55 protein-coding genes, 1 tRNA gene and 1 other annotated feature are annotated in these 41192 nt (G+C 37.4%); all 56 genes read right to left on the bottom strand.

The window, feature by feature from the left end:
* Nucleotides 1-37: 37 nt before the first annotated feature.
* A complete protein-coding gene (locus tag GXZ93_00280) occupies nt 38-532 on the bottom strand; it encodes a hypothetical protein (GenBank protein ID HHT78231.1) in 495 nt (164 codons plus the stop codon).
* An 88-nt stretch (nt 533-620) separates the two neighbouring features.
* Nucleotides 621-1196 carry a flavodoxin family protein gene (locus GXZ93_00275; protein ID HHT78230.1) on the bottom strand — a complete coding sequence of 192 codons (576 nt, stop codon included), beginning with the start codon at nt 1194-1196 and terminating at the stop codon, nt 621-623.
* 2 nt (nt 1197-1198) lie between these two features.
* On the bottom strand, nt 1199-2413 hold the full coding sequence (alr, locus tag GXZ93_00270; protein HHT78229.1) for an alanine racemase: 1215 nt from the start codon (nt 2411-2413) through the stop codon (nt 1199-1201).
* 18 nt (nt 2414-2431) lie between these two features.
* Complete coding sequence (locus GXZ93_00265; protein ID HHT78228.1) at nt 2432-2635, bottom strand: CBS domain-containing protein; 204 nt, start codon at nt 2633-2635, stop codon at nt 2432-2434.
* A gap of 186 nt (nt 2636-2821) precedes the next feature.
* Nucleotides 2822-4543 (bottom strand): NAD(P)H-hydrate dehydratase, encoded by a 1722-nt coding sequence (locus GXZ93_00260; protein ID HHT78227.1) that lies wholly within the window; start codon nt 4541-4543, stop codon nt 2822-2824.
* A 142-nt stretch (nt 4544-4685) separates the two neighbouring features.
* The gene (gene acpS, locus GXZ93_00255) at nt 4686-5069 is read right to left on the bottom strand and encodes a holo-ACP synthase (protein HHT78226.1); all 384 of its coding nucleotides are present in this window, start codon (nt 5067-5069) and stop codon (nt 4686-4688) included.
* A gap of 56 nt (nt 5070-5125) precedes the next feature.
* Nucleotides 5126-6478 carry a phosphoglucosamine mutase gene (gene glmM / locus GXZ93_00250; GenBank protein ID HHT78225.1) on the bottom strand — a complete coding sequence of 451 codons (1353 nt, stop codon included), beginning with the start codon at nt 6476-6478 and terminating at the stop codon, nt 5126-5128.
* Nucleotides 6479-6496: 18 nt separating this feature from the next.
* On the bottom strand, nt 6497-7552 hold the full coding sequence (locus GXZ93_00245; GenBank protein ID HHT78224.1) for a hypothetical protein: 1056 nt from the start codon (nt 7550-7552) through the stop codon (nt 6497-6499).
* Nucleotides 7553-7571: 19 nt separating this feature from the next.
* Nucleotides 7572-7973, bottom strand: coding sequence for a 30S ribosomal protein S9 (rpsI, locus tag GXZ93_00240; GenBank protein HHT78223.1), 402 nt, complete (start codon nt 7971-7973; stop codon nt 7572-7574).
* 50 nt (nt 7974-8023) lie between these two features.
* Nucleotides 8024-8467 (bottom strand): 50S ribosomal protein L13, encoded by a 444-nt coding sequence (rplM, locus tag GXZ93_00235; protein ID HHT78222.1) that lies wholly within the window; start codon nt 8465-8467, stop codon nt 8024-8026.
* 16 nt (nt 8468-8483) lie between these two features.
* Entirely contained in the window at nt 8484-9254 is a 771-nt protein-coding gene (truA, locus tag GXZ93_00230; GenBank protein HHT78221.1) for a tRNA pseudouridine(38-40) synthase TruA, read from the bottom strand.
* A 25-nt stretch (nt 9255-9279) separates the two neighbouring features.
* Nucleotides 9280-9633, bottom strand: a complete 354-nt coding sequence (gene rplQ / locus GXZ93_00225; protein HHT78220.1) for a 50S ribosomal protein L17 — start codon at nt 9631-9633, stop codon at nt 9280-9282.
* A gap of 18 nt (nt 9634-9651) precedes the next feature.
* Nucleotides 9652-10587 (bottom strand): DNA-directed RNA polymerase subunit alpha, encoded by a 936-nt coding sequence (locus tag GXZ93_00220; protein ID HHT78219.1) that lies wholly within the window; start codon nt 10585-10587, stop codon nt 9652-9654.
* 101 nt (nt 10588-10688) lie between these two features.
* Nucleotides 10689-11315, bottom strand: coding sequence for a 30S ribosomal protein S4 (gene rpsD, locus GXZ93_00215; GenBank protein ID HHT78218.1), 627 nt, complete (start codon nt 11313-11315; stop codon nt 10689-10691).
* A gap of 39 nt (nt 11316-11354) precedes the next feature.
* On the bottom strand, nt 11355-11759 hold the full coding sequence (gene rpsK / locus GXZ93_00210; GenBank protein HHT78217.1) for a 30S ribosomal protein S11: 405 nt from the start codon (nt 11757-11759) through the stop codon (nt 11355-11357).
* A gap of 8 nt (nt 11760-11767) precedes the next feature.
* Nucleotides 11768-12151, bottom strand: coding sequence for a 30S ribosomal protein S13 (rpsM, locus tag GXZ93_00205; protein HHT78216.1), 384 nt, complete (start codon nt 12149-12151; stop codon nt 11768-11770).
* An 11-nt stretch (nt 12152-12162) separates the two neighbouring features.
* The gene (gene rpmJ / locus GXZ93_00200) at nt 12163-12276 is read right to left on the bottom strand and encodes a 50S ribosomal protein L36 (GenBank protein HHT78215.1); all 114 of its coding nucleotides are present in this window, start codon (nt 12274-12276) and stop codon (nt 12163-12165) included.
* 116 nt (nt 12277-12392) lie between these two features.
* A complete protein-coding gene (infA, locus tag GXZ93_00195; GenBank protein ID HHT78214.1) occupies nt 12393-12614 on the bottom strand; it encodes a translation initiation factor IF-1 in 222 nt (73 codons plus the stop codon).
* Nucleotides 12615-12698: 84 nt separating this feature from the next.
* Nucleotides 12699-13463: a type I methionyl aminopeptidase gene (gene map / locus GXZ93_00190; GenBank protein ID HHT78213.1), complete on the bottom strand. Its 765-nt coding sequence runs from the start codon at nt 13461-13463 to the stop codon at nt 12699-12701.
* Complete coding sequence (locus GXZ93_00185) at nt 13460-14095, bottom strand: adenylate kinase (GenBank protein HHT78212.1); 636 nt, start codon at nt 14093-14095, stop codon at nt 13460-13462. The genes map and GXZ93_00185 overlap by 4 nt, the downstream gene beginning before the upstream one ends.
* Entirely contained in the window at nt 14092-15354 is a 1263-nt protein-coding gene (gene secY, locus GXZ93_00180) for a preprotein translocase subunit SecY (GenBank protein ID HHT78211.1), read from the bottom strand. Before secY ends, GXZ93_00185 begins: the two co-directional genes overlap by 4 nt.
* Complete coding sequence (rplO, locus tag GXZ93_00175) at nt 15354-15806, bottom strand: 50S ribosomal protein L15 (protein HHT78210.1); 453 nt, start codon at nt 15804-15806, stop codon at nt 15354-15356. Before rplO ends, secY begins: the two co-directional genes overlap by 1 nt.
* Nucleotides 15807-15823: 17 nt before the next feature.
* The gene (rpsE, locus tag GXZ93_00170; GenBank protein HHT78209.1) at nt 15824-16306 is read right to left on the bottom strand and encodes a 30S ribosomal protein S5; all 483 of its coding nucleotides are present in this window, start codon (nt 16304-16306) and stop codon (nt 15824-15826) included.
* 25 nt (nt 16307-16331) lie between these two features.
* On the bottom strand, nt 16332-16694 hold the full coding sequence (locus tag GXZ93_00165) for a 50S ribosomal protein L18 (GenBank protein HHT78208.1): 363 nt from the start codon (nt 16692-16694) through the stop codon (nt 16332-16334).
* A gap of 28 nt (nt 16695-16722) precedes the next feature.
* Nucleotides 16723-17271 (bottom strand): 50S ribosomal protein L6, encoded by a 549-nt coding sequence (rplF, locus tag GXZ93_00160; protein HHT78207.1) that lies wholly within the window; start codon nt 17269-17271, stop codon nt 16723-16725.
* 22 nt (nt 17272-17293) lie between these two features.
* On the bottom strand, nt 17294-17695 hold the full coding sequence (rpsH, locus tag GXZ93_00155; GenBank protein ID HHT78206.1) for a 30S ribosomal protein S8: 402 nt from the start codon (nt 17693-17695) through the stop codon (nt 17294-17296).
* 17 nt (nt 17696-17712) lie between these two features.
* Nucleotides 17713-17898 (bottom strand): type Z 30S ribosomal protein S14, encoded by a 186-nt coding sequence (locus GXZ93_00150; GenBank protein HHT78205.1) that lies wholly within the window; start codon nt 17896-17898, stop codon nt 17713-17715.
* A gap of 21 nt (nt 17899-17919) precedes the next feature.
* Complete coding sequence (gene rplE, locus GXZ93_00145; protein ID HHT78204.1) at nt 17920-18471, bottom strand: 50S ribosomal protein L5; 552 nt, start codon at nt 18469-18471, stop codon at nt 17920-17922.
* A 35-nt stretch (nt 18472-18506) separates the two neighbouring features.
* Nucleotides 18507-18821 (bottom strand): 50S ribosomal protein L24, encoded by a 315-nt coding sequence (locus GXZ93_00140; GenBank protein HHT78203.1) that lies wholly within the window; start codon nt 18819-18821, stop codon nt 18507-18509.
* Between the two features lie 22 nt (nt 18822-18843).
* Nucleotides 18844-19212 carry a 50S ribosomal protein L14 gene (rplN, locus tag GXZ93_00135; protein HHT78202.1) on the bottom strand — a complete coding sequence of 123 codons (369 nt, stop codon included), beginning with the start codon at nt 19210-19212 and terminating at the stop codon, nt 18844-18846.
* Between the two features lie 33 nt (nt 19213-19245).
* Nucleotides 19246-19500 (bottom strand): 30S ribosomal protein S17, encoded by a 255-nt coding sequence (gene rpsQ / locus GXZ93_00130; protein ID HHT78201.1) that lies wholly within the window; start codon nt 19498-19500, stop codon nt 19246-19248.
* 29 nt (nt 19501-19529) lie between these two features.
* Nucleotides 19530-19847, bottom strand: a complete 318-nt coding sequence (gene rpmC, locus GXZ93_00125) for a 50S ribosomal protein L29 (GenBank protein HHT78200.1) — start codon at nt 19845-19847, stop codon at nt 19530-19532.
* 50 nt (nt 19848-19897) lie between these two features.
* A complete protein-coding gene (gene rplP, locus GXZ93_00120; protein ID HHT78199.1) occupies nt 19898-20305 on the bottom strand; it encodes a 50S ribosomal protein L16 in 408 nt (135 codons plus the stop codon).
* A gap of 57 nt (nt 20306-20362) precedes the next feature.
* The gene (gene rpsC / locus GXZ93_00115; GenBank protein ID HHT78198.1) at nt 20363-21043 is read right to left on the bottom strand and encodes a 30S ribosomal protein S3; all 681 of its coding nucleotides are present in this window, start codon (nt 21041-21043) and stop codon (nt 20363-20365) included.
* A complete protein-coding gene (gene rplV, locus GXZ93_00110; GenBank protein ID HHT78197.1) occupies nt 21021-21395 on the bottom strand; it encodes a 50S ribosomal protein L22 in 375 nt (124 codons plus the stop codon). The genes rpsC and rplV overlap by 23 nt, the downstream gene beginning before the upstream one ends.
* A 56-nt stretch (nt 21396-21451) precedes the next feature.
* Nucleotides 21452-21751 carry a 30S ribosomal protein S19 gene (gene rpsS / locus GXZ93_00105; GenBank protein HHT78196.1) on the bottom strand — a complete coding sequence of 100 codons (300 nt, stop codon included), beginning with the start codon at nt 21749-21751 and terminating at the stop codon, nt 21452-21454.
* Nucleotides 21752-21792: 41 nt separating this feature from the next.
* The gene (gene rplB, locus GXZ93_00100; protein ID HHT78195.1) at nt 21793-22623 is read right to left on the bottom strand and encodes a 50S ribosomal protein L2; all 831 of its coding nucleotides are present in this window, start codon (nt 22621-22623) and stop codon (nt 21793-21795) included.
* Between the two features lie 137 nt (nt 22624-22760).
* Nucleotides 22761-23048: a 50S ribosomal protein L23 gene (rplW, locus tag GXZ93_00095; GenBank protein ID HHT78194.1), complete on the bottom strand. Its 288-nt coding sequence runs from the start codon at nt 23046-23048 to the stop codon at nt 22761-22763.
* Nucleotides 23035-23673: a 50S ribosomal protein L4 gene (gene rplD, locus GXZ93_00090; GenBank protein ID HHT78193.1), complete on the bottom strand. Its 639-nt coding sequence runs from the start codon at nt 23671-23673 to the stop codon at nt 23035-23037. Before rplD ends, rplW begins: the two co-directional genes overlap by 14 nt.
* A gap of 20 nt (nt 23674-23693) precedes the next feature.
* Entirely contained in the window at nt 23694-24317 is a 624-nt protein-coding gene (rplC, locus tag GXZ93_00085) for a 50S ribosomal protein L3 (protein HHT78192.1), read from the bottom strand.
* Between the two features lie 149 nt (nt 24318-24466).
* Complete coding sequence (gene rpsJ / locus GXZ93_00080) at nt 24467-24787, bottom strand: 30S ribosomal protein S10 (GenBank protein HHT78191.1); 321 nt, start codon at nt 24785-24787, stop codon at nt 24467-24469.
* Between the two features lie 35 nt (nt 24788-24822).
* Nucleotides 24823-26028, bottom strand: a complete 1206-nt coding sequence (gene tuf / locus GXZ93_00075; GenBank protein ID HHT78190.1) for an elongation factor Tu — start codon at nt 26026-26028, stop codon at nt 24823-24825.
* Nucleotides 26029-26112: 84 nt separating this feature from the next.
* A complete protein-coding gene (gene fusA, locus GXZ93_00070) occupies nt 26113-28200 on the bottom strand; it encodes an elongation factor G (GenBank protein HHT78189.1) in 2088 nt (695 codons plus the stop codon).
* A gap of 18 nt (nt 28201-28218) precedes the next feature.
* Entirely contained in the window at nt 28219-28689 is a 471-nt protein-coding gene (gene rpsG, locus GXZ93_00065) for a 30S ribosomal protein S7 (protein ID HHT78188.1), read from the bottom strand.
* An 85-nt stretch (nt 28690-28774) separates the two neighbouring features.
* Entirely contained in the window at nt 28775-29152 is a 378-nt protein-coding gene (locus GXZ93_00060) for a 30S ribosomal protein S12 (protein HHT78187.1), read from the bottom strand.
* 213 nt (nt 29153-29365) lie between these two features.
* Nucleotides 29366-33538: a DNA-directed RNA polymerase subunit beta' gene (locus GXZ93_00055; GenBank protein ID HHT78186.1), complete on the bottom strand. Its 4173-nt coding sequence runs from the start codon at nt 33536-33538 to the stop codon at nt 29366-29368.
* Nucleotides 33539-33624: 86 nt separating this feature from the next.
* Nucleotides 33625-37152, bottom strand: a complete 3528-nt coding sequence (rpoB, locus tag GXZ93_00050) for a DNA-directed RNA polymerase subunit beta (GenBank protein HHT78185.1) — start codon at nt 37150-37152, stop codon at nt 33625-33627.
* A gap of 274 nt (nt 37153-37426) precedes the next feature.
* Nucleotides 37427-37819, bottom strand: coding sequence for a 50S ribosomal protein L7/L12 (rplL, locus tag GXZ93_00045; GenBank protein HHT78184.1), 393 nt, complete (start codon nt 37817-37819; stop codon nt 37427-37429).
* 42 nt (nt 37820-37861) lie between these two features.
* A complete protein-coding gene (locus tag GXZ93_00040; GenBank protein ID HHT78183.1) occupies nt 37862-38392 on the bottom strand; it encodes a 50S ribosomal protein L10 in 531 nt (176 codons plus the stop codon).
* A 56-nt stretch (nt 38393-38448) separates the two neighbouring features.
* Nucleotides 38449-38571, bottom strand: a sequence feature (ribosomal protein L10 leader region).
* Nucleotides 38572-38617: 46 nt separating this feature from the next.
* The gene (locus tag GXZ93_00035; protein HHT78182.1) at nt 38618-39331 is read right to left on the bottom strand and encodes a 50S ribosomal protein L1; all 714 of its coding nucleotides are present in this window, start codon (nt 39329-39331) and stop codon (nt 38618-38620) included.
* Between the two features lie 39 nt (nt 39332-39370).
* A complete protein-coding gene (rplK, locus tag GXZ93_00030; protein HHT78181.1) occupies nt 39371-39793 on the bottom strand; it encodes a 50S ribosomal protein L11 in 423 nt (140 codons plus the stop codon).
* Between the two features lie 31 nt (nt 39794-39824).
* The gene (nusG, locus tag GXZ93_00025; GenBank protein HHT78180.1) at nt 39825-40349 is read right to left on the bottom strand and encodes a transcription termination/antitermination protein NusG; all 525 of its coding nucleotides are present in this window, start codon (nt 40347-40349) and stop codon (nt 39825-39827) included.
* 45 nt (nt 40350-40394) lie between these two features.
* The gene (secE, locus tag GXZ93_00020; protein ID HHT78179.1) at nt 40395-40652 is read right to left on the bottom strand and encodes a preprotein translocase subunit SecE; all 258 of its coding nucleotides are present in this window, start codon (nt 40650-40652) and stop codon (nt 40395-40397) included.
* Nucleotides 40653-40760: 108 nt separating this feature from the next.
* Nucleotides 40761-40837 (bottom strand) — tRNA-Trp (locus GXZ93_00015).
* Nucleotides 40836-40985: a 50S ribosomal protein L33 gene (gene rpmG, locus GXZ93_00010; GenBank protein ID HHT78178.1), complete on the bottom strand. Its 150-nt coding sequence runs from the start codon at nt 40983-40985 to the stop codon at nt 40836-40838. The genes GXZ93_00015 and rpmG overlap by 2 nt, the downstream gene beginning before the upstream one ends.
* A gap of 101 nt (nt 40986-41086) precedes the next feature.
* The coding region (locus GXZ93_00005) for an elongation factor Tu (GenBank protein ID HHT78177.1) at nt 41087-41192 on the bottom strand (106 nt) is incomplete at its 5' end.

The raw sequence follows: 41192 nt of genomic DNA, 5'->3' as shown, positions 1-41192 counted from the left end.
TAAAACAGTTGTTTTAGATTATAAAAAATAATAAGTTTTATCCTTGCTGCTTCAAAGTCTTTGAAGAAAACCATATTCCGCCTACAAGCATTTTTCCTTCCGATTCTTCATAAACAAACTGCACTGTTACATCTCCCTGTGCTTCTTTTGAATATTCGGATTTATAAAAAACACTTGTACATCCCTTTTCTGAAAGTGTTTTTACAAAAGACAGGCTTCCTTTTTCATACTTGCCTATTTTTTCATTAATAGGCTTGCAGATTTTATCTGCAAACGCCTCTTTCTCACTTGTATATTCTTTGCCGGTTGCAGTATTGATCATTGATTTGAGGCTTTTTTTAAAATCTTCACTAATCACTGCAGAAACAGAATCATAATCACTTGCACTGACTGCAGCCAGAAAATCCTCCGCAACAACCTTGCTGTAGTCCGGTTCAATCGTGCCTCTTTTTGCGCATCCTGCTCCAAAAACAGAAAGCACCGCAATGATGATTACAATCAGTGCATATATGCTTATTTTTTTATTCGCCATTTAATCTCCATTCATTTATAAGAAAAAAATTTTTAAAATATGTCTTTAATTAACAAGGCTTTTTCTCTGAATTATCATTTATGCATTATCAGCCATTTATTTTATTTAAAAGCCATGCCATGTTTTTTCCCAGATTAATAAATGTTTCTATGCCCTCTGCATCATTTAATATGTCTCCTTTTTCCCGTCCTATTGCCATATTCCAGTAAGAAGAGCATGGTATTATGCAACCGCTTATAAGAAACATTTTATTTATCTGAAGCACGGCATCCACTGCTCCCGCTCTTCTTGCAATGGCTATTCCTGCTGCCGCCTTTCTGTTTAATTTCATGCCGGCAGCCCTTGAAGCATATCCCAGCCTGTCTATGAATGCCTTCGCTTCTGCAGTGACTGAACCGAAATATGTAGGTGATCCTATTATAAAACCTTCGCTTTCATAAACTTTTTTAATTGAGTCATTTACCATATCATCTTTTATATTGCAGAACCCGCTTTTTGTTTTTTTACATATGCCGCATGCATCACAGCCATAGATTTTTTCGCATCCCATCTGCACTATCCCGGTTGATATAGATTCTTTTTCAAGCTCACCAGCAATGATTTTAAGTCCCGTATAGGTATTGCCGTCTTTTCTGGGACTGCAATTAAATAAAGTAACTCTCATTTTTATCCGCCTTTCGTATATATTCTTGGTATTCTGTCGCCTATCATGCATATTATTTCATAATTGATTGTCTCTATAAGATCTGCCAGTTCGTTTGCCGTTATCTGCTTACCGCCGCCATGGCCTATAAGGACTACCTCATCACCGGCTTTGGCATCGCCTGCCCCATTGCATCCGGTCAGATCGATCATTGTCTGGTCCATTGTAATATTCCCGACAACCGGGGCAAGGCAATCATTAAAAATAGCATAAGCTTTGTTTGAAAAATTCCAGGAGTAGCCGTCTGCATATCCGATCGGAATTGTTGCAATTATGCTGTCTCTTTTTGTTTTAAATGTGCCACAGTAAGAAATATTTTCACCTTTTTGAACTTTTTTAATAAAAGAAATTCTTGCTTTAAGGCTTAAAACCGGTTTAAGTTTTGAGATAAAATCCATTACATCCCTGCTGCAGAAATCTTCATAATCATTATTAAAGGGGTTTATTCCGTAAATAATAATGCCGAGCCTTACTATGTCAAGATGCATCTCGGGATATCTTAAAAATGCAGCACTATTGGAACAGTGATAATTTTCTATTTCAGGGCATGTGATTTTAAGTTCATCCATTATCTTTTTAAATCTGCCCCATTGGAGCATATTATAGGAATCTTCTTTCCTTGACGCACATGCAAAATGAGTAAATACTCCTTCTGTCTTTATGCCCGGCATTTTTGATATCGCAATTATATCTTTTACGGCATTTTTAAAATCAAGACCTATGCGGTTCATCCCGGTATCAATCTTTATATGAACCCTGCAATCTTTATTAATGGAACTGCAGATATCCGAAATTATTTTCGCACTGTTTACGGAAGTAACAGACAAATGTATATCATTCTCAACTGCATCTTTTACTTTTTCAGGAGAATGGGCTCCGAGACATATTACCGGAACTTTTACCCCGCCGTTCCTGAGCCTGAGACCTTCGTGGATAAGCGCCACGCCAAGCGATGAAGAACCCGCGGCAATTGCTCTTTTTGATATTTCCAGAAGACCGTGACCGTATGCGTTTGCCTTTACGACAGTCATTATATCCGGTTTTTTATTGTCTTTTTCAGAATTGCATGAAAAAATAAATTCTCTTACAAGTTTTAAATTGCTGTCAAGATTATCCAGATTTATTTCTACCCAGGCAAAACGATCATTAGGATGATAAACATAGTTTAAATTATTCATTCCGAATTTTCTTCCTATTTACTGATTTTTCGCAAAAGATTTTACAATATCTGCTCCGGTAATAATACCTGCAGGTCTGTCTTCTTTATCAACTATCGGAATTCTGTTTACTTTGTTATTTACCATCATTTCAGCAATATCGGATACCGAAGTGTCTTTAATTTTAATGGTTATGTCCTTTCCCGTTGCCACTTCAACCATGATTCCGTCATCGTTTACCACAGGGGACACCGCTTATCTTTTTTTCTATTAATAACACTGACAGTTCTTCAGTTGATACATTTTCATTTATTGTAACTATATTGACTGACATATGTCTTGCGCTGCAAGTCCGGATATAATTTTCTCCTTAATATTTGTTAACTAAATAGTTTTTATATTTGAAGAATATAACAGTAAGAATCAATTTTAATACTTTAATTTTTCAATTTCCAGAAATACCTTTTTTAATCCCTCAAGAAGGTCTGTCGCAATCATTGAGGTTTTACCGGTACAGATACTTATGAAATCAGAAGCAAGGCCATGGATATAAGTACCACAGACAGCAGCGCTTAGCCTGTCCATCCCCTGGCAGAGAAATGCACCGATGATCCCCGTCAGGATATCTCCGGTTCCGGCGGTTGCAAGAGCAAAATCACCGGTCGGGTTTATGAAAGTATCTTTTTTATATGTAATAATCGTTGAAGAACCTTTCAGGACTGAAACAACGCCAAATTTTTCAGACGATTCCCTGTTTGAGGCAATTCTTTCTTCAGGATTTATTTTTTCTTTTGAAAGAATTGAACATAATTCTCCGGGATGCGGAGTAATTATTACATTTTCAAGATTAAACAAAGCATCTTCCTGTATCTCCAGCGGAGCTGCAAGCGCTCTGAGTCCGTCAGCATCAAGAACTGTCGGTATTTTAATGTTTTTAAGTATTTCTCTTACCAGCATAACAGTGCTTGGATTTCTGGAAAGACCCGGTCCGATTGCAAGTCCGTCATATTTCTTGCTTTCATTCAATATTTCCCTGAAAGAATTCAAATGAAGGCTTCCGGCATCCGTCTGCTCAACAGGGTATGTCATTTCTTCTGTCAGCTTGATTTCAAATATTTCGTTTAGTTCCACAGGGCAGACAAGTGTTACTATTCCGGCCCCCGCTCTTATAGCAGCCTGGCAGGTCATTGCTGCTGCTCCTGTAAAACCTCTTGAACCTGCTATGACAAGCAATTTGCCTACCGAATGTTTATAAGAATATTGCCCTCTGTCCGGAAGTTTTTCAGCTACCCATTTTAATGTAGCTTCAAAACAGCCGTCATGTTTTTTTAAAATACTATCAGGTATTCCTATGTCTGTAACTATTACTTTGCCGGAATATTCAGAACCCGGATAAATGACATGCCCTGTTTTTTTTGTTCCGAAAGTAATAGTATGGTCCGCCTTTATCGCTTTTCCGAGTATTTTACCATCGTCAGAATCTATGCCGGAAGGAATGTCTACTGCAAAAACAATCAGCTCTTTTTTTGATTTTCTGATTCTGTTCACCAGATCAATTATCTCCGGGCCTCTGCCTCTGATGTCATTGTGAAGCCCTGTTCCGAATAATGCATCCACGGCAAAATCAGATTCCAGAAGACAATTTTCCAGTTTTGCCAAATAGTCTTTTTCATTTCCGTTTTCCGGAAAAAAAATTTTTATGCTGCCGGGGATTTTATCAGTCCGCGGGTCAGGCTTTTCTTTGATTTCCAATAGTTTTCTGTAATAAAAAAGACTGTCACCTTTCAGTTTTTCCTGGAAACCGGAACAGAATAAGGTTAAATCCATTCCTTTTTTTAAAAGATTTAATGCGCAGACAAAGCCGTCTCCGCCATTATTCCCGGTTCCACACAGTATGCAGCCCTTTAGTTTTAATACCGATTTACTTTTGCAGGTTTTCACCCGGCCGGTTTTTCCGACAGCATTCTGCCCGGAACCAAAAACAAATTCCTTTTTCCGATAGCAGTCCAGAATAAAATCTGAAACACATGTACCCGCATTATTCATAAGCCACCCGGAATCAATGCCTGATTCCATGCATTCACGGTCAATTTCTGCGGTATCGCTGCCTTTCAGTATTTTTTTAAGATTATCATTGTCATTAAAATCCATTGGTTTTCAGAATTCTTTCCCTGCTTCAATAATAAAAATTTTTACTTCAAAAATCAGGCCGGAGACCTTTCAATTTAAAAAATGCAGCATAAAGACATATTAAGATATTTTATCATAAAAATAATCAGGGGTCTTTAAATTGTCATTCAGATAATGCAGTGGCAAATGCGACACAGTATGATCTGGTAGAAGATATTGTAAGTATAATATCTTTTATTTTATGAATTTTTGCATATGATAAGGTTCTCCCGCTAAGCGATACAACAGGTTTGCCATCTTTATCATTTCCAATATTTATTTCCTTAAAAAAAATATTTTTGCCGATTCCCTGACCAAGACTTTTTGCCACTGCTTCCTTGGCTGCAAATCTTGAGGCAAAGCATTCATATAAAACCCTGTTTTTCCTTATACAGTAATTTATCTCGGTTTCAGTATATATCTTTTTCAGGAAAGCCGGATATTTTTCCACGATTCTTTTAATTCTTTTAACCTCTATCAGATCGGTTCCGATATTAAAAATATTCAATTCATTATTCCGCACATAAGCTCTCTTTGCACTCTTAAAAATAATATTTCAGCTTTCTATTTTATTGTATGAATAATATTACAAATATCTTCCTGTATCTTCTCAACCACATCCATGGTTTCTGCCTCAACCATTACCCTTACAAGAGATTCCGTCCCGGAAGGCCTTACAACTATTTTTCCTTCACCTTTCAAATAATTTTCTGCCTCTGTTATTTTTTCCTTCAATTCAGGACTTTGCATAATAAGGTTCTTGTCTTTTACCTTTATATTTTTCAAAACCTGTGGATAATGCTCTATTATTTCGTAGACCGTATCCGGGTCTTTCCGGCTTTCATAAAGTAAATCCAGAAAAATAAGGGTGGAAAGCAATCCGTCTCCTATGTAGCTGTAATTACTAAAAATTATATGCCCTGACTGTTCGGCGCCTATAATGATATCTTTTTCAATCATTTTTTCCAGCACATATCTGTCGCCTACTTTTGTTTTATAAACGCTTATATTTTTTTCCCGCATTGCTTTTTCCAGGCCATAATTTGCCATTATGGTAGTCACTACACCATTATTCTTTAAAGTATCATTTTCTTTCATTAATATTGCGCTGAAAGCAAGAAAAACATCGCCGTCAAGAATCCTTGAGAATCTGTCACAGCCTATGACTCTGTCTCCGTCACCATCATAAGAAAACCCTATGTCTGCTTTGCTTTCCTTTACCAGTCTCCGGAGCACTTCAGGATGCGTAGATCCGCAATCCTTATTAATGAGCCCGCTTTTGATGTCGGTATTAAAGCTGATAACTTCAGCGCCGAACATTGACAACACCTTTGGAACCGCTACGGATGTTGCTCCATTGGCACAGTCCACAGCTATTTTTAAACCTGCAAGATTGAATCTGAAACCCCGGGTTATATAATTAATATACATATCCAGAGCATCCGGGATAATTTTCTGTCTGCCTATATCAAGACCGGTCCTTCCTGTAAAGTCTTTCCGGTCATCATTTAAGATAATATCCTCCAGTTTTTTTTCTTCCTTGTCAGTAAGCTTTACCCCTCCCTTTTTGAAGATTTTTATTCCATTATCTTCAAGAGGATTGTGTGAAGCTGAAATCACTATGGCTCCGTCTGCGTCAATTAATTTTGAAAGCATGGCTGTTCCCGGAGTACTTAGTATGCCTGCGCTTAATACATCGCTGCCTTCCGACATTATTCCGGCACTCAGACCCGTCTCTATCAAATCGCCTGACGGCCTGGTATCCTTACCTATCAATATTCTTGCACGCTCTTTGCCGCCGCTTATAAACCCGGCAATCGCTTTGCCTGTTTTTAATACTAATTCAGGAGTAAGATCTTTATTTGCAATACCTCTTATTCCATCTGTTCCAAAAAGTTTTCTTGGATCTGCTTCCATCAATCCGCCTATCAATATTTATTTTATATAAATCTTTTTTATAAAAGGTGATGTCATTGAAAACATCAGCCCGAAATAATCCAAGCCAAAAATTATCCTGTCGCCTACCTCAGGTTCAGGCAGAATTAATCCATCCATTTTATTTTTAACCAGCCCGTCAAGATAGGTTTTTTTTAAGCCTATGACCGTATGATCGCTGCTTTGAGCAATTATATCATAACAGGGATTCTGTATTATCAAATGTTTGCAAGGCACATCCTGTATCCCGAGCGCAATTATAAATTTATACACGAAACCTTTTTTTATTTTTCTTTCAATTACCTCTGCCTCAAGAATAAAAGAATCACTAAAGGTACCGTTTATTTTTTCATAACCTGAAGTTTCGTTTCCGATAAATATTGCTTCTCCTATTCTTACCTCATTTATACCCTCAGGAATGGAGTTGTCTTCAATATATTTCCATATGCTGCTGTTTCCACCGGATACTACAGGTATTGCATAGCCATACCTTGATGAAATCCGTTTCTTGATTTCTATAAGGTTTTCAATACTGTTAATCCTTGGCCGTCTTTTTGAAATACACCTTGCATTTGTGGCAAGTCCTTTTATTTTTATCCGGGGATATTTTTTAAATATTTCATCAAAAAAAGGAATTGTCCGCCTTGCAGATATTCCTTCTCTTTTATCATCCATCTCTACCATAAGTATTATATTGTGTTTTTTATTTTTTCTTTCACATATATCAGATATTGTTTTTATAGTTGATAATTCTGTCTGCATTGAAGTATTGCAGACATCCAGCATTTTTTCACATTCCGATATCATAGGGGTTCTGAGCAAAACAAGCTCCTGCCCGTAACCAAAATATTTTCTTAGTTTTACAAGGTTTTCCAGCCTGCTGTCACCGAAAATATTTATTCCTGATTTCTTCAGTATTTTTACTATTTCAATATCGGCAAGTATGCTTTTGGTAACAGCAACGACCGATATGCCTTTTAAAGCACACCGGTCGTTTATTAACCTGGCATTATTTGAAATTTTTCTTAAATTTATTTTTATACAGGGGAAACTCATCAAAAAGAAAAACCAAAAATTATCTCTTTGAGAACTGAGATCTTTTTCTTGCCTTCTTGAGACCGTATTTCTTTCTTTCTTTTATTCTCGGATCTCTTGTCAGAAAACCTTCGCTTTTTAACATAGTCCTGTAATCAGGATTAACTTCAAGCAAAGCTTTCGAAATGCCATGTCTCAAAGCTCCTGCCTGACCTGAAACTCCTCCACCCACTATGGTTGCAACTACGTCATATGAACTCGATGTTCCCGTAACATTAAGAGGCTCATTAATCATAGTCACCAGAGTATCTCTGGGAAAATATTCCTTATAATCTTTTTCATTAACTGTAATTTTGCCATCCCCTGGCCTGAGCCACACTTTGGCTATTGATTCTTTTCTTTTGCCAGTTGCGTAATAGCTTAATTCTTGCGCCAACTTTATCTCCTTTTAAACATTTAAAGTCAAAATATTGATTTTGCTCTTTTAAGTTTTTAAATTTCAAGCACTTCCGGTTTCTGGGCTTTGTGAGGATGAACACTGCCCGAATAAACTTTAAGCTTCCTTAAAAGCCTTTTGCCCAATGTGTTATGAGGCAACATACCTTTTACAGCCTTCCTGATTATAAAATCAGGCGAGCTTTTCATTAATTTTTCAAGATTCGTTACTTTTAAATTACCAATATAGCCGGAATGTCTGTAATACATCTTCTGCTCCATTTTCTTTCCGGTCACCTCTATTTTATCAGCATTGATTACTATTACAAAATCTCCACAATCTACATGAGGGGTAAAAACAGGCTTATTCTTTCCCCTTAAGATTTTTGCAATCTCTGTGGAAAGCCTGCCAAGCGTTTTACCGCCAGCATCAATTACATACCATTTTTTTTCAATATCCTTTTCTTTTGCACTAAATGTTTTTGTGCCTACGGTTACCATTTATCCTCCAATCAAGTTAAAAAACCTTATATCCGACGTTTGACAAAAATAATCCTTTTGCATCTGCCATGCTGCCGGAATAGTTAACACCCTTATTTAAAAATCCAAGTTCAATATCAGATATATCTCTTGACCCGCTTCCAATTTCCGTTATTATGCCAACAATTATTCTTGCCATATTATATAAAAAAGCATTTGCCCTTATTCTGAAAATTATCATATTTTTCTGATGAAGATCATCGGTTTTAATAATTTCCAGTTCCATGATTTCTCTGATCCTGCTTTTATTCGAATCATTCGGACTGCAAAAAGCACTAAAATCATGTCTTCCCAGAAAATATCCGGATGCCTTCTGCATCAAACCCATATCAAGTTCCCTGCACAGCAGCAGACTGTATTTTTTCAAAAAAACGCTCTGATAATAATCATTTACTATGTAATAATTATATTCTCTCCATATAGAACTCCGTCTTGAATCAAAATCAGGTTCTGCAAAATCCATACTTCTTACAGAAATATCATTCGGAAGAAGTGAATTAAGCGACCACTTAAGTCTGGAGAGCCCAAATAGTTTACGGCTTTTGAAATTAATTACCTGTCCTGTTGCATGAACGCCGGCATCTGTCCTCCCGGAATAAGAAATACTTATTTTTTCATTACTGAAAATCCTGTTTAAGACACCGAGCAATTCTCCCTGAACGGTTCTTATTTCTCCGGGCTGACTCTGAAAACCAAAAAAATCAGTCCCGTCATATTCAATAACAGCTTTGTAATTATAAAGCTCCATTATTTAATTGAGAAACCAGCAAAATTTATTTTAAAAGCTCTATCTGGGCAATCTCAGCCCCGTCGCCAATACGGTTTTTAACCTTGACAATTCTTGTAAAACCGCTGGAACGCGCATATGTCGCCGGCGCTACTTCATTGAAAAGCTTCTGTACCGTTTTATAATTTCCAAGCAGTTGCATACATCGCCTTCTTGAAGCCAAATCCCCTTTTTTTGAAATAGTAATTATTTTATCAACAAACATTCTTAAAAATTTTGCTTTGGCTGTTGTTGTTTCAATTTTACCATTTTCTATAAGAGAAATAGCCAGGTTTTTTATTATGGCTTTCTGGTGTGTCCCGCTTCCACCTAATCTTCTTCCTTTTTTTGGCTGAACCATATCTAAAATCTCCCAATTCTACTTTTTCTTAAATGAAAGTCCTAATTCTTTTATCTTATTTTTTACTTCCTGTATAGATTTCTGGCCAAAATTCCTTATTTCAAGCAGCTCGTCTTCAGAACACTGAATAAGCTTTTCAACAGAATCTATGCCTGCTCTCTTAAGACAATTATGTGATCTTACAGACAGTTCAAGATCTTCAATGGAAGGATACTGTGTTTTCTTTGTCTTCTGCTTTATTTCCTCAAAAATAGTATCTTCACTTTTTACTTTTTCGGAAAGATCTATCATAAGAGCCATGTGGTCATTGATTATCTTGGCTGCCTGGCTTAAAGCTTCATCCGGTTTTATGCTTCCATTTGTCTTTATTACCATTGTAAGCTTGTCAAAGTCAGTCATCTGCCCCACTCTGGTGTCTTCAACTTTAAACATCATCCTTTTAATCGGTGAAAAAACTGTGTCTATCGGGATAACTCCGAGAGGATCATTCTGTGAAATATTTTCTTCGGCATTCCTGTAGCCTTTTCCTCTTTCAACAAATATTTCAACTCTAAGATTTGCATTTTTAGACAGTGTGCCCAGATAGCAGTCTTTGTTCATTACTTCAATTTCAGAAGGCAGCACTATATCAGCCGCAGTCACTATCCCGGGACCGGATTTGTCTATTTTTACCATGACCTGATCTGAAATCTCCATTTTAAAAACTACCTGTCTCAGATTGCCAATAAATTCAATAATATCTTCTTTTAAACCTTCCAGAACAGTGAATTCATGCTGGACATTTTCAATCCTTATTTTCGTAATGCCCACACCCTCAATAGAAGAAAGCAGTACTCTTCTTATTGAATTTCCCATAGTATGTCCGTACCCTCTTTCAAGTGGCTCAAGGACAAACTCACCTTCAAAATCATTGCTTGACTTAATACTTACACTTGGTTTATGCATCTTTAACAATTTATCTTAACCTCCTAAAAAATAAGAGAGACTAATTAATCATAACTTTATGTTTATAAAGTAAAAAAAATAAATCAGCTCCAAAAATATTAAAATAATTATTACTTAGAATAAAGTTCGACTATCATCTGCTCGTTGACCGGAGCTTTGATATCGGCTCTTTCAGGGATTCTTATTACTTTTCCCTGCAAAGCCTTGAAGTCAACTTCAAGCCATTCAGGAACTGAAATACTTCCCGCAGTTTCCCTGGCTTCTGCTATCGGCTGAATTTCTTTGCTTTTTTCAGCTATGGTAATTACTTCACCAGGTTTGACCTGATAAGAAGGGATGTCGACCTTTCTGGAATTGACTTTAACATGCCCATGCGAAATCAGCTGACGTGCCTGTGCTCTCGAGGCTGCAAATCCCATAAGATATATGACATTGTCAAGCCTGGTTTCAAGCAGCTGCAGGAGAATCTCGCCTGTTATCCCTTTTTTTCTTGTAGCTTTTATATAATAATTTAGAAATTGTGCTTCCAGCACCCCGTAATATCTCTTTGTCTTTTGTTTCTCTCTCAACTGTGTGTAGTATTCAGATTCAACAAGTCTCATTTTAGCTTTCTGTCCCGGAACATACGGCTTTTTTGTAACAGCACATTTATCAGAAAAACACCTGAGTCCTTTCAGAAAGAGTTTTTCTTTTTCTCTTCTACATAATCTGCAAACAGCATCTTTTACTCTTGCCATTTATAATAACTCCTTATCAAAACGTATTATCTTTAAAAATCATACCCTTCTTCTTTTTGGCAGTCTGCATCCATTGTGAGGAACAGGTGTGACATCGGTGATTGCACCGATTTCAAGACCCGCAGCCTGGAGAGAACGTACTGCAGTTTCTCTGCCTGATCCCACACCCTTTACCTTTACATCTACTTTTGCCATCCCGTGTTCTTGCGCTGTTTTTGCAACAGCTGATGCAGTTACCTGAGCTGCAAAAGGAGTACTTTTCCTTGAACCTTTAAAACCGTGACCACCCGAACTGCCCCATGCAATCGTATTGCCTTTAAGATCAGTAATAGTTACAATTGTATTGTTAAAAGTTGACTGTATATGGGCAATCCCGTAAGGAATATTTTTTCTTTCCTTTCTTTTAATTCTTTTTTTACCAGCTTGCTTGGTTGCCAAATTTATCCTCCTAATTATTTAACTGAAACACTTTTTTTCTTAATACCAACAGAAGGTTTCCTGCCTTTTCTTGTCCTTGCATTGGTATGTGTCCTCTGACCTCTTACAGGCAGGCTTCTTTTATGCCTGATACCTTTGTATGAATTAATATCAATAAGCCTCTTTATGTTCTGGCTTACTTCTCTTCTTAAATCTCCCTCAACCTTGATATTGGTATCTATATATTCTCTTATTTTTATAACTTCTTCTTCAGTCAGATCGCTTGTTTTTCTTTCCGGTTCTATACCCAGTTCAGACAATATCCTCTGAGCAGTTGACCGGCCGATACCAAAAATATAAGTTAAAGAAATAACAATATGCTTGTTCTTAGGAACATCTATTCCAGCAATTCTAGCCACTTATTTCCCCCTTAGCCTTGTTTTTGTTTATGACGAGGATTTTTACAAATAATCATTACCTTTCCTTCTCTTCTAATTATCCTGCAATCATTGCATATCTTCTTTACTGATGGTCTGATTTTCATCTTTTTTCCTTTATCAATAAAATATTGTTTACTTAAAAATACGATATATTAAAAAATTAATATCAAATGATATTTATTTTTTGATATTCTTTAAAACTATTATCTTTAAAATATACTTATTTCTTCCTATAAGTAATCCTGCCCCGAGTCAGGTCATAGGGAGACAGCTCAACTTTTACCATGTCTCCGGGAAGAATTTTAATATAATGCATTCTCATCTTGCCGGATATGTGCGCAAGCACTTTATGCCCGTTTTCAAGTTCAACCCGAAACATTGCATTAGGCAAAGCCTCCAGTATGGTCCCCTCTACTTCAATTATTTCTTCCTTCTTAGAAATGCTAAACTCCTTTCATATTTAACAAGAAAACAAATAATCAATTTATCAAATACGGTAAAAAAAGTCCATATTTATTTTTATTTGCTAAATTCTTGTTAATATTTTCGGGCCTTCAGAAGTAATTGCTATCATGTCTTCAAAATGACACGATCTTTTTCTGTCTCTGGTTACAACTGTCCATAAATCAGGCAATATCTCCACATCACTGCCTCCTTCATTAAGCATCGGTTCTATTGCAATTACCATTCCTTTTCTTAACAGAGGCCCCTGATTTTTTGGCCCGTAATTTAACACCTGTGGATCTTCATGCATGTCTCTTCCGATACCATGCCCTACAAAATCTTTGACAACCGAAAAACCATTTGCCAGAGCGCGGGATTCAATTGCATGGGACACATCTCCGAGCCTGTTTCCGGTAATGCATTGATCTATTGAGTCGTTTAATGCATCCCAGGTAGTCTTCAGCAGTTTTTTTGCCTGTTCATCACCATTCCCCACCAGATAGCTTCTTGCGGAATCTCCGAAAAACCCATCCAGCTTGGCTCCTACATCTATTGAGATAATATCCCCCTCATTTAATTTTCTTTTGCCGGGTATCCCGTGAACTATCTCTTCATTTACAGAAGCACATATTGTTCCCGGAAACGGCCTTTTTGATATTCTGCCCTGATAACCTTTAAAAGCCGGCTTGGCATTATGGGCTATTATCATTTCTTCTGCTTCCCTGTCCAGCATTTCGGTTGTAATTCCAGGTTTTATAAGCTTTTCCAATTTTAAAAGAACATTAGCTACAAGTTCTGCAGCTTTCTCCATTATTTTTATTTCATCATCTGATTTAAAAATAATCATAAATAATTTAAGATCCTTTCAAAAATTTCTTCTTCCGTCCCCAGACCGTCAACATCAGCAAGAAGCTTCTTATTGCCGTAATACTCTATAAGCGGTTTTGTCTGTATTTCATAAACTTCAAGTCTCTTGACAATTACTGCTTCCGAGTCGTCAGCTCGTTTTGAAAGAACACTGTCACAAAAATCACATTTTAATTCTTTATTAGAAAAATCAGCAAGTTTGAAAACTTTTTTACATGAATTACATACAATCCTGTTCGTAATTCTTTTGATTATTTCATTTTTATCAAGGACAATATTTATAACTTTATCAAGGCTGAGATTAAGCTCATCCAGAATCTCGTCGAATTTTTCAGCCTGCTCTATGGTTCTCGGAAATCCGTCCATCAAAAACCTTTTTTGAAGATCACCGGATTTAAATCTGTCTTTAATCATTGCCATGACAAGTTCATCGGGAACAAGCTTTCCTGACGAAACAAATTCCTGAGCTTTACTGCCAAGTTCTGTTTTGTTATTAATCTCCGCCCTTAATATGTCGCCCGTTGAAATATGGGCAATATTAAATTTTGCTGTTATTTTCTTTGCCTGAGTGCCTTTTCCCGTTCCGGGCGCGCCAAGTAAAATCAATCTCATTTTATAAAACCCTCATAATCTCTCATCATAAGCTGGGATTCAATCCATTTCATTGTTTCAAGAGCAACGCTTACAGCAATGATTACCGAGGTTCCGCCGAACTTGAAAGGAATCTTCAGGGTATCAATCAGTATCTCCGGCAGAATGGCAATTATTGCCAGAAATATAGCTCCCGGAAGTGTTATCCTGTTCAGAATATTGGAAAGAAAATCTGACGTACTTTTACCGGGTCTCATTCCCGGGATATATCCACCATATTTTCTAAGATTTTCTGCTGTGTCATTCGGATTAAAAGAAATAGCAGTATAGAAATATGCGAAAATAATTATAAGCACCGAATATATTATTATATATACGGGATTTATTTTTCCCGCTATCGACGGACTAAGCCAGTTTGCAATGGATTGCAGCCATGGAACATTTATAAACTGTGCAATTGTCGCAGGAAAAAGAAGTACCGATACGGCAAGAATGATAGGCATTACACCGGACTGGTTGACTTTCAGCGGGATATAAGTACTTTGGCCGCCAAAAACCTTTCTTCCTACAATTCTCTTTGCATACTGAACAGGTATTCTTCTTTCACCCTGGGTAATAAGAATTATGGCAACCACAACTCCTACGGTTAAAACTGCAAAAAGTCCGATAAATAACCAGTTTGTCCCTTTAAGCCTGAACAGGCTTATAAGACCGCCGGGTATTCTGGATATAATTGATGCAAAAATGATCAGAGATATACCATTGCCAATTCCGTGAAGGTTGATAAGTTCTCCAAGCCACATAATGACAGCCGTACCGGCAGTAAGGGTTACCACTATTATTAAAACATGCATCCAGTTGAAATTTGGGATTGCTCCGAAATTTCTGAAATAAAAAGTCATTGCCACTGACTGCATCAGTGCAAGACCTACCGTCAGATATCTTGATATCTGATTGATTTTTCTCCTGCCTACTTCACCTTCTTTTGCAAGCTGATCAAGTTTCGGTATAACTACCTGCAAAAGCTGCATAATAATAGTTGCAGTAATATAAGGCATGATTCCAAGCGAGAAAACAGAAAAATTTCCAAGGGCTCCGCCGGAGAACAGATCAAGCATACCCATTATCCCCTGTTCAACCTGTTTAAGTATGACTGTTGCATCTACACCGGGTAATGTAAGGTTTGCACCGAATCTGTATAAAGCAAGTATCCCTATGGTAAATAATATTCTGTTTCTTAATTCTTTAATTTTAAAAGCATTTAAAAGAGCACGAAACATTAAATTGCCTCCGCTTTGCCACCAGCTTTTTCTATTTTTGATATAGCGCTTTTGCTAAAATAATTAGCTTTGACTATATACTTTTTTTTCAATTCCCCATTTCCAAGAATCTTTATCTTTGCATTGTTCTTCATCAACATGCCTACTTTTGAAAGAGTTTCAAAATCGATTACACTACCTTCCTCAAATCTTTCAAACTGAGAAACATTAATTATATTAAACTCTTCTTTTCTGGTATTTTTAAATCCCTTTAAATGAGGGATTCTCCTATGCAAAGGCATCTGTCCGCCTTCAAAACCAAGTCTTGTTTTGCTTTCTCCGCCTGAACGTGATTTCTGTCCCTTGCTTCCCCTGCAGGAAGTTGTTCCATGGCCGGAGCCGTCACCTCTGCCTACTCTTTTTCTCTTTTTAACAGAACCATAAGCTGGTCCCAGTTCGCTGATATCAACCATTTCTTCTCCTTAAAAGCTTATGCGTTTTTATTTATATCGTTGATGGCCTGTAAACTCTTTAAGCCTGCTACTGTTGCATTCACCACGCTTAAAGCATTTGAGCTTCCGATTATCTTGGCAACAACATCTTTAACACCGGCAAGCTCCATAATCGCTCTTACAGGACCGCCCGCTATTACTCCGGTACCCTGGGTAGCCGGTTTAAAAAAGACATGACCGGCACCATTTCTGGAATTCACTTCATGCGGAACAGTTCCATTATTCAAAGGAACTTTAAACATATTCTTTTTTGCCGCATGAACACCTTTCTGTATAGCTATTGAAACTTCATTTGCTTTTCCAAATCCAACACCTACCATGCCGTTCATATCTCCAACAGCAACAAGAGCAGAAAAAGAAAATCTTCTTCCGCCTTTAACAACTTTTGCTACTCTGTTTATCTTCAGAACTTTTTCACCAAAATTATTATCTTTATCTTTATCTTTACTAAACTCAGGCACCAATTCCTCCTTAAAAAATCACCCGTTAAAAAATTAGACCACCTTCTCTGGCGCCATCAGCCAGAGCTTTTACTTTGCCATGATACTTAAACATTCCTCTGTCAAAAACAACTTTATCTATATTTTTTTCCTTTGCTTTTTCAGCAAGAGCCTTGCCGGTTCTGAAACAAACTCCGATAGATCCTTTTTCATCTGATTTTTTCTCTATCATCTTACTTGTTATACCGGTTAATGTAACTCCTGTCTTATCATCTACTATCTGAGCATAAATATATTTATTGCTTCTAAAAACACATAATCTCGGTCTGTCAGAAAACTTTTTTATACTGTTCCTGACCGATAATTTGCGTCTTTCTGCTGTATTCCTTATTTCTTTTTTAGTCCTCATAAAAACTCCCGTATATTAAAAAAGCTTATTAATTTCCACTTGAAGCAGTAGTTTTTCCAACTTTTCTTTTTATTACTTCTTCTCTGTATTTAATACCTTTGCCTTTGTAAGGTTCAGGTTTTCTGACATTTCTTATCGTGTTTGCCATTTCTCCAACTTTTTGTTTGTCAATACCCTTAACCAGGATGATATTCTGGCTCGGTACATCAAAACTTACATCTTTTGTCGCCTTGATAAGCACAGGGTTTGAATAGCCGATAAGTATTTCCAGGTCTTCACCTTTCTTGCTTGCCCTGTAACCCACTCCCACTATATCAAGAGCCCTTTCAAATCCTACGCTTACGCCCTGAACCATATTGCTGATAAGGCTTCTGTAAAGACCGTGCTGCGATCTTCCTGTCTTATCATCAGATTTTCTTTTTACAATTATCTTGTTATCTTCAACGGAAACATCAAGCGAACTTCCTATCTCCTGTGATAATTCCCCTAATTTTCCTTTTACAGTCACCATTGAACCATCAATTTTTATATCTACTCCTGACGGTATATCAATCGGTAATTTTCCAATCCTGGACACTTTAAATCCCCCTTTATTCTTATTACCAGATGTAACAAATTATTTCGCCACCAAGACCTGATTTCTTTGCTTCATCACCAGCTATTAAACCTTTGGATGTAGATACTACAACCGTTCCCAGACCTCCTAAAACTCTGGGGATTTCGCTGTTTTTGGCATAAATCCTTAAACCCGGCTTGCTGATTTTTTTAATACCTTTGATTATCCCTTTTTTATTCCTGTCAAACTTCAGGTAAACCCTCAGATTACTGTTTGAGCTCTCATCAGTAACTTCAAAATTTTTTATAAAGCCTTTTTCAAGCAGAATCTTTGCTATCCCCCTTTTCATTTTTGAATTGGGCATATCAACAAAATCTATTCTTGCTTTATTGGCATTTCTAATCCTTGTTAACATATCAGCTATCGGATCTGATATTGCTGCCATTTAATCTCCTCCTTTAATTACCAGCTGGACTTTACAAGTCCAGGAATTTTGCCCTCATATGCAAGTTCTCTCAAGCATATCCTGCAAAGACCAAATCTCCTGAAATATCCTCTTGGCCTTCCGCATCTATTGCATCTATTGTATTTCCTTGTAGTAAACTTAGGCACCCGGCTGTGCTTTACCATCAATGATTTTTTAGCCAAAAAATCCTCCTGTTTTAAAAATTATTTTTTAAATGGAAAACCGAACTTTTCCAATAAAAGCAATGAATCATCGTCTGATTTGGAATCCATTGTAAAAGTAATATTCATCCCTTTAACCGAAGTAATGTCATCAACATTGACTTCCGGAAAAATTGTCTGCTCCTTTAAACCAATAGTATAATTGCCTCTTCCGTCAAAGCTTTTTCTGGAAATGCCTCTGAAATCCTTTATCCTGGGAATTGCAACATTTAAAAGCCTGTCCAGAAATTCATACATTCTTGCTCCTCTGAGTGTCACTTTGCAACCAATTGAATTACCTTCACGAACTTTGAAGCTTGCAATTGATTTTTTGGCTTTAGTGATGACGGGCTTCTGCCCGCTTATTATCGCCAGATCCTTTATAGCTCCTTCAAGCTCTTTGGCATTTTGTGTCGCTGAACCAACACCCATATTTATAGTAATTTTTTTCAGCCTTGGAGCTTCCATTACATTGCTGAATTTTCTCTCCTCCATAAGCTGCTTTAATATCTCACTATTATATTTTTCTTTTAATCTAGGTTTTGTCACAGTCATAACTTATCCTCTTTAAATAAATACTTAAAAAAAAATTAAATCTGCTGTCCGCAGCTTTTACAAATCCTTACTTTTTCATTGCCTTCATTAATTTCAAACCCTACCCGTGAATCTTTCCCGCAGCCGGGGCAGATTATTTTTACGTTTGAAATATTTATGGGACCCTCTTTTTTAATGATTCCGCCAGGCTGATTCTGGGCTTTCTGTCTTGTATGTCTTTTAATTATATTTGCCCCTTCTACATACAGTTTCTCTTCCTTAGGGTTTATCCTTAAAACCTTGCCGACTTTCCCTTTGTCCTTGCCCTGCATAATCTTGACTTTGTCATTTTTTTTAATCTTGAACATTATCTACACTCCTGTAAAAATTAATTCATACAACTTCCGGAGATAAAGATATTATTTTCATATAATTCTTTTCTCTTAGCTCTCTTGCAACAGGCCCAAAAATACGTGTTCCTTTCGGATTACCCTGTTTATCGATGATTACTGCAGCATTTTCATCAAATCTTACATATGAACCATCTTTTCTTCTATATTTTTTAACTGACCTTACAAGCACCGCCATTACAATATCGCTTTTTTTAACAACTCCGCCGGGGTTGGCATCTTTAACTGTGGCCATAAATATGTCCCCCACTCTTGCATATCGTTTTCCCGTTCCGCCTAAAACCCTTATACACATGAGCTCTCTGGCACCTGTATTATCAGCTACTTTTACTCTAGTATAAGATTGAATCATCTTACAGCCCTTTCTTATAAACTGCTTTCTTAATTATTCAGCTTTCTTAATTATTTCAACAAGTCTCCACCTTTTCGTTCTGCTCAGCGGTCTTGTTTCAGAAATTAAAACTTTATCACCTTTTTTGGCATCATTGGTTTCATCATGTGCCTTGTATCTTCTGATTCTGGTTAAAATCTTTTTATATAAGGGATGCCTGTAAGTCGAATCAACAGCAACAACTATTGTTTTGTCCATGCTATCGCTTACAACTGTCCCGATTCTTGTTTTTCTAATTCCTCTTTCCAAGGAGTCCCCCTTATTTAAAAACTAAAATTTTATTTGTCTTTAACTGTTTCTTCTTTAACTTTCTTTTCATCTGTTTTTGCAGCTTTCTGCTTTGTCCGGCTGCTTCCGGGTTTTGATTTTTTAACCGGTTTTTCCTTTTCAGTCACCTTTACTACTATTCCAAGTTCTTTTTCCCTCAAAACAGTTTCAATTTTTGCAACATCTCTTTTTAAATTCTTTATTTTCATTAAGTCATCCAGCTGACCGGATGCTTTCTGGAATTTAAGATTGAAAATATTTTTCTTGACTTCCAGAAGCCTCGCCTGTAGTTCTTCTCTTGAAAATTCTCTTATATCACTAGCTTTCATTTGTTCACCTAATCTATTAAACAATATTTAAATTCATCTTATTGTCTTAACTATTCCTCATGTATGAATTTCGTTTTTAAAGGTAATTTGTGAGAAGCAAGCCTCATTGCTTCCTGCGCTATCTCCCTATTTACGCCGGCAAGTTCAAACATTATTTTTCCGGGTTTGATAACGGCAACCCAGTTTTCCGGAGCACCTTTACCGCTGCCCATCCTTGTTTCAGCAGGTTTTTTTGTAACCGGTTTATGAGGGAAAATATTTATCCATACTTTTCCGCCTCTTTTTATATATCTTGTAAGCGCAACTCTGGCAGCTTCTATCTGTTTGCTTGTTATCCATCCGGGCTCAAGTGCCTGCAAACCATATTCACCAAAAGAAAGCTTCATGCCTCCTTTAGCCATTCCTTTCATTCTGCCACGTTGCTCTTTTCTGTATTTAACCCTTTTAGGCATTAACATCGGTGACATAATTTATCTCCTAACTTCAATCTGTACAAACTTCAAATATAATATTAATTAGCTGGCTGCTGATTCTTTTTCAGCCTTTTTTTCTTCAATAACACCCTTGTCAACTAATATATCTCCAAGGTAAATCCATACTTTTACACCTATTTTTCCGAATGTCGTATTGGCTTCTGCAAAACCGTAATCAATTTCCGCCCTTAATGTATGAAGAGGCACCCTTCCTTCACGATACCATTCCGTTCTGGCCATTTCAGCTCCGCCAAGTCTTCCGGAGCACTGCACTCTTATGCCTTTAGCTCCTGCTTTTAAAGTAAGCGAAACTGCTTTTTTCATGGCTTTTCTGAAGCTTACCCTGCCCTCAAGCTGGGAAGCAATTCCTTCAGCCACAAGTTTTGAAACCAGTTCGGGTTTTTTTACCTCAATAATATTAAGCTGAACGTTTTTTCCGACTTCTTTCTGAAGCATGTCTTTTATATCGTTGATGTTTGCTCCCCTTTTACCTATAACAACACCGGGTTTTGATGTATGAACATCAACTTTGACTTCATCTGAAGTTCTTTCAATCTCTATCTTTGAAATACCTGAATTGGCGATCTGATCATTAATTAACTTTCTGATGCTTATATCTTCTTTTATAAATTGAGCATATTCCTTTTTGGAAGCAAACCATCTGGATTCCCAGTCTCTATTAATGCCGATTCTTAAGCCATTAGGACTTACTTTTTGACCCAATTTTTTTAACCTCCTCTGTTTTACCATCAGAAACCCATACAAATAAATGTGAGCTTCTCTTTCTTTCTCTGTCAGCCCTTCCTCTTGCCCTTGGTCTGAATCTTTTCTGGGTAGGGCCCTGGGTTACATAAATCTTTGAAATAAATAAATCATCTTCTTTTATCTTTAAATTATTACTGGCATTTGCCGCAGCACTTTGAATTGCTTTTTTTACATAAACAGCAGCATACTTTGGTGTCAGAGACAGCAGATTAACTGCGTCCTCAACCTTTTTATCTTTGACAAGCTCAACTACATATCTCATTTTTGTAGCTGATATGCCTATATATTTTGTAACTGCTTTAGCTTCCACTATTAAGCCCCCTTTTTGATAATCAATTAAAACAATCCGACTTCATTATTGAAAAGTTATTTCTTCTTTTTAACAGAAGCCGCTTTTTCATTTTTACCTTTATAAGAATGTGGTCTTATCGATCTGGTTGGAGCAAATTCTCCCAACTTATGACCAACCATAGATTCGGATACAAAAACAGGAATATGTTTTCTCCCGTCATGAACAGCAAATGTATATCCCACCATTTCAGGAAAAATCGTTGATTCCCTTGACCATGTCTTTATGATCTTCTTTTCACCTGTTTCTTCAAGCTTTTCAACCTTTCGCATTAAGCTTTCTTCTATAAAAGGCCCTTTTTTTAAAGACCTTGACATATTTTTCCTCCTCTAAAAAACTAAAATAAAATTAAAACCTGTTAAGATTTCCTTCTTCTTATAATAAACTTGTCTGAAGGGTTTTTCTTATCCCTTGTCCTGTATCCAAGAGTAGGTTTACCCCAGGGCGTTACAGGGTTCCTGCCGGCAGTTTTGTTTTTCCCTTCACCGCCACCGTGCGGATGATCATGGGGGTTCATAGCTGTTCCCCTTACGCCCGGTCTTACGCCAAGCCATCTGGACCTTCCTGCTTTTCCCAGAGTTATTATCTCATGATCAAGATTTCCTACCTGTCCTATGCATGCCCTGCATCCTATGCTTACCATTCTTACTTCACCGGAGGGAAGTTTTAGCTGTGCATGCTCTTCATCTTTTGCCAGCAGCTGTGCAGAAGAACCGGCAGATCTGGCAATCGCAGCACCTTTATTTACTTTTAGTTCAATATTATGAACAAAGGTACCTACAGGTATGTTTGCCAGAGGAAGGCAATTTCCGATTTTGATATCAACATTGCTGCCCGCTATTACAATATCGCCTATTTTCAAGCCTACAGGAGCAATAATGTAGCTTTTTTCACCATCAGCATAATTAATCAGTGCTATTCTCGCACTTCTGTTGGGATCATACTCTATGGCTACGACTTTGGCAGGAATATTTGCTTTATTCCTTTTAAAATCTATTATCCTGTAAAGTCTTTTATGTCTGCCGCCGCTATGTCTCTGGGTGATTTTTCCATTATTATTCCTTCCACCTTTACCTGACAGAGGCACAGTCAGTGATTTTTCAGGAGCCTTTTTTGTAAGCTCAGAAAAGTCAGACACTGTCGCAAATCTCCTACCTGGAGATGTAGGTTTATATTTTTTTAAGGCCAACTTTATTACCTCCGCAACTAATTAAAACGTTAATTACTTTCTTTTCCTTAATGGTTAATATTTCTTAAATACAAAACTGCATAAAACAATATGTATTATAAAAAACAAATAAAATTAAATTATTAATTTAAAAGTCGTTAAGCAGACTGAAAGAAGTCAATTTTGTCTTTCTTGCGAAGACTTACGATGGCTTTCTTTTGTCTTGGACTTTTGCCGATACTACGCCCAAGTCGTTTAGGTTTCGGCTTTACATTTACTGTACTGATTTTCAGTACTTTCACATTAAATATTTTTTCTATTGCTCTTTTTATTTCACCTTTTTCTGCCCTAAGATCAACAAAAAAGGAGTATCTGTTATCTTTAACCGCATTATAGCTTTTTTCAGATACAATCGGAGCAAAAATTATGTCCCTAGGATCTTGCATTTGACAACTCCTTCAGCATTTTTTCAAAGGAACTTTTTGTAAAAAGAACAAAATCACTTACAAGTAATTCATAAGTATTTATTGATTTATAAGAAGTCAGAAGAACATTGGGAAGATTCCTGAATGAAAGAACTTCACTGCCTTCAAGATCATCTATTACAACAAGTACCTTATTTTCATTTATTTTCAAGCTCTTTAAAACATTATATGCTTCTTTTGTGCTGGGTTTGTCAAAATTAAAGCCAGACACTATTAAAAGCCTGCTGTCATTAATTTTATCAACAAGAGCCATGAGCTTTGATTTTCTTACAACCTTTTTATTAAGTTTAAAAGAATAATCTCTTGGAACCGGTCCGAAAGTAACTCCTCCATGTCTCCATAAAGGTGATCTGTTGCTGCCTGCCCTTGCATTTCCGGTACCTTTCTGCCTCCATGGTTTTCGCCCGCCTCCGCTTACTTCGCTTCTTCCTTTTGCTTTGCTTGTACCTGATCTTGAAGAAGCAAGGAATCTTTTAACTTCCATATGAAGTATATTTGTATTTACCTCCAGGGAAGTTATTTCTTCAGGAATATCAATTTTATCTGTACTGCTTCCTTTTAAATCTAAGATATCAATAGTTGTCATTGTATTATCTCCTAATAAACCTAAGCTTTCCTAATAAAGACCAGGCTGCCTTTGGCACCGGGAACCGAACCTTTTACAAGAATCATATTGTCATCATTTAAAATGCTTATTATCCTGGTAGGCGGTGTAGTAACCTGCACTCCGCCCATTCTTCCGGGCATTTTTTTACCTTTGAGTATTTTTTTGGGCGTAGCGCTCATTCCTACGGAACCAGGCCTTCTTATATTATGCGAACCATGGGTCATAGGGCCTCTACGGAAATTATATCTTTTTATAACTCCTGCAAATCCTTTGCCTTTTGATGTGCCTGTAATTTTTACAAGATCACCAATATTGAAAACCGATAAATCGATTGTATCTCCGACTTTATATTCATTATTAAAGTCATCAAGTCTTATTTCTTTTAAATATTTCATAGTTTCAACTTTTGCCTTGTTGAATTCACCTTTGAGAGGCTTGCTCACTTTATTTTCTTTAGCCTGGCTGAAACCGATTTTCAATGCATTATAGCCGTCGCTTTCAACATTTTTTATCTGTACTATTTTACATGGATCAGCATAAATGGCCGTTACATTAACTGCATTGCCGGCATCATCAAAGATCTGAGTCGAACCTATTTTTTTACCATAAATTGCGCTAACCATTTTAGCTCTCTTTCTAATAAATACTGCAAAAAAACAATATTCAAAAATTACACAAATAATCTCTATAAAAAATTAGATAACACAAGTTAGGTATTTTATAATTTTTTATAAAATTAATCAATTAAAAATTTATAAATTTTTCAAAATATTTAGGACTTTATTTCAATGTCCACACCTGCCGGGAGATTCAGCCTCATCAGCATGTCAACCGTTTTTGGATTCGGGTCAATAATGTCTATCAGTCTTTTGTGTGTCCTTATTTCAAAATGTTCTCTTGAATCTTTATCGACATGAGGAGACCTTATTGCACAATAAACATTTTTCTTATTTGGCAAAGGTATCGGACCGGATACTTTTGCTCCCGAACTCTCTACTGTCTCAATTATCTTTTTTGCAGATCTGTCTATTACTTCCGTATCATAAGCCTTAAGTTTAATTCTTATTTTTTGTTCTAATTTAACTGCGCTCACTTATATGTCCTCCAACATTTATCAATTCCCACATATTACTCAATTATCTTGGAAATACTGCCGGCACCTATTGTTCTTCCGCCTTCCCTGATAGCAAACCTTAGTCCTTCTTCCATTGCTACAGGTGTGATAAGCTTTACTTCCATTTCCGTATGATCACCGGGCATTACCATTTCCACACCCTGCTCAAGAGATATGTCTCCGGTAACGTCTGTGGTTCTGAAATAGAACTGTGGACGATATCCGTTAAAGAAAGGCGTATGTCTTCCGCCTTCATCTTTTGACAGCACGTAAACCTGTGCTTTGAAATGTGAATGAGGTGTAATTGAACCCGGTTTTGCAACTACCTGGCCTCTTTCAACATCGTCTTTTGTTATACCTCTTAAAAGAAGACCTATGTTGTCTCCTGCCTGGCCTTCATCAAGAAGTTTTCTAAACATCTCTATACCCGTTACAACTGTTTTCTGTATCTGGGGCCTTATACCTATTATTTCCACGTTTTCCTGAAGAGTTATCCTGCCTCTTTCAGCTCTTCCCGTTACTACTGTTCCTCTTCCTGTTATTGAAAATATATCTTCAATAGGCATTAAAAATGGTTTGTCGACATCACGTGTGGGATCAGGGAAGTAGCTGTCTACTGCATCCATCAGTTCCGTGATAGGACCGCATGCAGGGCATTCAGGTTTGCCGCAACCGCATTCAAGGGCTTTAAGAGCTGAGCCTTTAACAATCGGGATGTCATCTCCCGGGAACTCATATGAGGAAAGAAGCTCACGCACTTCCATTTCTACAAGTTCTATCAGTTCAGGATCATCTACCATGTCTGTCTTGTTTAAAAATACTACTATATATGGAACGCCTACCTGACGGGCAAGGAGTATGTGCTCTCTTGTCTGGGGCATGGGGCCGTCTGCTGCCGATACTACAAGTATTGCTCCGTCCATCTGCGCTGCACCTGTAATCATGTTCTTTACGTAGTCGGCGTGTCCGGGACAGTCAACGTGGGCATAGTGACGAGTGTCTGTTTCATATTCAACGTGTGAAATAGCAATGGTTATTCCTCTTGCTTTTTCTTCAGGGGCATTATCTATTGAATCAAAAGGACGCTCGGTTACGTTTAAACCCTTGCCTTTAAGGCAGTATGTGATAGCTGCTGTAAGGGTGGTCTTACCGTGGTCAACATGGCCTATCGTACCAATGTTCATATGTATCTTGCCTCTTGCAAATTTTTCTTTAGCCATACCTATGTTTTCCTTTCTTAAAGATTAGATAATATAAATAATCTTTGTAACTTAATTGTGCATGTGTTTATGTTAATAAAAAAATCAAACTGCAATAACTCCCTTGACCTTTTTGATTATTTCACTGGCTATATTTTCAGGAACAGGTTCATATTTTTTAAACTGCATTGTAAAAGTTGCCCTTCCCTGTGTTTTTGAACGCAAATCAGTTGCATAACCAAACATATTGGAAAGAGGAACTTCGCATTTTATATTAGTCATTTTATTTCTTGTATTTATTTCAGAAATCTTGCCTCTTTTTGAGTTAATATCCCCTATAACGTCTCCCATTGATTCTTCAGGAGTAACAACCTCTACTTCCATAACGGGCTCCATCAATATTGGTGAAGATTTCATCATGGCCTCCCTGAATGCCTTGGACGCAGCTATCCTGAATGCAAGCTCGGAAGAGTCTACATCATGATAAGACCCGTCAAGAAGTGTGGCTTTTACATCAATAACAGGATATCCGGCAAGTTCTCCTGACTGCATTGCATCCTGGACTCCCATTTCCACAGGTTTGATAAACTCTTTGGGTATTGCCCCGCTTTTAATTTTATCCTCAAAAAGAAATCCTTTGCCGTATTCATTAGGTTCAAACAGCATTATTACATGCCCGTATTGTCCCTTGCCGCCACTCTGTCTTACATATTTTCCTTCTATCTGTACGGGTTTGGTTATTGCTTCCCTGTAGGAAACCTGTGGTTTGCCGACATTGGCATCCACTTCAAATTCCCTGAGTAAACGGTCAACTATTATTTCAAGATGCAACTCTCCCATACCTCTTATGATTGTCTGCCCGGTTTCGCTGTCAACACCCACCCTGAAAGTAGGATCTTCTTCAGCAAGTTTATTTAAAGCCTTGGTAAGCTTGTCAAGATCTATCTTTGTTTTGGCCTCAATTGCAATTGAAAGAACCGGTTCGGGAAAAGATATCGACTCATATCTTATGGGATTTTTAACATCACAGATTGTATCCCCGGTAGTTACTTTTTTTAATCCTATGATAGCAACAATATCGCCACAGTAAGCTTCTGTTATCTCTTCTCTGTGATTTGCGTGCATTAAAAGCAGTCTTCCTATTCTCTCATTGCTGTTGCTTGTGGTGTTTAATACCTGGCTTCCTGCTGAAAGTACTCCGGAATATACCCTGCAATATGCAAGTTTCCCAATAAAAGGATCCGTCATTATTTTAAATATAAAACCTGAAAAAGCTTCTTCATCTTTTATTTCTCTTACTTCTTCCTTTTTGGTATAAGGATTTGTGCCAACCGGCTGGATATTTTCCATCGGAGACGGCAGATAATCCACTACTGCGTCAAGCAAGGGCTGGACACCTTTATTTTTAAAAGATGAACCGCAAAGAACAGGAATTATTTTAACTTCAATTGTAAGTTTTCTTATTGCTTTTAAAAGTTCGGCAGAAGTTATTTCAATATTTTCAACATATTTATTAAGTATTTCATCGTCAAAGTTAGCAACATTCTCTATAAGCTCTGCTCTGTATTTTTTTGCAGACTGTACAAGATCGGAAGGAATATCGGCATATTCAAACCTCAAACCCATTTCATCATAATATATATACGCCTTCATATTTATAAGATCTATCATGCCTTTAAAAACATCTTCACTGCCAATAGGTATCTGTACGGGCACGGGATTTGCATTAAGTCTTGTTCTGATCATTTCAACCACATAGCCGAAGTCTGCACCGTTCCTGTCCATTTTATTAACGAAGGCTATTCTTGGTATTTCATATTTGTCAGCCTGTCTCCAGACAGTCTCGCTTTGTGGTTCAACTCCGCCAACAGCACAAAAAAGCCCTATCATACCGTCAAGAACTCTTAATGAACGTTCTACTTCAACAGTAAAATCCACATGACCCGGGGTATCGATTATATTTATCCTGTGATCCTTCCAGTAACATGTGGTAGCAGCCGAAGTTATTGTGATGCCCCTTTCCTGCTCCTGAACCATCCAGTCCATAACGGCAGTGCCTTCATGTACCTCGCCAATTTTATAACTTTTGCCGGTATAATAAAGAATACGTTCAGTAGTGGTGGTCTTGCCGGCATCTATATGAGCCGTTATACCAATATTTCTGGTCTGTTTTAATTGTACCTGTCTAGCCATTTTCTCTTTTTAAACAAATCACCATCTGTAATGCGCAAAAGCCTTGTTGGCTTCAGCCATTTTATGTAAATCTTCTTTCTTTTTAATACTGTTTCCCGTATTGCTTGCCCCGTCAAGTATTTCACTGGCAAGTCTTTCCTGCATTGTTCTCTCTTTTCTCTTACGGGCAAAACTTATAAGCCATCTTATCGCAAGCGTGTTTGCTCTTTCATGAGAAACTTCAACAGGAACCTGGTAGGTTGCTCCTCCGACTCTTCTCGGTTTTATCTCAAGAGCCGGCCTCACATTGTCCATACATTTTTCAAGCACTTCCATCGGGTCTTCCTTGGTTCTTTTGCCAAGAACCTCAAGACTGCCGTAAACAATGTTTTCAGCAGTACTCTTCTTTCCGCCCCAAAGTACTTTATTAATCAACTCAGTTATGAGCTTGCTTTTAAAAATAGGATCTTCTTCAAAACCCTTTCCGGGAGCTCTTTTCTTTCTAGACATTCATAACTCCTTATAAAACCCCTAATATAATTTATATATTTCCAATTAATTATTATTGTTTAAATAAAAAGCTAAAAGTAGATTTTTAGCCTTGTTTCGGCTTTTTGGCGCCATATCTTGAACGACCTTTTTTCCTGCCGTCCACACCGGAAGTATCAAGTGTCCCTCTTACGATTTTATATCTTACACCCGGAAGGTCTTTTACTCTTCCCCCTCTGATAATAACAATGGAGTGCTCCTGTAGATTATGCCCTATCCCGGGGATATATGCAGTTACTTCAATTCCTGTTGTAAGTCTTACTCTTGCAACTTTTCTTAATGCTGAGTTAGGTTTCTTTGGTGTAGCTGTATAAACTCTTACACAAACTCCTCTTCTTAAAGGGTTTCCCTGCAAAGCAGGTGTTTTTTTCTTTTTAACAATTTTTGCTCTTGGCTTTCTCACCAACTGATTAATAGTAGGCATATATTCTACCTTCTAACCTCTTTTTTTATAATCAATGTAATAATAAAATTAATAAATTTTTAGTTTAAATAAATGCAACAATTAATGGTAAAATTTATCTGTAAAATCTTAGAAACGGGCACCCGTCTTTAGAGCGCAAGCAAAAAGATTATCATTTTAAGATTAAAATGTCAACAAATTAATCTTAAAATCAAATTACTTTTTTGCCACATCTTATATATCAAGCTCGATATTATCTTCCTCTGATAAATCAGTTTCCACATCTATTTCTTCGGCTTCTTCAGCAACATATCCCGGGTACTCAAGTTCCACTGTTCTGTACCTTGTCATTCCGGTTCCTGCAGGGATGTTCTTTCCGATTATTACGTTTTCTTTAAGACCAATCAGAAAATCTGTCTTGTTTTCTATGGCTGCATCGGTAAGTACTCTTGTAGTCTCCTGGAATGAAGCCGCTGAAAGGAAGCTATCCGTTGCAAGTGATGCTTTGGTAATACCCATAAGATTCTGTTTTGCAACTGCAGGTCTTTTGCCTTCCTCGGCAAGTCTTTTGTTTTCCTTTTCAAATACAAGCCTGTCAACAAGCTGTCCGGGAAGAAAACAGCTGTCTCCGGATTCAAGTATGGTTACTTTCTTGAGCATCTGTCTTACAATTATTTCTATATGCTTGTCATTTATTTCTACACCCTGTGACTTGTATACACTCTGTATTTCCTTTACAAGATACTGGGCACATGCTTTTATGCCATTCAGCTTTAATATATCATGAGGGTTCTTCGGACCTTCCGTTATCTGTTCTCCCGCCTGTACAAAATCCCCGTTATTAAACCTCACTTTTGACCTTGCAGAAACTTCATAAACTCTTTCTTCACTGCCACCCGGACTGGTTATTGTAAGACTGAGCATCCTTGAATCAAGTTCCTCGATTTTGATATTCCCCGATATCTCAGCCATTATTGAATGCTCTTTGGGTTTTCTTGCCTCGAACAATTCAACAACCCTCGGAAGACCTGATGTAATATCAATGCCTTCAAATGTTTTTTCGTGTTTATGAACATATCTCTTTTTCTTTGCAGTGGATATGAGTTTTGCAAATACCTGATCTCTTTCAACATTTATATTCCTGTTAAGCTGCAGGACTTCACCTCTGGGTATTATAACATCGATAAGTTGCGAGGACTTCTTTTCACTTTCAGGATTCTCTTCCATTTTAACTTTAAAAGTGATTTTATGAGGTATGTGCTCAATATTTATTTCGATAATGTCATCTTTCTCTTCACTGGTAAAATCTTCTTTTTTGAGTTTAAGAAGTTCAAGTATTTCCTTACCCAGGACAAGCTTTCCTTTTACCGGAGATTTGATAGATCTCTGGATAACAGTTGATGCAACTCCTCCCGTATGGAAAGTACGCATAGTAAGCTGTGTACCCGGCTCACCGATTGACTGGGCTGCAATAGTTCCTACAGCCTCTCCTATATCGACTATATTATTGGTGGACAGGTTTCTTCCATAACATTTCTGGCATACTCCCTGTTCAGCTTCACATGTAAGCACCGATCTTACATTGACGGTATTAATATTTGCCTGTACCAGCCTGTCTATATCTTCTCTTGTAATTTCTTCGTCTTTATTAAGTATGATTTCCCCGGTAATAGGATCCGTTATCTCTATCTGGCATAACCTTCCGATAAGGTTGAGATTTTCTTCCCCTTCAAGAGTAAGCACAAAAAGATCTATCCCTTCGTCGGTTTCGCAATCATTTATTCTAACCATACCGTCCTGCGCCACATCGACAAGTCTTCTTGTAAGATATCCCGAGTCAGCAGTCCTGAGTGCAGTATCGGCAAGACCCTGTCTTGCGCCGTGAGTGGAAAGAAAATATTCAAGAACTGTCAGACCCTCACGGAAATTGGATTTTATCGGTCTGTCTATAATATCTCCCCTCGCGTTTGCTACAAGTCCTCTCATGCCTGCAAGTTGCCTTAACTGCTTTATATTGCCCCGGGCACCTGAGGTTGCCATCATATATATGGGATTGAACTTGTCAAAGTTTTTCTCCATAGTAGCAGCCACATCTTCATTTGTCTGCGACCATATCTGGATTATCCTGTCATGTCTTTCATCATCAGTTATCATACCCTGCTGATAGTACTGCTCTACCTTGTCTATCTTTTCCTCAGCATTCTTTAGAATCTCTTTTTTCTTAGGAGGCACAATAATATCATTTATTCCTATAGTAAGTCCTGATAATGTAGAATACCTGAATCCAAGCGCCTTTATAGTATCAAGTATCTCAACAATTATATGATTCTGGTATTTCGTGATACAGTCTGACAGAATTGAAATAAGTTCTTTTTTGGAAACTTCCTTATTTATATATTTGTAGTCTTTAGGAAAAGCTTCATTAAATATGATTCTTCCTATAGTTGTTTTAATTACCTTTTCATCAATCTTTACTTTTATAGGAGTGTGAAGCTCTATAAATCCATAATCATAATCTCTTAATGCAGCTTCGGAATCGGGATAGTATTTTTCTTTTCCTGTTGGCTTGATTCTTTCTGAAGTCAGGTAATAAATGCCAAGCACCATATCCTGTGAAGGAGTTGATACAGGTTCGCCGCTTGCAGGCGAAAGTATATTATTGGAAGCAAGCATAAGTATGATCGCTTCTGCCTTGGCTTCATTTGAAAGCGGAACGTGTACAGCCATCTGGTCTCCGTCAAAGTCTGCATTAAACGGAGGACATACAAGCGGATGTATTTGTATGGCTTTACCTTCAACAAGAATAGGCATGAATGCCTGAATTCCAAGCCTGTGAAGTGTGGGTGCCCTGTTTAAAAGAACAGGATGATTTTTTATTACAGCTTCCAGCATATCCCATACTTTTTCATCGCCACGCTCTACCATGATTTTTGCTGATTTTATATTGCTTGCAATGTCTTCGTCTACAAGTCTTTTCATAACAAAAGGTTTGAAAAGCTCAAGGGCTATCTGTTTTGGAAGGCCGCACTGGTCAAGCCTTAATTTTGGATTTACAACGATTACCGAACGTCCGGAATAGTCTACCCTTTTACCAAGCAGATTCTGCCTGAAACGACCCTGCTTTCCCTTAAGCATGTCGCTAAGTGATTTAAGAGGTCTGTTGCCGGCTCCAAGCACAGCTCTTCCTCTTCTTCCATTATCAAATAAAGCATCCACTGCTTCCTGGAGCATTCTTTTTTCATTATTTATTATTATTTCAGGAGCATCCAGTTCAAGAAGTTTTTTAAGTCTGTTATTTCTGTTTATAACCCTTCTGTAAAGATCATTTAAATCAGATGTTGCGAATCTGCCGCCGTCAAGCTGAACCATCGGACGAAGGTCTGGCGGAATAACAGGCAGAACATCGAGTATCATATATTCAGGCTTGTTATTTGTATTGACAAAAGAAGAAATTATCTTAAGAGTCTTTATTGCTTTGCTTCTTTTCTGTCCTTTTGATGTCTCAATAATATTTTTCAGCTCTTCTACTTCTTTTTCACAGTCAATATTTTTTAACAGTTCCTTGACTGCTTCAGCGCCCATTCCGCCTTTAAAATAATCGCCGTATATTTCTTTAAGCTTTTTAAACAGATTTTCATCAGCGATAAGCATCTTTTCCTCAAGATTAAAGAACAGTGCCTGTGATTTCTTGATTAGCTCTATCTGTTCCTGATATATTTCCTCTTCTTCTTCAAGAAGTTTTCCGTTTTCCTTGATTATTTTTGCAATTTTGGCTTCTACATCCTTTTCAGTTTCAAGCTCACTGTCATCAAAAGCTTCCAACTCAACCAGCGGCTCTCCTGTTTTATATCTTCTCAGGAAATCATCATTCGTTTCCTTTATCTCATTTATTCTTTCAACATGAAACTTTTCCGTTTCTTCAATATAGGCTTCATGGGTTGCTTTTATTTTTTCCTTTTCGGTTTCGATTTTTTCCCTGTCAATTGAAATTATTATGTATGAATCAAAATACAGTACTTTTTCAAGATCTTTTGGAGTAAGACCAAGTATATAGCCAAGTCTTGAAGGTACGCCTTTAAAAAACCAGATATGGGATACGGGAGAAGCAAGTTCAATATGTCCCATTCTTTCTCTTCTTACGCTTGAACGGGTTACTTCTACTCCGCATCTTTCACAAATAATACCCTTGAATCTTACTCTTTTATATTTGCCGCAATAACATTCCCAGTCTTTGGTAGGACCAAATATCCTCTCGCAGAAAAGACCGTCTTTTTCCGGCTTTAAAGTCCTGTAGTTAATGGTCTCAGGTTTTTTAACCTCGCCATTTGACCAGGATCTGATTTTTTCAGGCGATGCAAGACCTATCCTTAAAGCATCAAAATTGTTTACATCTATACTTATAGACATTTATAAATTCCCCCTATTCGAGTGAACTAAAATTTCAAAATTAAAAATTAACATAATTAATAAAGTATTATATGTCTTCAATCTTATTATGCCGGGCTTTCATCCGGTTCAGGTTCTTTCTCTGTATTGGATTCCTCACTTATATCCGACTCTTCATCACTTTCTTCATTAAAATCATCACCGAAATCATCGAAATCGTTATTCCGGCCATGTTTTAAATCCGGTTCAGCAAAGAAATTCAGGCTCTCATCATGCTGCAGGTCTATTCCCAGTTCTTTTACGGTTTTCATGATTTCATCCTCGTGGCCTATTATCTCTACTTCTTTGCCTTCTTCCGAAAGGACTTCGACATCCAGGGAGAGACTTTGCATTTCTTTTACAAGAACCTTGAATGATTCAGGAATGCCCGGTTTTTCTATATTCTCGCCCTTAACTATTGATTCATATGTTTTTACTCTTCCAAAAACATCGTCTGATTTGATAGTCAGCATTTCCTGAAGAATATGAGCTGCACCGTATGCTTCAAGAGCCCATACTTCCATTTCGCCGAATCTCTGGCCTCCAAACTGGGCTTTCCCTCCAAGAGGCTGCTGGGTAACCAGCGAATAAGGTCCTGTGGATCTTGCATGTATCTTGTCATCAACAAGATGCAGCAGTTTCAGAATGTATATATATCCTATGGTAATGTCGGAAGCTATTTTTTCGCCGCTTTTTCCATCATAAAGAGGCACTTTGCCTGTTTCCGGCAATCCCGCTTTTTTTAATATTTCTCTGATATTGTCTTCTTCTGCGCCATCAAAAATAGGTGTGGCTGTAAATATCCGTCCGTTTTCCTGTCTGATCTCTTTCATGGCCGGATTATTTTTTTCTTCCCACCCTTCATGGGCAGCCCACCCGAGATGAGTTTCAAGAATCTGTCCGACATTCATTCTGGAAGGAACGCCCAGCGGATTCAGTATTATATCGACCGGGGTGCCGTCTTCTGTATAAGGCATGTCTTCTTCAGGAAGAATTACGGAGATTACGCCTTTGTTGCCATGTCTTCCGGCAAGTTTGTCTCCTACAGATATTTTTCTTTTCTTTGCTATAAATACTCTGACCAGTTCATTTACCCCGGGCGGGAGATCATTTCCTGTCTCCTTTGAAGATATCTGAACATCTATTACTTTTCCGCTTTCGCCATGAGGCACTTTTAAAGAACTGTCACGGACTTCTCTGGCTTTCTCACCAAAAATAGCTCTTAAAAGTTTTTCTTCCGCAGTAAGTTCAGTTTCACCTTTCGGGGTTATCTTTCCTACAAGTATGTCTCCGGGTTTTACTTCGGCACCGAGTCTGATTATTCCTCTTTCATCAAGATTCTTAAGAAGCTCGTCGCCTACATTAGGAATGTCTCTGGTTATTTCTTCCGGACCAAGTTTTGTTGTTCTTGCCTCAATCTCGTGTTTTGATATGTGTATTGAAGATAACACATCATCTTTTACAAGTCTTTCAGAAAGCACTATTGCATCTTCATAGTTATAGCCTTCCCAGGGCATGAAAGCAACCAGAAGATCTCTGCCAAGAGCAAGCTCTCCCGAATTGGTCGAAGGTCCGTCGGCAATAACTTCTCCTTTTTTTACTTCCTGCCCTTCAAACACAGCGGGTCTCTGATTGATGCAGGTTCCCTGATTCGATCTTCGGAATTTATACAAATTATATTCATCCCGTGCAATAGTCTTGCCTTTTGATTCTGCCTTATATTCAATAATTATTTTATTTGCTGAAACATAAATGACCTTCCCGGCATTTTTTGCCGTAACTATCTGTCCGCTGTCATGCGCTACCTTCTTTTCCATTCCTGTCCCTACAAGAGGAGGTTCAGGATAAATAAGAGGCACAGCCTGCCTCTGCATGTTGGAACCCATTAAAGCACGGTTGGCATCGTCATGCTCAAGAAACGGAATAAGGGAAGCAGCTGCGCTGAATAGCTGTTTGGGGGAAACATCCATATAATCGATACTGTTAGGATCCGCAGCAATTACTTCTCCTCCCAGTCTTGCAAGTACCTTTTCTTCAGAAAAATACCCTTTTTCATCTATCTGAGCAGTAGCCTGTGCTATTGTATATTTTTCTTCATCATCTGCAGTAAGATATTCAACTTCATCAGTTACTTTTCTTTTAATTACTTTTCTATAAGCAGTTTCAATAAACCCGAATTCATTTAGCCTTGCATATGTGGCAAGCGAACCTATAAGTCCGATGTTCGGACCTTCAGGGGTTTCAATCGGGCACATTCTTCCATAATGTGAAGAATGTACATCTCTTACCTCAAAACCTGCTCTTTCCCTTGAAAGACCGCCGGGCCCCAGGGCGCTAAGTCTTCTTTTATGTGTTATCTCGGCAAGCGGATTTGTCTGATCCAGGAATTGTGAAAGCTGGCCGCTGCCATAAAATTCTTTTAAGGCGGCAATAAGCGGTCTTATATTAATGAGTGATTTTGGTGTGATTGTTTCAGCATCCTGAGTAGTCATTCTTTCCTTAACTACTCTTTCCATTCTGGCAAGCCCTATCCTTACCTGGTTCTGTATAAGTTCTCCGATATTTCTTATTCTTCTGTTTCCAAAATGATCAATGTCATCAAGCTCTCCTATCCCATCCATGAGCTGCAATATATATTTTACAAACATAAAAATATCCTTGCTGTGAAGAATAAACGGATCATTGGCATCAATACCCATTTTCTGGTCTATTAAACTGAGCTGTTCTTCAATTTCAGCTTCAAGCGGCTGGTCCAGTTCAAGCTTTTTATTTATTTTATATCTACCGACTTTGCCGAGGTCATATCTCTTGGAATTAAAGAAGAGCTGCGATATCAGAGTCTTTGCGCTTTCTTTTGTAGAAGGTTCGCCCGGTTTTAATTTCTTGTAAAATTCAATAAGAGCGCCTTCTTCTGTCTCTGTTATGTCTTTTTCAAGAGTGTTTTTAATACAGCCGACTTTGTCAAACGGGCTGAACAGCTTTAGAAGTTCCTCATTGTTCCCGAATCCGACTGATTTGAGAAATATGGTAAGTAAAAATTTTCTTTTCCTGTCGATTCTGACATAAGCAATGTCTTTTTTGTCTGTTTCTATCTCAATCCATGAACCTCTTGTCGGAATCAGCTTGGAAAGATAAATTACTTTTTCTTTTTTCTTGTCAATATCACTGTCATAATAAGCACCGGGTGACCTGACAAGCTGTGAAACAACTACTCTCTCAGTGCCATTTATAATAAATGTTCCCGTATCCGTCATAAGCGGGAAATCTCCGAGAAAAACATCTTCCTGTTCACTGTATTCACCGGTTTCCTTATTGGTAAACCTGGCTTTTACTCTCAGAGGAGCTGAAAAGTCCATATTCTCCATCTTGCACACATCAATAGGAGCATTCACTTCACCCCATGAAAAATCTTTAAATTCAAGGGACATGTTTCCTGTGAAATCTTCAATGGGTGAAATATCCTTAAGCGCTTCCCATACGCCTTCCTTTAAAAACCAGTCAAAAGATTTTCTCTGTATGTCAAGAAGGTGGGGCATTTCAATGATTTCAGGAATATTACCAAATTCATATCTTTGGATTTTCTTAGTTTTTTGCATTAATATTTCTCCCCTTTTTAAAAAATTGCAAAAAAATTCACAATCAAAAAATTGATTACTGTTAAAAGGATAAAAAGCTCACTTTAAGAGGGTGTTTTTTTAAACCCAAAAAAGTTGCAAATAGTTAATTTATCAAATAATTGGATAATGTCAATAGATAAACTAACTATTTTTTTCAGATAGTTTATCTATTGACGTATATCTCTAATAAAATCAACTCGGAATCAATATCTGCAATAAATTTAATATAGCAGATACAGACATTTAAAACGGATTATTTAACTTCTACTGTAGCACCGTTTTCTTCAAGTTCTGTTTTGATTTTATCTGCTTCTTCTTTGGAAATTTTTTCTTTGACAGCGTTTGGTGCGCCGTCCACAAGATCTTTAGCTTCTTTAAGACCGAGCCCTGTTATGGCTCTTACAACTTTGATAACCTGTATTTTCTTTTCGCCTGCAGCTTTTAAGATAACATCAAATTCCGTTTGTTCTTCTTCAGCAGCAGCTGCAGCAGCAGGAGCAGCTCCTCCGGCAGGAGCAGCAGCAACCATTGCCTGAGCGCTTACTCCGAATTTTTCTTCTAATGCTTTTACTAACTCGGAAAGCTGAAGCACTGTCATTTTTTCAATCGCTTCCAGTATTTCTTCCATCTTTAATTCTTTAGCCATTTTTTATCCTTTCTTTTTCCAAACCTTAAATTTGTTTAATTGTTAATTAATCTGGGATTCTTTATTTTTTTGAATAGCAGCCAGCGTCATTACCAGTTTCTGCGGCAAATTGTTAAGCAGACTTACCAATGCATAAATAGGACTTAACAGACCCGAAGCAACCTTTGTAAGCAGAACTTCTCTTGAAGGAAGACCTGCAAGCGTTTCAACATCCTGTGAGTTGATCAGTCTGCCATCGATTATTCCTGCCTTAATTTTCAAGATATCATATTCCCTGGCTATATCTTTTAATACTTTGGCTGTAGAAATGATATCCTTATGGCTGATAACAATGCTTGTATGGCCTTTAAAAATTTCAGTAAGATCAATATCTTTAAAACATTCATTTGCTGCCAGGGTCGCAAGCGTATTCTTGACAATTCTTAAAGTTGCATCGATATTGTCAAGTTTTTCTCTTATTATCGTTGACTGTTCAGATTTCATATTGCTGTGATCCGCAAAAATCAGACCTGCATTTTCGCTGAAATCCTTCTTCAATATGTCGACTTTTAATTCCTTTTCTTTTTTTATCAACTAAACCACCACCTTATTCAAACTTAATATATTTTTTCCAATATTTTTTTAAAAACTTATAAATAACAAAAAATCGACCCAAAGCAGGTCGATTTTAAACTTTACAATCAACCTGGGCAGGCTATTAAGCCAAAATATTCTTTGGCACCTGCTGTCTTTGGTCTATTTGCTATTATTTTTTATTATTTTATTAATACAGATTACAAATAAACTAATGATAGTTTTTTATGCTACCTCAGACATTTCTGATTCAATTGATTTGGTAACATCTATCTTCATGCTCGGACCCATAGTCGTAGAAACATAAACTGCTTTTACATACTTTCCTTTTGCAGCTGATGGCTTTGCTTTTATTATTGCATCCATAAGTGCGGAATAATTTTCTGCAAGCGCTTTTAAATCAAAACTGACTCTTCCTATTGTGCTGTGGACAACTCCGTATTTATCTGTCCTGAATTCAAGTCTTCCTTTTTTGATATCGCTTACTGCTTTTGCTATATCCATTGTAACAGTTCCTGATTTCGGATTAGGCATCAGTTTTCTTGGTCCAAGTACTTTTCCAAGCCTGCCTACACTTTTCATCATATCGGGAGTAGCTATGCATATATCAAAATCCAGCCATCCTCCCGCGACCTTTTCAACAAGCTCTTCTCCGCCAACATAGTCAGCGCCTGTATCTTTGGCTTCCATAGCTTTTTCACCCTGGGCAAAAACAAGTATTTTTGCCACTTTGCCTGTTCCATTGGGAAGAACTATCGTTCCTCTTACTATCTGGTCGGCTTTCTTGGGATCAACTCCAAGATTAATTGACAGGTCTATGGATTCGTCAAATTTTGTATAACTGTTTTCCTTTGCCCATTTTATAGCTGTCAGCGGAGTATTCAGAGTAACTCTGTCTCTTCCTGAAGCTTTTTCAATATATTTTTTTCCTCTCTTCACAACAATCCGTCCTTTTAAATAAAAACTCTTTCTTAAAAATTAAACTACTTTGACTCCCATGCTTTTTGCAGTACCCTCGATTATTTTAACCGCAGATTCTACTTTTCTTGCATTTAAATCTTTCAATTTAAGTTTTGCAATTTCCTCAATCTGTGATTTTGTTATCTCTGCAACTTTTGACCTGTTGGGCTCCTTTGAGCCCTTATCTATGCCAACAGCTTTTTTAATCAGAACTGCAGCAGGAGGAGTTTTTGTTATAAAACTGAAGCTCCTGTCAGCATATACAGTTATTACTACAGGAAGAATAGTTCCGGTCTGGTTTGCAGTCTGTTCATTGAACTGCTTGCAGAATTCCATTATATTAATCCCGTGCTGCCCCAATGCAGGACCGATAGGGGGAGCAGGGTTTGCCTGACCGGCTGTAACCTGTAATTTTATTAATGCTGCTATCTTTTTTGCCATTTTTTCCTCTTTTAAAAATTAAATTATTAAGTTAAATTTTAGAAACCTGATCAAAATTCAGTTCTACCGGTGTCTGGCGCCCAAATATTGAAACAAGAACTCTGATCTTGCCCTGGTCTATATTTATCTCACTTATGGTTCCGTCAAAATTAGCAAACGGCCCGTTTATTACCTTGATAGGCATGCCGATTTCAAAGTCGGTTTTCGGCTTGGGTTTGTCAGAAACAACTTTCTTCATTATCTTATTTACTTCGTCTTCAGACAACGGCTGGGGCCTGTCTTCACTCCCGACAAAACCGGTAACTCCCGGGGTATTTCTTACCACATACCATGAATCGTCATCAAGAAGCATCTTGACAAGCAGATATCCGGGGAAAACTTTCTTCAAAGAAACATGTTTTTTCCCTGAATGTATTTCCATTACTTCTTCAGTAGGAATATAAATATCAAAAATTTTATCACTCATATTCATTGATTCCTTACGATGTTCAAGGTTTAATTTCACTTTATTCTCGTAACCTGCATATGAATGAATAACATACCATCTGGATCTCATTTAAAAAACACCCTCAAGTCTAATTTCTTAACTCTTTTTCAGATTTCATGCAAGAGCCATAAATTCTATAAGTCTCAACCAGATAAAATCAAAAAACCCCAGGATTATTGCAAAAAATGCAATGGTTATAAGAACAATAACCGTATATCTGAAAAGATCTTTTTTTGTTGACCATGTTACTTTCTTTAATTCATGGACCACATCTCTGAAAAATTTTGCAATCCTTCCGGGGATTGCCTTTATAAACTTTTTCCAGTTAATCTTTTTCTTTACAGGAGTCGGAGGCGCTTTTCTTTCCTGCATCATCCGCTCCATCATGGCCTTTTGCTTGAATTTCGTCGGAACTTTTTGCTTAGCCAATTCTTTTCCTATTCTTTCCTTTTAAAATAACGAGAAATAACAAAACAATTCTGGCAGGGCTGGAGGGATTCGAACCCCCAACACCCGGTTTTGGAGACCGGTGCTCTACCGATTGGAGCTACAGCCCTAACGGGTCTCCTTATGAACCGTATGCTTTCTACACCACTTGCAATATTTTTTTATTTCTATCCTGTCAGGATCATTCTTTTTATTTTTAACCGAAGTATAGTTTCTTCTTTTACAGTCATTGCACGCCAATATTACGTTTACTCTCACTTCTTACTCCAAATTTCACCTTTATTTGAAAAAACGCAAATCAATAAGCTAACATCTTGGAATATTTATGTCAATAAATATTTCCTCTTCATTCCCACATATTACTCAATTATCTTGGAAATACTGCCGGCACCTATTGTTCTTCCGCCTTCCCTGATAGCAAACCTTAGTCCTTCTTCCATTGCTACAGGTGTGATAAGCTTTACT

The sequence above is a fragment of the Actinomycetota bacterium genome, assembly GCA_012837825.1.
Classification (GTDB): Bacteria; Actinomycetota; Humimicrobiia; order Humimicrobiales; family Humimicrobiaceae; genus Humimicrobium.
The sequence above is the reverse complement of the archived record's forward strand: the minus strand, read 5'-3'. Positions and strand labels throughout refer to the sequence as shown.

Coding starts and splice junctions, on each gene's coding strand:
- GXZ93_00275 (HHT78230.1), bottom strand. CDS start 1,196: ATGAGAGTTACTTTATTTAATTGCAGTCCCAGAAAAGACGGCAATACC.
- rplW (HHT78194.1), bottom strand. CDS start 23,048: ATGCAAGATCCTAGGGACATAATTTTTGCTCCGATTGTATCTGAAAAA.
- truA (HHT78221.1), bottom strand. CDS start 9,254: ATGGAGCTTTATAATTACAAAGCTGTTATTGAATATGACGGGACTGAT.
- alr (HHT78229.1), bottom strand. CDS start 2,413: ATGAATAATTTAAACTATGTTTATCATCCTAATGATCGTTTTGCCTGG.
- rplC (HHT78192.1), bottom strand. CDS start 24,317: ATGGTTAGCGCAATTTATGGTAAAAAAATAGGTTCGACTCAGATCTTT.
- GXZ93_00245 (HHT78224.1), bottom strand. CDS start 7,552: ATGAGTTTCCCCTGTATAAAAATAAATTTAAGAAAAATTTCAAATAAT.
- GXZ93_00185 (HHT78212.1), bottom strand. CDS start 14,095: ATGAGATTGATTTTACTTGGCGCGCCCGGAACGGGAAAAGGCACTCAG.
- GXZ93_00280 (HHT78231.1), bottom strand. CDS start 532: ATGGCGAATAAAAAAATAAGCATATATGCACTGATTGTAATCATCATT.
- secY (HHT78211.1), bottom strand. CDS start 15,354: ATGTTTCGTGCTCTTTTAAATGCTTTTAAAATTAAAGAATTAAGAAAC.
- rpsH (HHT78206.1), bottom strand. CDS start 17,695: ATGGCAGCAATATCAGATCCGATAGCTGATATGTTAACAAGGATTAGA.
- GXZ93_00260 (HHT78227.1), bottom strand. CDS start 4,543: ATGGATTTTAATGACAATGATAATCTTAAAAAAATACTGAAAGGCAGC.
- nusG (HHT78180.1), bottom strand. CDS start 40,349: ATGAGATCCAGATGGTATGTTATTCATTCATATGCAGGTTACGAGAAT.
- fusA (HHT78189.1), bottom strand. CDS start 28,200: ATGGCTAGACAGGTACAATTAAAACAGACCAGAAATATTGGTATAACG.
- rpsG (HHT78188.1), bottom strand. CDS start 28,689: ATGTCTAGAAAGAAAAGAGCTCCCGGAAAGGGTTTTGAAGAAGATCCT.
- rpsD (HHT78218.1), bottom strand. CDS start 11,315: ATGGCAAGAGTAAAAGATGCTGTTTGCAGATTATGTAGAAGAGAAAAA.
- rplQ (HHT78220.1), bottom strand. CDS start 9,633: ATGGTTCAGCCAAAAAAAGGAAGAAGATTAGGTGGAAGCGGGACACAC.
- rplO (HHT78210.1), bottom strand. CDS start 15,806: ATGGTTGATATCAGCGAACTGGGACCAGCTTATGGTTCTGTTAAAAAG.
- rpmJ (HHT78215.1), bottom strand. CDS start 12,276: ATGAAAATCAGACCATCAGTAAAGAAGATATGCAATGATTGCAGGATA.
- rplP (HHT78199.1), bottom strand. CDS start 20,305: ATGTTAATGCCTAAAAGGGTTAAATACAGAAAAGAGCAACGTGGCAGA.
- GXZ93_00060 (HHT78187.1), bottom strand. CDS start 29,152: ATGCCTACTATTAATCAGTTGGTGAGAAAGCCAAGAGCAAAAATTGTT.
- rplL (HHT78184.1), bottom strand. CDS start 37,819: ATGGCTAAAGAATTAAAGATGGAAGAAATACTGGAAGCGATTGAAAAA.
- secE (HHT78179.1), bottom strand. CDS start 40,652: ATGCAGGAAAGAAAAGCGCCTCCGACTCCTGTAAAGAAAAAGATTAAC.
- GXZ93_00165 (HHT78208.1), bottom strand. CDS start 16,694: ATGAGGACTAAAAAAGAAATAAGGAATACAGCAGAAAGACGCAAATTA.
- rpmC (HHT78200.1), bottom strand. CDS start 19,847: ATGAAAGCTAGTGATATAAGAGAATTTTCAAGAGAAGAACTACAGGCG.
- GXZ93_00055 (HHT78186.1), bottom strand. CDS start 33,538: ATGTCTATAAGTATAGATGTAAACAATTTTGATGCTTTAAGGATAGGT.
- rplK (HHT78181.1), bottom strand. CDS start 39,793: ATGGCAAAAAAGATAGCAGCATTAATAAAATTACAGGTTACAGCCGGT.
- rpoB (HHT78185.1), bottom strand. CDS start 37,152: ATGCAAAAAACTAAGAAAATCCAAAGATATGAATTTGGTAATATTCCT.
- rplD (HHT78193.1), bottom strand. CDS start 23,673: ATGACAACTATTGATATCTTAGATTTAAAAGGAAGCAGTACAGATAAA.
- tuf (HHT78190.1), bottom strand. CDS start 26,028: ATGGCTAAAGAAAAATTTGCAAGAGGCAAGATACATATGAACATTGGT.
- rpsS (HHT78196.1), bottom strand. CDS start 21,751: ATGTCAAGGTCTTTAAAAAAAGGGCCTTTTATAGAAGAAAGCTTAATG.
- rplE (HHT78204.1), bottom strand. CDS start 18,471: ATGACTGTGACAAAACCTAGATTAAAAGAAAAATATAATAGTGAGATA.
- map (HHT78213.1), bottom strand. CDS start 13,463: ATGATTATTTTTAAATCAGATGATGAAATAAAAATAATGGAGAAAGCT.
- rplN (HHT78202.1), bottom strand. CDS start 19,212: ATGATTCAATCTTATACTAGAGTAAAAGTAGCTGATAATACAGGTGCC.
- glmM (HHT78225.1), bottom strand. CDS start 6,478: ATGGAAGCAGATCCAAGAAAACTTTTTGGAACAGATGGAATAAGAGGT.
- rplM (HHT78222.1), bottom strand. CDS start 8,467: ATGGTAACCGTAGGCACAAAAACATTTAGTGCAAAAGAAAAGGATATT.